At 71.1% G+C, this 53784-nt stretch carries 49 protein-coding genes and 2 pseudogenes; 25 read left to right on the forward strand and 26 right to left on the reverse strand.

Translation table 11 applies throughout. The features are described from left to right. Positions 1–93: 93 nt before the first annotated feature. The 4 genes from ACIBEI_RS28335 to ACIBEI_RS28350 form a co-directional block, all read right to left on the reverse strand. Positions 94–723, reverse strand: a complete 630-nt coding sequence (locus ACIBEI_RS28335; RefSeq protein WP_398893071.1) for a response regulator — start codon at positions 721–723, stop codon at positions 94–96. Next, entirely contained in the window at positions 720–2063 is a 1344-nt protein-coding gene (locus tag ACIBEI_RS28340) for a sensor histidine kinase (protein WP_398893072.1), read from the reverse strand. The genes ACIBEI_RS28335 and ACIBEI_RS28340 overlap by 4 nt, the downstream gene beginning before the upstream one ends. Before the next feature lie 323 nt (positions 2064–2386). Further along, positions 2387–4633 (reverse strand): MMPL family transporter, encoded by a 2247-nt coding sequence (locus ACIBEI_RS28345; protein ID WP_398893073.1) that lies wholly within the window; start codon positions 4631–4633, stop codon positions 2387–2389. A 200-nt stretch (positions 4634–4833) separates the two neighbouring features. Next, positions 4834–5523 carry a TetR/AcrR family transcriptional regulator gene (locus tag ACIBEI_RS28350; protein WP_398893074.1) on the reverse strand — a complete coding sequence of 230 codons (690 nt, stop codon included), beginning with the start codon at positions 5521–5523 and terminating at the stop codon, positions 4834–4836. 82 nt (positions 5524–5605) lie between these two features. Here ACIBEI_RS28350 and ACIBEI_RS28355 point away from each other — a divergent pair, with 82 nt between their 5' ends. After that, positions 5606–6619: an alpha/beta hydrolase fold domain-containing protein gene (locus ACIBEI_RS28355; RefSeq protein WP_398893075.1), complete on the forward strand. Its 1014-nt coding sequence runs from the start codon at positions 5606–5608 to the stop codon at positions 6617–6619. Continuing rightward, the gene (locus ACIBEI_RS28360; protein WP_398893076.1) at positions 6616–7383 is read left to right on the forward strand and encodes an SDR family NAD(P)-dependent oxidoreductase; all 768 of its coding nucleotides are present in this window, start codon (positions 6616–6618) and stop codon (positions 7381–7383) included. Before ACIBEI_RS28355 ends, ACIBEI_RS28360 begins: the two co-directional genes overlap by 4 nt. A gap of 3 nt (positions 7384–7386) precedes the next feature. On the opposite strand, the gene ACIBEI_RS28365 is transcribed toward ACIBEI_RS28360, so the two are convergent. Next, positions 7387–8058, reverse strand: coding sequence for an enoyl-CoA hydratase-related protein (locus tag ACIBEI_RS28365; RefSeq protein WP_398893077.1), 672 nt, complete (start codon positions 8056–8058; stop codon positions 7387–7389). 248 nt (positions 8059–8306) lie between these two features. On the opposite strand from ACIBEI_RS28365, the gene ACIBEI_RS28370 reads away from it, so the two are divergent. The 4 genes from ACIBEI_RS28370 to ACIBEI_RS28385 all read left to right on the forward strand — a co-directional run bounded on the left by ACIBEI_RS28370 (position 8307) and on the right by ACIBEI_RS28385 (position 12588). Beyond that, a complete protein-coding gene (locus tag ACIBEI_RS28370) occupies positions 8307–9704 on the forward strand; it encodes a PHB depolymerase family esterase (RefSeq protein WP_398893078.1) in 1398 nt (465 codons plus the stop codon). A gap of 97 nt (positions 9705–9801) precedes the next feature. Continuing rightward, complete coding sequence (locus ACIBEI_RS28375) at positions 9802–11187, forward strand: SGNH/GDSL hydrolase family protein (protein ID WP_398893079.1); 1386 nt, start codon at positions 9802–9804, stop codon at positions 11185–11187. Positions 11188–11391: 204 nt separating this feature from the next. After that, positions 11392–11625 carry a hypothetical protein gene (locus ACIBEI_RS28380; RefSeq protein WP_398893080.1) on the forward strand — a complete coding sequence of 78 codons (234 nt, stop codon included), beginning with the start codon at positions 11392–11394 and terminating at the stop codon, positions 11623–11625. A 168-nt stretch (positions 11626–11793) separates the two neighbouring features. Further along, on the forward strand, positions 11794–12588 hold the full coding sequence (locus ACIBEI_RS28385) for a maleylpyruvate isomerase family mycothiol-dependent enzyme (RefSeq protein WP_398893081.1): 795 nt from the start codon (positions 11794–11796) through the stop codon (positions 12586–12588). A gap of 125 nt (positions 12589–12713) precedes the next feature. On the opposite strand, the gene ACIBEI_RS28390 is transcribed toward ACIBEI_RS28385, so the two are convergent. Next, positions 12714–13262: a MarR family winged helix-turn-helix transcriptional regulator gene (locus ACIBEI_RS28390; protein WP_398893082.1), complete on the reverse strand. Its 549-nt coding sequence runs from the start codon at positions 13260–13262 to the stop codon at positions 12714–12716. Positions 13263–13380: 118 nt separating this feature from the next. On the opposite strand from ACIBEI_RS28390, the gene ACIBEI_RS28395 reads away from it, so the two are divergent. Both ACIBEI_RS28395 and ACIBEI_RS28400 read left to right on the forward strand, forming a co-directional pair. Next, complete coding sequence (locus tag ACIBEI_RS28395) at positions 13381–13896, forward strand: YceI family protein (RefSeq protein ID WP_398893083.1); 516 nt, start codon at positions 13381–13383, stop codon at positions 13894–13896. Between the two features lie 259 nt (positions 13897–14155). Beyond that, a pseudogene (locus ACIBEI_RS28400) lies at positions 14156–14365 on the forward strand (WYL domain-containing protein); the annotation flags it as partial. Between the two features lie 105 nt (positions 14366–14470). Here the strand turns inward: ACIBEI_RS28400 and ACIBEI_RS28405 are convergent. Together ACIBEI_RS28405 and ACIBEI_RS28410 are read right to left on the reverse strand one after the other, a co-directional pair. Then, positions 14471–14800: a MazG-like family protein gene (locus ACIBEI_RS28405; protein ID WP_398893084.1), complete on the reverse strand. Its 330-nt coding sequence runs from the start codon at positions 14798–14800 to the stop codon at positions 14471–14473. 130 nt (positions 14801–14930) lie between these two features. Next, positions 14931–15506 (reverse strand): DoxX family membrane protein, encoded by a 576-nt coding sequence (locus ACIBEI_RS28410; RefSeq protein WP_398893085.1) that lies wholly within the window; start codon positions 15504–15506, stop codon positions 14931–14933. 188 nt (positions 15507–15694) lie between these two features. Between ACIBEI_RS28410 and ACIBEI_RS28415 the strand changes: the two genes are divergently transcribed. Together ACIBEI_RS28415 and ACIBEI_RS28420 are read left to right on the forward strand one after the other, a co-directional pair. After that, positions 15695–16021, forward strand: a complete 327-nt coding sequence (locus tag ACIBEI_RS28415; protein ID WP_398893086.1) for a nuclear transport factor 2 family protein — start codon at positions 15695–15697, stop codon at positions 16019–16021. Between the two features lie 137 nt (positions 16022–16158). Next, positions 16159–17172, forward strand: a complete 1014-nt coding sequence (locus ACIBEI_RS28420; RefSeq protein ID WP_398893087.1) for an aldo/keto reductase — start codon at positions 16159–16161, stop codon at positions 17170–17172. 318 nt (positions 17173–17490) lie between these two features. Here ACIBEI_RS28420 and ACIBEI_RS28425 read toward each other — a convergent pair whose 3' ends face one another. Then, positions 17491–18288 (reverse strand): SDR family oxidoreductase, encoded by a 798-nt coding sequence (locus ACIBEI_RS28425; RefSeq protein ID WP_398893088.1) that lies wholly within the window; start codon positions 18286–18288, stop codon positions 17491–17493. 143 nt (positions 18289–18431) lie between these two features. Between ACIBEI_RS28425 and ACIBEI_RS28430 the strand changes: the two genes are divergently transcribed. Beyond that, on the forward strand, positions 18432–20078 hold the full coding sequence (locus ACIBEI_RS28430; RefSeq protein ID WP_398893089.1) for an alkaline phosphatase D family protein: 1647 nt from the start codon (positions 18432–18434) through the stop codon (positions 20076–20078). Between the two features lie 119 nt (positions 20079–20197). On the opposite strand, the gene ACIBEI_RS28435 is transcribed toward ACIBEI_RS28430, so the two are convergent. Continuing rightward, positions 20198–21205: a Gfo/Idh/MocA family protein gene (locus tag ACIBEI_RS28435; RefSeq protein WP_398893090.1), complete on the reverse strand. Its 1008-nt coding sequence runs from the start codon at positions 21203–21205 to the stop codon at positions 20198–20200. A gap of 161 nt (positions 21206–21366) precedes the next feature. Here ACIBEI_RS28435 and ACIBEI_RS28440 point away from each other — a divergent pair, with 161 nt between their 5' ends. From ACIBEI_RS28440 to ACIBEI_RS28450, 3 genes are all read left to right on the forward strand, one after another. Beyond that, the gene (locus ACIBEI_RS28440) at positions 21367–22761 is read left to right on the forward strand and encodes a multidrug effflux MFS transporter (RefSeq protein WP_398893091.1); all 1395 of its coding nucleotides are present in this window, start codon (positions 21367–21369) and stop codon (positions 22759–22761) included. Beyond that, positions 22713–23891, forward strand: coding sequence for a serine hydrolase domain-containing protein (locus ACIBEI_RS28445; RefSeq protein ID WP_398893092.1), 1179 nt, complete (start codon positions 22713–22715; stop codon positions 23889–23891). Before ACIBEI_RS28440 ends, ACIBEI_RS28445 begins: the two co-directional genes overlap by 49 nt. A gap of 255 nt (positions 23892–24146) precedes the next feature. Then, positions 24147–25154: a small ribosomal subunit Rsm22 family protein gene (locus ACIBEI_RS28450; RefSeq protein ID WP_398893093.1), complete on the forward strand. Its 1008-nt coding sequence runs from the start codon at positions 24147–24149 to the stop codon at positions 25152–25154. On the opposite strand, the pseudogene ACIBEI_RS28455 reads toward ACIBEI_RS28450, so the two are convergent. Next, positions 25143–25301, reverse strand: a pseudogene (locus ACIBEI_RS28455) (amidinotransferase); the annotation flags it as partial. The gene ACIBEI_RS28450 and the pseudogene ACIBEI_RS28455 sit on opposite strands and share 12 nt — an antisense overlap. 539 nt (positions 25302–25840) lie before the next feature. Here ACIBEI_RS28455 and ACIBEI_RS28460 point away from each other — a divergent pair. Further along, positions 25841–26512, forward strand: coding sequence for a TetR/AcrR family transcriptional regulator (locus ACIBEI_RS28460; protein ID WP_398893094.1), 672 nt, complete (start codon positions 25841–25843; stop codon positions 26510–26512). Here the strand turns inward: ACIBEI_RS28460 and ACIBEI_RS28465 are convergent. Then, on the reverse strand, positions 26476–27354 hold the full coding sequence (locus ACIBEI_RS28465) for a glycerophosphodiester phosphodiesterase (RefSeq protein WP_398893095.1): 879 nt from the start codon (positions 27352–27354) through the stop codon (positions 26476–26478). The genes ACIBEI_RS28460 and ACIBEI_RS28465 overlap by 37 nt on opposite strands. 169 nt (positions 27355–27523) lie before the next feature. Here ACIBEI_RS28465 and ACIBEI_RS28470 point away from each other — a divergent pair, with 169 nt between their 5' ends. Continuing rightward, a complete protein-coding gene (locus ACIBEI_RS28470) occupies positions 27524–28255 on the forward strand; it encodes a bifunctional DNA primase/polymerase (protein WP_398893096.1) in 732 nt (243 codons plus the stop codon). 209 nt (positions 28256–28464) lie between these two features. Here ACIBEI_RS28470 and ACIBEI_RS28475 read toward each other — a convergent pair whose 3' ends face one another. The 7 genes from ACIBEI_RS28475 to ACIBEI_RS28505 all read right to left on the reverse strand — a co-directional run bounded on the left by ACIBEI_RS28475 (position 28465) and on the right by ACIBEI_RS28505 (position 36210). After that, positions 28465–29469 (reverse strand): hypothetical protein, encoded by a 1005-nt coding sequence (locus ACIBEI_RS28475; protein ID WP_398893097.1) that lies wholly within the window; start codon positions 29467–29469, stop codon positions 28465–28467. Positions 29470–29517: 48 nt separating this feature from the next. Further along, positions 29518–30396, reverse strand: a complete 879-nt coding sequence (gene efeU, locus ACIBEI_RS28480) for an iron uptake transporter permease EfeU (RefSeq protein ID WP_398893098.1) — start codon at positions 30394–30396, stop codon at positions 29518–29520. Positions 30397–30398: 2 nt separating this feature from the next. Further along, positions 30399–31781, reverse strand: a complete 1383-nt coding sequence (efeB, locus tag ACIBEI_RS28485) for an iron uptake transporter deferrochelatase/peroxidase subunit (protein ID WP_398893099.1) — start codon at positions 31779–31781, stop codon at positions 30399–30401. A 28-nt stretch (positions 31782–31809) separates the two neighbouring features. Further along, positions 31810–32967 (reverse strand): iron uptake system protein EfeO, encoded by a 1158-nt coding sequence (gene efeO / locus ACIBEI_RS28490; RefSeq protein ID WP_398893100.1) that lies wholly within the window; start codon positions 32965–32967, stop codon positions 31810–31812. A gap of 188 nt (positions 32968–33155) precedes the next feature. Next, positions 33156–33995 (reverse strand): heme ABC transporter ATP-binding protein, encoded by an 840-nt coding sequence (locus tag ACIBEI_RS28495; RefSeq protein ID WP_398893220.1) that lies wholly within the window; start codon positions 33993–33995, stop codon positions 33156–33158. Then, a complete protein-coding gene (locus ACIBEI_RS28500) occupies positions 33986–35206 on the reverse strand; it encodes a FecCD family ABC transporter permease (protein WP_398893101.1) in 1221 nt (406 codons plus the stop codon). Before ACIBEI_RS28500 ends, ACIBEI_RS28495 begins: the two co-directional genes overlap by 10 nt. Then, the gene (locus ACIBEI_RS28505; RefSeq protein WP_398893102.1) at positions 35203–36210 is read right to left on the reverse strand and encodes a hemin ABC transporter substrate-binding protein; all 1008 of its coding nucleotides are present in this window, start codon (positions 36208–36210) and stop codon (positions 35203–35205) included. Before ACIBEI_RS28505 ends, ACIBEI_RS28500 begins: the two co-directional genes overlap by 4 nt. Before the next feature lie 245 nt (positions 36211–36455). Here ACIBEI_RS28505 and ACIBEI_RS28510 point away from each other — a divergent pair, with 245 nt between their 5' ends. The 3 genes from ACIBEI_RS28510 (at position 36456) to ACIBEI_RS28520 (ending at position 40224) form a co-directional block, all read left to right on the forward strand. Continuing rightward, entirely contained in the window at positions 36456–37919 is a 1464-nt protein-coding gene (locus tag ACIBEI_RS28510; protein WP_398893103.1) for an HtaA domain-containing protein, read from the forward strand. Between the two features lie 65 nt (positions 37920–37984). After that, positions 37985–39478: an HtaA domain-containing protein gene (locus ACIBEI_RS28515; RefSeq protein ID WP_398893104.1), complete on the forward strand. Its 1494-nt coding sequence runs from the start codon at positions 37985–37987 to the stop codon at positions 39476–39478. Positions 39479–39579: 101 nt separating this feature from the next. Further along, entirely contained in the window at positions 39580–40224 is a 645-nt protein-coding gene (locus ACIBEI_RS28520) for a PhzF family phenazine biosynthesis protein (RefSeq protein WP_398893105.1), read from the forward strand. Between the two features lie 122 nt (positions 40225–40346). Here ACIBEI_RS28520 and ACIBEI_RS28525 read toward each other — a convergent pair whose 3' ends face one another. Both ACIBEI_RS28525 and map read right to left on the reverse strand, forming a co-directional pair. After that, positions 40347–41006, reverse strand: coding sequence for a heme oxygenase (biliverdin-producing) (locus tag ACIBEI_RS28525; protein WP_398893106.1), 660 nt, complete (start codon positions 41004–41006; stop codon positions 40347–40349). Between the two features lie 190 nt (positions 41007–41196). After that, entirely contained in the window at positions 41197–42054 is an 858-nt protein-coding gene (map, locus tag ACIBEI_RS28530; protein WP_055612264.1) for a type I methionyl aminopeptidase, read from the reverse strand. Positions 42055–42115: 61 nt separating this feature from the next. Between map and ACIBEI_RS28535 the strand changes: the two genes are divergently transcribed. After that, a complete protein-coding gene (locus tag ACIBEI_RS28535; RefSeq protein WP_398893107.1) occupies positions 42116–42346 on the forward strand; it encodes a hypothetical protein in 231 nt (76 codons plus the stop codon). Between the two features lie 174 nt (positions 42347–42520). Here ACIBEI_RS28535 and ACIBEI_RS28540 read toward each other — a convergent pair whose 3' ends face one another. Beyond that, positions 42521–43849 (reverse strand): MFS transporter, encoded by a 1329-nt coding sequence (locus ACIBEI_RS28540; RefSeq protein WP_398893108.1) that lies wholly within the window; start codon positions 43847–43849, stop codon positions 42521–42523. A 163-nt stretch (positions 43850–44012) separates the two neighbouring features. Then, positions 44013–44615: a hypothetical protein gene (locus ACIBEI_RS28545; protein ID WP_398893109.1), complete on the reverse strand. Its 603-nt coding sequence runs from the start codon at positions 44613–44615 to the stop codon at positions 44013–44015. 102 nt (positions 44616–44717) lie between these two features. Here ACIBEI_RS28545 and ACIBEI_RS28550 point away from each other — a divergent pair, with 102 nt between their 5' ends. The 3 genes from ACIBEI_RS28550 (at position 44718) to ACIBEI_RS28560 (ending at position 46868) form a co-directional block, all read left to right on the forward strand. Beyond that, positions 44718–45809, forward strand: coding sequence for an exo-alpha-sialidase (locus tag ACIBEI_RS28550; protein ID WP_398893110.1), 1092 nt, complete (start codon positions 44718–44720; stop codon positions 45807–45809). Positions 45810–45846: 37 nt separating this feature from the next. Then, positions 45847–46551: an NADPH-dependent F420 reductase gene (gene npdG / locus ACIBEI_RS28555; protein ID WP_398893112.1), complete on the forward strand. Its 705-nt coding sequence runs from the start codon at positions 45847–45849 to the stop codon at positions 46549–46551. 128 nt (positions 46552–46679) lie between these two features. Next, the gene (locus tag ACIBEI_RS28560; RefSeq protein ID WP_189838244.1) at positions 46680–46868 is read left to right on the forward strand and encodes a hypothetical protein; all 189 of its coding nucleotides are present in this window, start codon (positions 46680–46682) and stop codon (positions 46866–46868) included. Here ACIBEI_RS28560 and ACIBEI_RS28565 read toward each other — a convergent pair. Continuing rightward, positions 46858–47658 (reverse strand): site-2 protease family protein, encoded by an 801-nt coding sequence (locus ACIBEI_RS28565; protein WP_398893113.1) that lies wholly within the window; start codon positions 47656–47658, stop codon positions 46858–46860. The two genes, ACIBEI_RS28560 and ACIBEI_RS28565, sit on opposite strands and share 11 nt — an antisense overlap. Before the next feature lie 130 nt (positions 47659–47788). Between ACIBEI_RS28565 and ACIBEI_RS28570 the strand changes: the two genes are divergently transcribed. Further along, positions 47789–48334 carry a Uma2 family endonuclease gene (locus tag ACIBEI_RS28570; RefSeq protein WP_398893114.1) on the forward strand — a complete coding sequence of 182 codons (546 nt, stop codon included), beginning with the start codon at positions 47789–47791 and terminating at the stop codon, positions 48332–48334. A 34-nt stretch (positions 48335–48368) separates the two neighbouring features. Next, a complete protein-coding gene (locus ACIBEI_RS28575) occupies positions 48369–51716 on the forward strand; it encodes an AfsR/SARP family transcriptional regulator (protein ID WP_398893115.1) in 3348 nt (1115 codons plus the stop codon). 44 nt (positions 51717–51760) lie between these two features. Here the strand turns inward: ACIBEI_RS28575 and ACIBEI_RS28580 are convergent, their stop codons facing one another. After that, positions 51761–52597, reverse strand: coding sequence for an ABC transporter permease (locus ACIBEI_RS28580; protein ID WP_398893116.1), 837 nt, complete (start codon positions 52595–52597; stop codon positions 51761–51763). After that, the gene (locus ACIBEI_RS28585) at positions 52594–53619 is read right to left on the reverse strand and encodes an ATP-binding cassette domain-containing protein (protein ID WP_398893117.1); all 1026 of its coding nucleotides are present in this window, start codon (positions 53617–53619) and stop codon (positions 52594–52596) included. The genes ACIBEI_RS28580 and ACIBEI_RS28585 overlap by 4 nt, the downstream gene beginning before the upstream one ends. Positions 53620–53784 lie beyond the last annotated feature (165 nt).

Consider the following 53784-nt stretch of genomic DNA (forward strand, 5'->3'; position numbering starts at 1 on the left):
ACGCTACGAGCGCAAAGCCGAGCACTTCCTGGCCTTCACGAGCATCGCCTGCACCCTCATTTGCTACCGCAGACTCGCCAAATGAGATGACGTCTAAGCAAAGATCACCGCCTGAACCCGATCCCGCGCCCCGATCTTCGCCAGGATGTGGCTGACGTGGGACTTGACCGTGGATTCGGCCAGGGAGAAGCGGTTGGCGATCTCGGCGTTGGACCAACCCGTGGCGATGGCTGTCAGGACCTCGCGTTCGCGGGTTGTGAGGGCGGTGAGTTGGCGGTCCTGGGCGGGGGTGGTGCCGGGGAGGTGGGCGGAGAAGGCGTCGATGAGTTTGCGGGTCAGGCCGGGGGCGATGACCGCGTCGCCGGAGGCCACCGCCCGGATGCCTGCCGTCAGTTCGTCGGGGAGGGCGTCCTTCAGGAGGAAGCCGCTGGCTCCGGCGCGCAGGGCCGCGTACGCGTATTCGTCCAGGTCGAAGGTGGTGAGGACCAGGACTCTCGAGCGGCCGCCCGACTCCACGATGCGGCGGGTGGCCTCGATGCCGTCCATGCCCGGCATGCGTACGTCCATCAGTACGACGTCGGGGCGCAGTTCGGCGGTCATGCGGACCGCCTCGGCGCCGTGGGTGGCCTCGCCGACCACCGTCAGGTCGGGGTGCTGCTCCAGGAGCATGCTGAAGCCGAGACGTTGCAGGGCCTGGTCGTCGACGATGAGGACAGTCGTCATGCGGGACGCTTCTCCGTGGGTGCGGTGTGTGGCGGGGGTGGCGTGGTGGTGGTCCGGAAGTGGGCTTCCACCGTCCAGCCGCCGTGTGTGTTCGGGCCCGCGGTGACGTTTCCCCCGTACAGCGCCGCCCGTTCGCGCATGCCCACCAGGCCGCGACCCTCGGCCCGCGGGGCGTGGGAGTGCGGGGTACTGGGTGGTCCCGCGTCCTCGACCCTCGCGTGTACGGACGTGTCCTCGGTGGTGAGGGTGACGCGGACCGTCGTATCGGACGCCGCGTGTTTGAGGGTGTTGGTCAGGGACTCCTGGACCACGCGGTAGACGGCCAGTTGGAGGCCGGGGGCGAGATCGGTGAGGGCGCCCCGGGTGTGCAGGGTGACGGTGGGGCCCGCGCCGCGGACGCGTTCGAGGAGGGGGTCGAGGTCGGCGAGGCCCGGCTGCGGGGCGAGGGGGCTGCCGTCCTCGGCGTCGCGTTCCTCGCCGATGACGGCCAGCAGGCGGCGCAGTTCGGCCAGGGCGCCGCGGCCGCTGTCGGCGATGATGCGCAGGGTCTCCGCGCCCCTCTTCGGTTTCGTCTCGGTGAGTCCCGCGGCGCCGCCCGCGAGGCCGACGATCACGGCGAGGGTGTGGCCGAGGATGTCGTGCATCTCCCGGGCGACACGGGCGCGTTCGGCGGCGGCGGCGAGGCGGGCCCGCTGGTCGCGCTCCACCTCCAGGCGGACGGCGCGTTCGTGCAGGGCCCTGATGTACGCGTTCACGACCCGGCCGACCAGGCCCGCCGCAGCGACCGCCGCGATGAGGGCCGACTGCACGATCGCCAGCACAGGCGTCTGCAGGAACTGCTCGTTCGGCTGGCCGGCGCTGCGGACGACCACCGCCACGGTCGTCTGCGCGACGGCGATCCCCAGACAGACCGCCAGCTGGGCGGGCCTGACGCTGCGCCCCACGTTGAGCAGTGCCACGATCCGCGCGGCCTCCGCGCCCGAGTCGGCGTCCAGGGCGAGGGCCACCGAGGAGACGACGGAGGTGAGGGCGAAGACCAGGACGGGGCGCTGCTGCCGCCACAGCAGCGGGACACAGAACGCGACGATGAGCACCAGCAACGTCTGCGCCGGGGGGCCGATGCCGTTCGCCGCGTCCCGCACGCTCGGGATACCGAGTCCGGCGCAGATGACCGGCACCACCCAGCGCCTGACCGAGGGGTGGTCCAGGTCTGCCTGCCTCGCCCTGATGAGCCACTGCAGGACCGCGACGTCCGAGTTCCGGTGCGTCTCGCCCAGCAGGGTCTCGGGCGTGGTGGAAGGAGCCGATGTCCCGCGCCCGGGAGCGGTTGGTGCGGTCACGTCCTGACGGCCTCTCGTTGCGGGGGCCGCCCGCCGGTCCCCGGGGGAGTGGGACCGGCGGGCGGGGCCAAGGGGGGCAGGGCCAAGGGGCAGGGCCGGGTGGGCGGTCGGTGTGCGCTGTACGCCCTGCTGGGATCGTACGGCCGACGGATGAGGCCCGGCCGGTGCGGACAGCCGAGTCGCGGCCGGTGGCGACAGCCGAGCCGTGGCCCGCAGCGACCGGCTCGGCCTCGTCGACGAGGCCCCGTCGACGGGGCTCGCCAAACGAGGGCGCCTCGGCCCCGGCCGACCGGGACGGCTCGGCCATGCCGGTGCGGATCGTCTCAGCCCTTGCCGGTGCGGGCCGGCTCGGAGATCCCCTCGCCCTCGGGCCCCGCCTTCTCGGCCTCCGACTTCTCGGCGTCCGCCGCCAGCAGGTGCCGCAGCTTCTCGCCCTCGACGTCCACGTTGGGCAGTATCCGGTCCAGCCGGCCGGGCAGTGCCCAGGCGCGGCGGCCGAGCAGGGCCATGACCGCGGGGACGATGGTCATCCGTACGACGAAGGCGTCGAGGAACACGGCCGCGGCGAGGCCCAGGCCGATCGACTTGATCAGTGCGGTGTCGCTGAACAGGAACCCGGCGAACACGGAGATCATGATGACCGCGGCGGCCGTGACGACACGGGCCCCGTGCCGGAAGCCGGCGATCACCGCTTCCCTCGGCTCGGCCCCGTGGACGTACTCCTCCCGCATCCGGGTGACGAGGAAGACCTGGTAGTCCATCGCGAGGCCGAACACCACGCCGACCATGAAGATCGGCAGCACGCTCACGATCGGGCCGGTCTGGTCGACGCCGAAGACGTCCGCGAGCCAGCCCCACTGGAAGACGGCGACGACGACACCGAGCGTGGCGAGGACGCTGAGCAGGAAGCCCGCAGCGGCCTTGAGCGGTACGAGGATCGAGCGGAACACCAGCATGAGGAGGATCAGCGCGAGGCCTACGACCACGCACAGGTACGGGATCAGGGCGTCGTTCAGCTTGCCGGAGATGTCGATGTTGAGGGCGGTGGTGCCGGTGACCATCAGTTCGGCGCCGGTGTCGTCGTGCAGGGCCGCGCCCCGGTCGCGGATGTCGGACACGAGGCCGACCGTGTCCTCGCTGGTGGGGGAGGAGCCGGGGACGGCGCGGATCAGGGCCACGTCACCGGTCTCGTTGAACGATGCGGGGCTGACGGAGGCGATGTCGGGCAGATCGCCGAGCAGGGTCACCGCGTCCTGGGCGGCGGCCTTGGGATCGTCGCTGCCCCGGGCGTCGACGACCACGGTCAGCGGCCCGTTGTAGCCGGCCCCGAAGCCGTCGGTGACGGTGTCGTAGGCGGTGCGCTGGGTGCTGCCGGGGGTGGCCGTCTCGTCGCTGGGCATGCCGAGTTGCAGCGACAGGGCCGGGACGGCGAGCAGGAGCAGGCCGGCCACCGAGACTCCGAGGACCTTCACCGGGTTGCGCAGGACGAACCGCGACCAGCGCACACCCATCGGCTCGCGCTCGCCGCGCTCGACCGCCCGCATACGGCGGGTCTTGAGCTTCCCGGTCGAGATCCGCCTGCCGGCGAAACCGAGCATCGCGGGCAGCAGGGTGAGCGCGATGACCACGGCGACGACGACCGCGAACGCGGCGCCGAGGCCGATGTCGCTGAGGATCTTGATGCCGATGACGCTGAGTCCGGCCAGTGCGATGACCACGGTCAGCCCGGCGAACACCACGGCCGATCCGGCGGTGCCCAGAGCGCGCCCCGCGGCCTCCTCCGGATCGTGGCCCTCCTTCAGCTCACCCCGGTAGCGGGAGACGATGAACAGGGCGTAGTCGATGGCAACCGCGAGGCCCAGCATCAGCGCCAGCGTGCTGGTGTTGGAGCTCAGGTCGATGAACGCGCCGGCCACGGTGATCCCGCAGATCGCCGCGATCACGCCGAAGAGCGCGGTCAGCAGCGGCAGTCCGGCCGCGACCAGCGAGCCGAAGGTGATGACCATGACCAGGGCGGCGATCACGATGCCGATCAGTTCGGCCGTGCTCTGGTGGGACTCCTCGGCGACGGCCGTCCCGCCCATGCTGACTGCGAGACCGGCCCGTTCGCCCTGTTCGGCGACGTGCTCCAGGTCGGCGCGGGCGGCGTCGGTGACGTCGGCCGGGACGACCTTGTAGGTCACCTGGGCGTAGGCGACGGAGCCGTCCTTGCTGACGGTGCCGCCGGTGTACGGGTCGGCGACGTTCGCCACCTGGGACGCCGACTTCAGGTCGGAGACCAGGGACTCGACCTCGGCCTTGTGCGCCGCGGACGTCAGCTTCTGCCCGTCGGGCGCCTCGAACACCACGCGTGCGGTGGCCCCGTCGGCCGACGCCTGGGGGAACTCCTTCTCCAGGAGGTCCAGCGCCTTCTGGGACTGGGTGCCGGGGATGGCGAAGGTGTCCGACGTGCTGGTGGACACGCCGGCCGCGCCTATGCCGACGGCGGCCAGGACCGCGATCCACAGCATCAGGACGAGCCGTCGTCGCCTGAACGAGAACCGGCCCAGCCGGTAGAGGAAGGTGGCCACGGAATTGCTCCCAGCAGAGTGCGTCGAGACGGAGATGAGGGCCTGCGCGACCCGTGTCTCACGCTAGGAAGGGAATCCCGGCCGCCTGCGGCACCGGAGATGCGAAAACGGCGGGGCGGAGTAGTACCGGGGTACTACTCCGCCCTCATCCCCAGGAACAAGCACTCCGGCTCCCCAGGAACAAGAGCCTCGGCGCACGGCTAGCCGGCCGCCGGGGATCCCGGCCGCTCGGTCTCCCAGCCGGCCGCCGCCGCGATTCCGATGAGCAGCGGCCAGAGGGCGGCGCCCATCTCCTCCGGGGTGCCGGGGCAGTCGTGGCGCAGCCAGTCGACGACGCTGCCGAGCACGGCTCCCGCCACGAACGCGGCCGCTGGGTCGTGCGGGGGGCCGCCGGTGGCCACCTGGTCGTCGGCGAGGGGCGAGGGCGGTACGGCCCCGTCGGCGGGGACGGACGCCTCGGACGGTCCGGTGTCCTGGGCCGGGCCCCGGCTGATGTGCGCGGTCACCGTCATGCGCTGGAGCAGGTGGTTGATGACCCGCGCGCTGCCGTCGTCGCCGAGCAGGGCCCGGTAGAGGGGAGCATGTTCGGCCACGTGCGCGAACAGGTCCGGCAGGGGGTTGTCCGGGGGGCCGCCGTCGGGGGTGGCCTGCGGGACCGCCGCGGGGCTGGCCGCCACCAACTCGTCGAAGACCGTCGTGCACGAGGCGGCGGCCAGGTCGTGCACGTCGGTGTAGTGCTCGTAGAACGTCGACCGGTTGACGCCCGCGCGTTTGGTGATGTCCGAGACCGAGATCTGGCTGAGGTCCCGCTCGGCGATGAGTTCGCGCAGGGCGCTCTCCAGGGCGGAGCGGGAACGGCGGGTACGGGGATCCATGGGACGCGCGGGCATTCTGTGAGCGTATCCTTTCCGTCACTTGTTGGTTAACCGACATATGATGGATAGTGACGGGGGTCCACCGAACGGAGCCGTCATGTCCTTTCTCGCCCGGCCGACGATGGCCTCCCTGGCCGCCAGGGCGCTGCAGCGTGTCACCGCCCTGGCGGACCGGCGTATCGCGTCCTCCCTGCTCAGCCGCTATCCGGAGTACCCGAGGAACATCCGCGAGCTGACCGTCCAGACCTCGGCCGGCCCGGCCCGCGCGGTCGTCTACCTGCCCGACACGGGCTCCGGCCCGACCTCGGCCCCACCTGTGCACGTCAACTTCCACGGCGGTGGCTACGTCCTCCCGCCGATCGACCTCGACGACCCCCTGTGCCGTTTCCTCGCCGCGGAAGCGGGCGTCGCGGTGGTCAACGTTGACTACGTCGTCGCTCCCCAGCATCCGTTTCCCGCCCCGCCCCATCAGGCGTACGAGATCGTCCGGTGGGTCGCCGGGCACGGCGCGGAGCACGGCTGGGACGGCGGCCGGCTCACGGTGGGCGGCCAGAGCGCGGGCGGCGGCCTCGCGGCGGCGGTGGCCCGCCAGGCACTGGAGGCCCGCCGAGCCGGCCAAGTCCCGTCGGCCGGAGGCGAAGAGGGGAACGGGAGCGCCGGCGCCCCGTCCATCGCGCTCCAGGTCCTCCACTACCCGCCCCTGGATCTCGCGACCGACGCCCGCGACAAGCGTGCCGCCATCGCTAAGCCGATGCTGCGCCCCTGGATGGCGGACGTCTTCGACTCCGCGTACGTGCCGGACCCGCGGCGGCGCACCAACCCCCTGGTCTCGCCCGCCCATCCGTCGGACACCGCGGATCTCACGGGCATCGCCCCGGCCTTCGTCGTCACCGCGGAGTACGACCTCCTGCGGGCGGAGGGCGTCCGGTACGCCGGGCGGCTGCGCGAGGCCGGTGCGCTGCTCGACCACTACGACGTCCCCGGCGCCGACCACGGCTACGACCAGAAGGACGCCGAAGCGGCGAGGGGCGTGTACGCCCTGATCGCCGCGCATGTACGCCGGGCCACGACCCCCGGGCCCGGGAACACTCCGAGGGAGAACCAGCCATGAGCACCAGCACAGGCCTGTCGGGCAAGTCGGTCGTCGTCACCGGGGCCGGCTCCGGCATCGGCCGCGCCGCCGCCCTGCGCTTCGCGGCGGAGGGCGCCCGTGTCGTCCTCGCCGACCTCAACGCCGACGGTGCCAAGGAGGTCGTCGAGGCGATCGCCGCGGCGGGCGGTACCGCGGTCACCGTGGTCGGGGACCTCAGCGAGCAGGAGACCGTCGACCAGGTCGTCGCCACCGCCGTGGACACCTTCGGCGGCATCGACGTACTGGTCAACAACGCGGGCATCATGGACCGGATGTCCGCCGCGGGGGACACGGACGACGACGAGTGGGAGCGCGTCCTGCGGATCAACCTCACCGCGCCGTTCCTGCTCACCCGTGCCGCGTTGCCCCACCTCCTCGCGAATGGCAAGGGCGCGATCGTGTTCACCGCGTCCGAGGCGTCCCTGCGCGGCAGCGCGGCCGGCGCCGCGTACACCGCCTCGAAGCACGGCGTCGCCGGTCTGACCAAGTCGCTCGCCGTGATGTACCGGGACAAGGGCGTACGGACCAACGCCATCGCCCCGGGCGGCACGGTGACGGGCATCCAGGTCCAGGCGGACAGGGATGCCCTCGGCCCGTCCGTGATCATGGGCTACCGGGGCAACATCGGCCGCGCGGCGGACGCCGACGAGCAGGCGGCGGCCATCGTCTTCCTCGCCTCCGACGCCGCCAGCAACATCAACGGCGTCATCCTGCCGGTCGACAACGGCTGGGCCGCCGTCTGAGGCTCAGCCGAGGGGGTTGTCCCGGTTCCGCAGGGTCGTGAGGACGGGCTCGTACATACGGGACTTGATGGTGCCGAGGGTCGGGCCGGCCTTGCCCACCTGGGCCCGGGCGAGTTCCACGGCGGTCGCGCGTACGGCGTCCTCGTCCACCGCGCGGTCGACGAGGGCGGCGGCGAGGGCGTCGCCGCCCCCGTACCGGCGGGCCGTGGTCATGGCCTCGTGCGCGGTCTGCGGGGTCAGCCGGGACTGGATCAGCGCGGACATGCCCGGTGTGAAGGGGATGTTGATGTCGGCCTCGGGCAGACACCAGAAGCCGCGGTCGGCGCGCATCACGCGGAAGTCGTGGGCCAGCGAGAACATCGCGCCGGCCGCGAAGGTGTGCCCCTGGAGGGCGGCCACCGTGATCACGGGCAGGGACAGCATCCGCGCGAACAGCTCCTGGACGCTGCTGACGTACTCCTGTTGCCGGTCGGCGTGCGCGAACAGCCAGTCCAGGTCGAGGCCGCTGGAGTAGAACTTGCCGGTCGCGGCGGTCACCAGGGCGCGCGGCCCCTCCGCCTTCTCGACCTCGTCCAGGGCGGAGCCGACCGAGGCGATCCAGTCGGGGTGGAAGCGGTTCTCGCCGTCCCCGAGGTCGAGTACGAAGACGTCGTCCTGGCGGTCGAGTATGGGCATGATGACTCCCTCGTGAGGTTACCTCTCGGTAACTTATGCCCGCGAGGGCGAACGCGCAACGGTCTGCGAGCGAGAGTGCGCGGCGGGTTCGCGTGTTGCGCAGTGGCCGGTTTCGGTCTCCCGCTGTGGGAGCGCTTCCACGACAGTCATGGTCATGCCATGCGGCCGGCCCCGTCGCATGGTGTCGCTCCATCACGCCACCACTCCATCGCGTCCTCCCCACGAGCCGCGATCCGGAAGGGACGGACATGTCCGCCACTGGCAGCAGCAACACCGTGAGGAGACCGTCGCGTTCGGGGCTCGCAGTGCTCTTCGGGGTGCTCGTGTCCCTGCTCGCGACCCTGCTTCTCGGCGCACCCGGGGCCGCGGCCCGCACGGAGCCGACCACGTCCGGGGCGGAGGCCCGCGCGGCCGCACCCGCCGCGGTGTCGACCGCCGCTCCCACCGCGGCGCCTGCGGCCGCACCGACCGCCGCACTCACCGAGGTCACCGACTTCGGCACCAACCCCAGCAACCTGCGGATGTACCTGTACGTGCCGGACAGCGTCACCGCGAACCCCGCGATCGTCGTGGCCGTCCACTACTGCACGGGATCCGGTCCGGCGATGTACTCCGGAACCGAGTACGCCTCGCTCGCCGACCGCTACGGGTTCATCGTCGTCTACCCGTCCGTCACCCGTGCCAGCAAGTGCTTCGACGTGTCCTCGCCGCAGGCGCTGAGGCGGGGCGGCGGCAGCGACCCCGTCGGCATCAAGTCGATGGTCGACTGGGTGACGCGCACCTACTCCGCGGACACCGGCCGCGTCTTCGCCACCGGCATCTCCTCCGGCGCGATGATGACGAACGTCCTGCTGGGCGACTACCCCGACGTGTTCGCGGCCGGCGCCGCGTTCTCGGGCGTACCGTTCGGCTGCTTCGCCACCACCGACGGCTCCGAGTGGAACAGCGCGTGCTCCGGCGGCACCGTGATCCGCACCCCGCAGGAGTGGGGCAACCTCGTCCGCACCGCCTACCCGGGCTACACCGGTCCCCGGCCGCGGATGCAGGTGTGGCACGGCACCGAGGACGACGTCCTGCGCTACCCCAACTTCGGGGAGGAGATCAAGCAGTGGACCAATGTGCTGGGCGTCGGCCAGACCCCGGCCGCCACGGACTCACCCCAGGCCGGCTGGACCCGCACCCGGTACGGCTCCACCGGTGACCGGGCTCCCGTCGAGGCCATCAGCCTCCAGGGCGTCGGCCACAACCTGTACGCGTACGGCATGGCGGCCCGGGTGCTCACGTTCTTCGGCCTGGACGGCTCGGGCCCCGGGCCCGGGCCCCAGCCCGGCGCCTGCAAGGTGAGCGTCACGACCAACGCGTGGAGTACGGGACTGACCGGCTCCGTGACGATCACCAACACCGGCACCGCCCGCATCGACGGCTGGAAGCTGGCCTTCACCCTGCCCTCCGGGCAGACCATCACCAACGGCTGGGGTGCCACCTACACCCCGGCGAGCGGGGCGGTCGCCGCCACCAACGCCACGTACAACGGCACGATCGCGCCGAACGCGAGCGTCGGCATCGGATATCAGGCGAATCACGGCGGCAACAGCGCGGCCCCGACCGGGTTCAGCCTCAACGGGGCGGTCTGCACAGTGAGTTGACGGGCCATCAGTTGTTGTTTTGACGTCCCGTCACATCCTGGTGGCCGGAGGTGTGTCCTCGGCCACCAGGGATCCCGCCCGCTCCGGAGGAGGCAGCATGCCCGCGAAGCCGTCCACGCCCAGAAGAGCCCCGTTCGTCCGCCTGATCACCCGTCTGCTCACCCCCTTCGTCCTCATCCTCGCCCTCGTCGTCACCTCGTCCGCGCTGGTGGCCCTGGCCGAGGGGGTCCGGGGTGGGGAAGGGGACGCCGGCCGCCCGGTGTCGTCGTCCGCTGCCCGGCACTGGGTCAACACCTGGACCGCGATGCCGCAGCTCACCGAACCGGGAAACATGCCGCCCCCGCCGTTCACCGAGGACCGTGCCGTCCTGGCCGACACGACGCTGCGGCAGACGGTGCGTGTCTCGACCGGGGGCGAGCGTGTGCGGCTGCGGTTCTCCAACGCCTTCGGCGACACCGCGCTGCCGCTCACGACGGTGACCGTGGCGCTCCCGCTCGACGGACGGGCCGGGGTCGCCGCGATCGAGCCCGGCACCCTGCGGCGGGTGACCTTCGGCGGGCGTGGGCCGGCGACCGTGCCCGCCGGGGCCCAAGTCGTCTCGGACGCACTGGACTTCGACCTCCGGCCGGGCTCGAACCTGACCGTGACCGCCTACCTGGCCGAGGGCCAGCCCTCCCTCGCGCTCACCTCGCACCCGGGATCACGCACCACCTCGTACCTCCAGAAGGCCGACCGCACAAGGGACTTGGACCTGCCGGACGCGACCCCGGTCAACCACTGGTATCTGCTCAGCGATGTCGAGGTGCTCTCCGGGCGCGGCACCGCGGCGGTCGCCGTCCTCGGTGACTCGCTGACCGACGGCCGGGGTTCCACCACCAACGGGAACAACCGCTGGCCGGACCGGTTCCTGGACCGGCTGCGCGCCCAGGGCGCGACCGAGGACGTCGCGGTCCTCAACCAGGCGGCGGGCGGCAACCGCGTCCTCAACGACGGCCTCGGTCCCAACGTCCTCGCCCGCCTCGACCGCGACGTCCTGTCCCGCAGTGGCGTCTCCTGGCTGGTCGTCTTCGAGGGGGTCAACGACATCGGCACCGCCGCGGCCACCCCGGCCGCCCAGCGGAGCGTCACCGCCGAACTGACCGCCGCGTACGAGCAGATCGTGGTCCGCGCGCACGCGCAGGGCATCCGGGTGTACGGGGCCACGCTGACGCCGTTCGGCGGCAACACGATGTACGACGACCCCGACGGGCACCGCGAGTCGGCCCGGCAGGCGGTCAACTCATGGATCCGTACGAGCGGGACGTTCGACGCGGTCATCGACCTCGACCGTGCCGTCCGTGACCCGCAGGACCCGCGCCGACTGCTCCCCACCCTGCACGACGGGGACTGGCTGCACCTCAACCCGGAGGGCTACCGGACGCTGGCCGCGGCCGTCCCCCTGCGGCTCTTCCGGCAGGCGCCCGCGAGGCTCGACATTGATTGACGGTTCAAATGGAATGGACTTACGGTATGTCTACATCTTGAAGGTTCAAGTTAAGGCGGGGCGAGCCGCTCTTCGGAGGCGGGCCCGGCCGGGTGAAGCCCTCCGCCGGCACTCTTCCCGGGGGCTCGGCCGCGGGGCGTGGGTGCCGCTGACGGCGATGTACCCGCTGGGTGACAAGGGGTCCTTGTGATCGGGTCGGGGTTCATGACCCACGGGCTGCCGCTCACCACCCGCGAGATGCTGACGACGGGTCAGCCGCCGGGCCGGTCATCGCACTTCGACGCCCGGGTCGGTGACGCGCTCGCCCGCGGTGACGTCGACGAACTCGCGGTGTTCCGGATCCGGCGCCCGGAATGCCGCACGCCCATCCGGCTGTTGACCACTGCATCCCGCTGTTCGTCGCCCTGGGCTCCGGCCCGAGCGCCGACCGGCCGGTGAGCACTGGCGTCGACGGCTGCATGACGGGCTTCTCGAAGCGGTCGTTCCGGACCGCTGTGTGAGGTCGCCCGTCTCTCGCACGGGTACGGGGCCTTGTCCGGCCCGTACCCGTGAATGTGGCCCGAACCGCGCCGCCAAATCACCCCCATCTCCTCGGAGTTGAGACACATGACAGAACGTGCCGACCGGATCATCGACGCTCTGCGCAGCGGACACGACTACCTCACCACCGTCGTGCACGGCCTCGCCGCCGCAGACCTCGACCGGCCCTCCGGGGCATCGGAGTGGACCGTTGCCCAGGTGCTCAGCCACCTCGGCAGTGGCGCGGAGATAGGCCGGGCCGCCCTTGAAGGCGCGCTGAGCGGCACCGGGCCCAAGGACATGGACTTCAACAAGTCCGTGTGGGCGCGCTGGGACGCGATGTCCCCGGCCGAGCAGGCCGAGGGGTTCGTCGCCTCCAACGAGGCGCTGGTGCGCGCCTATGAGGGTCTCGACGCGCGGACGCGTCAGGACCTGCGGATCGACCTCGGGTTCCTGCCCGCGCCCGTGGACGTGGCCACCGCCGCGGGCATGCGGCTCAGCGAGTTCGCCAACCACTCCTGGGACGTGGAGGTCGCCTTCGACCGGACCGTGGGCCTGGCGCGGGCGGCGACCGAGCCGCTTCTCGACCAGGTCGGCATGCTCATAGGCTTCGTCGGCAAGGCCGACACTCTTGGCGGCCGGCACGTCCGCGTCGCAGTCCGCACCACCTCCCCCGAGCGGTCGTTCGGGCTGGACCTGGGCGACGCGGTCGCGCTCACCGACGAACCGGCCGAGCCCGACGCCGTGCTCAGCACACCGGCGGAGTGGTGGCTCCGGCTCGTCACGGGCCGCCACGCGCCCGCGAACACGCCCGAGGGTGTGACCCTCGCCGGGGACGGCGTGACGCTGGACGACCTGCGCAAGGTGTTTCCCGGCTTCTGACCGGTACGTACCTGAAGAGGGCGAGGGGCTGTGGTGTGGGGGTGCCCCGGACATCACAGCCCCTCACTGTTCGGCCACCAAGGCCACCAAGGCCACCAAGGCCACCAGGGCCACTATGGCTACGGCTACTGCTGCTTCGGCTTCTCGGTGGCGTGGCCCTCGGCCCCGGGGACCGGCGGCACCGGCAGCAGGTCGTGCAGTTGCGCGTACCGCTGGGCACAGGCCGTCTGCGCGATGGCCTCGGAGACCGCGTCGGCCAGGGGGCGCGAGGACTCGCTCAGCAGGCGGCGGGCCTTGTCCGTGAGGGTCACCTCGATGCCGCGCCGGTCGCCGCACGCCGAGTTCTTGCTGATCAGCCCCGCGTGCTGCAAGCAGGCGACCTGGTAGGTCAGCCGCGTCTTCGGGCGCCCCAGCAACTCCGCGATCCGGGTCATCCGCAGGCTGGAGCCGGGCTGGTCGGCCAGTAGGCACAGCACCAGGAACTCGTCGTGCGAGATCCCCATGGCGTCCTTGACCCGTGAGCGCAGCGACTGCTCGATCGCCCCGGCCGCGGCCAGCAGCCGCATCCAGGCCCGCAGCTCCGCCGGCAGCAGCCCGGCGTCACCTGCCGGCAGCCCGTCGCCGCCCGTCGGCTCACGTTCGGGCTGGTCGGCGGGGGAGGGGGAGTCGGCCATAGTCCCCAAGTCTACCTGTTGTTCAATTTTAGATAATCGGCTAGCGTGGGGTCATCCAAATTTGGATTACTGAGTCGATCGTTCGAAACCGTCATTCGAAAGCGTCAGGAGAAGTCCCATGACCGTCGCCGTGGAAACAGGCTTGTGGCAGCTCGACCCCGCCCGCACCACCGTCGCCATCAAGCACAGGACGATGTGGGGCATGGTCGCCGTGAAGGGCGCCTTCGGCGGCGTCATCGGCGAGGGCGAGGTCCAGCCCGACGGCACCGCCCGCGGCACGATCACCCTGGACGCCGCGTCCCTGGACACCAAGAACCGCAAGCGCGACGAGCACCTGCGCGGCGGCGACTTCTTCGACGCCGACCGGCACCCCTCCCTCGTCTTCGCGGTCCGCGACGCCATGGTCCGGCAGGACGACACCGTCGAGATATCCGGTCAGCTGACCGTCCGTGGCATCAGCCGCCCGCAGTCCGTCACCGCCCGCGTCACCGGCGCGACCGCCTCCGCGGTCACGCTCACCGCCGAGTTCACCGTGGACCGGGAACAGTTCGGCATGGGCTGGAACCAGATGGGCATGATCCGCGGCCTGACCACCGTCACGGCGACGCTCGCCTTCACACGTACGTCCGCGTAGGCGAATCCACGTACGTCGGGCCGGTAAGCGCGTACGCCCGCGTATGCCCGCGTATGCCCGCGTACGTCGGCGCGGGCGTACGCGGGCGGGGTTTGCCGAGGCCCGGGCCAGGGGCTGGAACGGGGTCTGCGAGGCGGGCCGATCACTTGAACCGTCGCGTCGAAGCGGCGGCCATGGAGGTCGCGCGGGGGCCTCGCGCGACGCGGGATTGGGTGAGGTCGTCGCACCGGACGACCACTGCCTGCCGCGGGGTCGATGCCTGCTGGACACCGCGCTGGCCGTCCGCGCGGAGGAACCCGACGCGGACGGCCGGCTGCGGCTGGAGGTGACCTTCCAGGACTCCCGCCACGCCGAGTGGGCACTGTGGCAGCTCGGCAGGGACGCGGAAGCCCTGGCACTGCAGTCGCTGCGCACCTCCCTGCACGACCGCGCCGCCGCGATCGCCGCCCGCTACGGAGACCCGTCCTGAGGCCGGCCCGCTTCCTCGGCGATCCGGGCGAACCGGCCGGCGTTCACCCGCAGGCCGGACAGGCGGGATACGACATCTCCCGCACGGAACTTCCCGCGCGGAGCGCTACGGCCCCGGGTCGAGCGAGCGGTCCGTCACGCGTGCCAGGTGCGCGGCGAACACCTCGCGAGTCTCCGGCGTCAGCGTCCGCAGGGCCACCGCGGCCGTGATGATCACGTCGCACAGCTCGGACCGGACGTCGTCCCACGTGTGGGACACGCCCTTGCGCGGGTTCTGCCCGGTGGCGCCGATCACCGCCTCGGCGACCTCGCCGACCTCCTCCGAAAGCTTCAACATCCGCAGGAGCAGGGCCTCTTGGGGCGGGCGGGCCGGCTGGGCACTCGCCAGCCGGTCCTGGAGACGGTCGATGGACTCCCAGAGATCGTCGTCGCTCATGACGGTCAGCGTGTCACGGGCCCGGCCGCACCAGGGCGGGTGCCGGTGACGGTCCCTGTGGCAAGCGGCTCCAAGCCGCTCCCGAGAAGTCCCGGGCGGCCCAAGCAGTCCAAGGAGATCCCAAGCCCTCCTAGCCGCTGTACGACATGCTGTCCTCGTCGAACAACTCCCCCTGCTCGCCCTCCCGTTCGCTTCTTCCGCTGCGCAGCCGCTCGCAGCGGAGCCCCACGACGGCCAGCGTCGCGGCCGCCGTGCCCGCGAGGGCGACCGGCACCATCCAGCCGCGGTCGACCGCGTGGCCGAGGGCGTGGTCCAGCGAGAGCCGGCCGGGACCCGTGACGGCGAGGCCCGCCGCCGCGAGGCCCAGGGACGCGGCATGCTCGTAGCCGCCACTCTGGTTGAAGAAGCCGTTCGGGGCGTGCACCGCCGACGCGCCCGCCATCGCACCGGCCGCGGCGGCGCCGGCCGCCGGGGTCGCGAGGCCCAGCGCGAGGAGCGTGCCGCCGCCCGCCTCCGCCAGGCCCGCCGCGGCCGCGCTCGCCCTGCCGGGCGCGTACCCCACGGACTCCATGAACTGGCCGGTCCCGGAGAGCCCGCCCCCGCCGAACCAGCCGAAGAGCTTCTGCGTCCCGTGCGCCGCGAGCACCCCGCCCGTGGCGAGGCGGAGCAGCAGCAGTCCCAGGTCGCGTCGGTCGAAAGAGGTCACGGTTCTCGTCACTCCTCGGATGTCCCGGCTGGTGTCCCGACCGGCGTCCCGGTCGGCCGTTCTCACGCGAACGGCGCCTGTTGTCTCGTACGCCGCCTGCCCACCGTCGCACCGAACGGTCGCCCGGGTGCCGGCCCGCGCCGCCGTTCGGGTGGCGGGGGCGGCCGGGCGGTGTGAGTCTGACGTCCATGACGATTCAGGTAGCCAAGCTGAGCAACCCGGCCGTCCGGGAGTTCGTCAGCGCCGTGAACGCCCATGACCGGGACGCCTTCCGGGCCGTCCTCGCGCCCGGCGCGACCATGTCCGACGACGGTTCGGACCGCGACCTCGACGAGTGGACCGAACGGGAGATCTTCGACTCCCACGGCCATATGGAGGTCGACAACGAGTCGGACGGCGGCCTCGCCCTCCTCGCCCGCTACAGCAACGACGCCTGGGGCGAGATGCGGACGCGGTGGAGCTTCACCGTCGACGGCGGCGGCAGGATCTCCCGCTTCGAGACCGGCCAGGCGTAGCGACCGCGGCGATTCGGCCGTCGGAGTCCTGCCCCCCCTGTGGTCTTGCCCTGCGGTCTTGCTCCGCGGTCGTGCACTGCGGTCGTGCTCCCGCGGTCTTGCCCTCGTGTGCACTCCAACTCCTAGCGTCCATGGGCATGGAGAGCAACGGAAGCACGCGGAACGACGACGGACGCAGGACTCTGGGGCGCAGCGGTATCGAGGTGAGCGCCCTCGGTTTCGGCTGTTGGGCCATCGGCGGCGAGTGGACGAGACCCGACGGGCAGCCCCTGGGCTGGGGCAAGGTCGACGACGACGAGTCCGTACGGGCGATCCGTCGCGCCCTCGATCTCGGCGTCACCTTCTTCGACACGGCGGACGCGTACGGCACCGGGCACAGCGAGCGTGTCCTCGCGCGGGCGCTCGGCAAGCGGCGGGCCGATGTCGTCGTCGCGACCAAGTGGGGCAACGTCATCGACGAGGAGCGCAGGCTCGCCGTGGGCAGCGACGACTCCCCGGAGTACGCCCGACGCGCGCTGATCGCCTCACTGCGACGGCTGGACACCGACCACATCGACCTCTACCAGCTCCACATCTCCGAGGCCGACCCGGAGCGTGCCGCCCAACTCCGGGACATCTGCGAGGAGTTCGTCCGCGAGGGACTCGTCCGTGCGTACGCCTGGAGCACCGACGACCCCGAGCGGGCCGCGGTATTCGCCGAGGGCGAGCACTGCGCGGCCGTGCAGCACCGCCTCAACGTCCTCCAGGACGCACCCGAAATGCTCGCGCTCTGCGAGGAGTCGGGGCTCGCGAGCATCAACCGCAGCCCGCTGGCCATGGGGTTGCTGACCGGCAGCCGCGGGCCCGGCCAGCCCCTCGAAGCGGGCGACATCCGCAGCAGGCCGCCCGCCTGGCTCCCGGGCTTCAGCGACGGCGGCGGCGCCGACCCCGAGTGGCTCGCACGCGTCGACGCCCTCCGGTCCGTCCTCACCAGCGACGGCCGTACGCTCGCCCAGGGCGCCCTCGCCTGGCTGTGGGCCCGTAGCCCGCGCACCGTGCCCATCCCCGGCTTCCGCTCGGTCGCACAGGCCGAGGAGAACGCGGGCGCACTCGCACAAGGCCCGCTCAGGGCAGGGCAGTTGGCCGAGATCGACGAGGTCCTGGGCCGCTGAACTGCGGACGCACGGGCTCTCACCCGGATTGATGGGCAGCCGTTCCGTGGCCCGGGTCGCAATCCCGCGGTCCCACGCGGAATCCCCCCACCCGAACCGTCGGAACGGCTGCCGCCTCCCCCCAGAGGTGTGGCACGGAAGTCCTGTGCTCCAAGTGTGAAGTTCTGGTGGAGGAGTGTCGAGCATAGGCCGCCTACCGGCAGGTATGGTCCGGAGGGGAGTATTCCGTTTGTGCAGATTGGCTGGGCCCCCGAAGGGGCGCGGGGAACCGCGCGACCAGCCACGTACAACCGCACCCTCCGTACGGCCGGCGGCGGCCTACCCCCGCCCCACGTACGGCATGGCGGTAGCGAGAACCGTCGCGAACTGCACATTCGCCTCAAGCGGCAACGCCGCCATGTGCCGCACCGTACGAGCCACGTCCGCCACATCCATCACCGGCTCGGCCACCACCTCCCCGTTCGCCTGCAGCGCCCCCGTCTGCATCCGCTCGGTCATGTCCGTCGCCGCGTTGCCGATGTCGATCTGCCCGCAGGCGATCCGGTAGGGCCGCCCGTCCAGCGACAGCGACTTCGTGAGGCCGGTCAGCGCGTGCTTGCTCGCCGTGTACGCGGCCGAGTGCGGGCGTGGCGTATGGGCCGAGATCGAGCCGTTGTTGATGATCCGGCCGCCCTGCGGATCCTGCTCCTTCATCTGCCGGTACGCCGCCTGCGCGCACAGGAACGCCCCGTCGAGGTTGGTGCCGACCACATGCCGCCAGGCCTCGTACGGCAGCTCCTCGAACGGAACTCCGCCCGGGCCGAAGGTGCCCGCGTTGTTGAAGAGGAGGTCCAGCCGCCCGAAGTGCTCCCGTACGGCGGCGAAGAGCGCGGCCACCTCGTCGGGGTGCGAGACATCGGTGCGCACACACAAGGACGTGCTGTCCTTCGCGGCCGGCTGCCCCGGCAGCCCCTGCCGTGCCGTCTCCGCGAGCGCCGCGGTCTCCTCCAGGCGCTCCGCGCGGCGGCCCGCGAGCGCCACCGACCAGCCGGTGCGCAGCAGTTCCACGGCCACGGCCCGGCCGATCCCCGAGCCCGCTCCCGTCACGACCGCGATCTTCGTTCCCTTGGCGTTCATGGCCCAGCAGCGTACGTGAGGACGGGCGATCTTCCGCCACGCGAATCTCATCTGTCCGACATCTGACTGGTGTGTACGTGACAGTCCGGCGTCGAATCTGATCACTCCAATACCTAGTACAACAACAGTCAGGGGAGGGCCAGATGACACTCGCAGGCAACCAGCAACAGTCGCAGCACGCCCCCGAACTCCGCGCCGCCGCCCGTCACCTCGGACGCCGCCGTTTCCTCACCGTCACCGGCGCGGCCGCCGCGCTCGCCTTCGCCACCAACTTGCCGACCGCGGGCGTGGCAGGAGCCGCGGAACTCGACGCGGCGAAGATCACCGACGACCCCTTCACGCTCGGCGTCGCCTCCGGCGACCCGCAGGCCACCTCCGTGCTGCTGTGGACCCGTCTCGCACCCTCTCCGTTCCAGGCCGACTCCGGTCTGCCGGCACAACGCGTCGTCGTACGCTGGGAGTTGGCCCGCGACGAACGCTTCAGACACATCGTCAGACGCGGCGCCGCCGTCGCCCACCCCGAGTTCCACCACTCCGTACACGTCGAGGTCGGCCACCTCGACTCCGACCGGGTCTTCTACTACCGCTTCCGCGTGGGCAGTTGGGTCAGCGAGACCGCCCGTACACGCACCGCGCCCTCGTCCCGCTCGGACGTCTCCGAACTGACGCTGGCCGTGGTCTCCTGCCAGGCGTACCACGACGGGTACTTCACCCCGTTCGGCCATCTTGCCGAGGACGACGTCGACGTGGTCTTCCATGTCGGCGACTACCTGTACGAGTACGCGGTCAACTCCGTCGGCGGCGTGCGCAATTACACCGACCGCGTGCTGCCCGACATATTCAACCGGGAGACGATCACGCTGGAGGACTACCGGCTGCGGTACGCCCTCTACAAGACCGACCCCGACCTGCAGGCCGTGCACGCCGTGCACCCCTTCGTCGTCACCTGGGACGACCACGAGACCGAGAACAACTATGCGGACGACATCCCCGAGAACGACGTACCGCCGGAGGAGTTCCTGCTGCGCCGCGCCGCCGCGTACCGCTCGTACTGGGAGAACCTGCCGCTGCGTCACCCGCAGCGACCCGAGGGTGCCGACATGCGGCTCTACCGCCGTCTGAACTGGGGGCGGCTCGCGCAGTTCGACATCCTCGACACCCGGCAGTACCGCACCGACCAGGCGAACGGCGACGGCTGGAAGACGCCCACCCCCGAGTCGGAGGCCGAGTCGCAGACCCTGCCGGGGCTCGCCCAGGAGCGCTGGCTGACCGACGGCTGGAAGCGGTCGAACGCGCTGTGGAACGTCGTACCGCAGCAGGTCGTCTTCGCCCGCCGCAACCACGCCACCGCCGGCAACACCACCCTCAGCATGGACGCCTGGGACGGCTACCCGGCCTCACGCCGGCGGCTCCTCGCGGGCGCCGAGGCCGCCGGTGTGGAGAACCTGATGGTGCTCACCGGCGACGTCCATGTGTCGTACGCCTTCGACATCAAGCAGGACTTCGCCGACCCGGGGTCGCGGACGCTGGGTACGGAGATCGTCGCCACGTCGGTCACCAGTGGGCAGAACGGGGCCGCCCGGCCCGCCAACTGGGCCGGTTACCTTGCCGCCAACCCGCACATGAAGCACTACAACGGGCACCGGGGGTATTCGACGGTTCGCCTCGGGCGGGAACTGGCTCGGGTGGACTTCAAGACGGTGGCTGCCGTGACCACGCCTGGGGCTGCGATCACGACCGCCGCGTCGTTTGTCACCGAGGTGGGGGATCAGGGGTTGAAGCCGGTGTAGTGCCTGCGGTGGGAGGAGTGGGGGACTGCGGGTGGCTCGTCGGGTGCGGGTCGGTCGTGGCTGGGCGCGCAGTTCCCCGCGCCCCTGAAAGCCAAAAGACTGCGCAGTTCCCCGCGCCCCTAAAGGGGCGCCACCTCGCCCGGATACGTGACGCCGACGCGGTCCCGTACCGCGTCCAGCGTTCGCATTACTGCCAGGGTGCCGTCGAGGGGGACCAGGGGGGACTCGGTCTCGCCGGCGCGGAGGCAGCGCATGACCTCTATGGCCTCGTGCTTGAGACTGGCCCGGGTTCCGTCGGTCGCGCTCGCGGTGAACTCCTGTGGGTCGCGGCCGTCGCGGTGCAGTACGAAGCGGTCGGCGTGGAAGAAGCCGGACGGGATGTCGATACGGCCCTCGGATCCGGTGACGGAGGCGGAGGTCGACGTGCCGCCCACCAGAGAGCAGTGCAACGAAGCGAGAGCACCGCTCTCCCAGGAGAGCAGCATTCCCGTCTGGAGATCGACGCTCTCGTCGGAGAGCACCGCTCTCGCCATCACCTCCGAGGGCTCACCGAGCAACAGGTGCGCGAACGACACCGGATAGACACCCAGGTCGAGCAGCGCGCCGCCGCCCTGCGCCGGATCGCGCAGCCGGTGGGTGGGAGGGAAGGGCCCCGAAAGACCGAAGTCGGCCTGGACCGTGCGGACCTCACCGATCGCCCCCTCGTCGACCAGCGCCTTCAAGCGCCGGATCAGCGGGTTGCAGTACATCCACATGGCCTCCATCAGGAAGCTCCCGCGCTCCTTCGCGAGGCCGACCAACTCCTCGGCCTCGCGCGAGTTCAGCGTGAAGGCCTTCTCGCACAGCACGTTCCGGCCCGCCTCGAGACAGAGCCCGGCCGCCGCCCGGTGCGCCGAGTGCGGAGTCGCGACGTACACGACATCCACGTCCTCGTCCGCCGCGAGGCTCTCCCAGTCGCCGTACGCCCGGGGTATCCCGAACCGCTCCGCGAACGCCTTCGCAGACTCCTCGGTGCGCGACGCCACCGCGACCACCTCGGCGTCCGGCAGATCGATCAGATCCGCCGTGAACGCCCCGGCGATCCCACCGGTCGCCAGCACGCCCCACCGCACACGCTCTCCCGCCATCCCAACCCCTCGCTCCATGAGCACGATCATCCGATGGCCGAAGACCCGAACCCGAACGCGGTCGACGATCCGAACGTCGCCGACGACTCGAACGCGATGGTCTCGACCACCTGTACGAGCTGAGAGCATAGGTGGCGTATTCCACAAACAGGGAGGGGCACATGTCCGAGCGTGGCCGCACCACGCGGGACCAGGACGGCCCGGAGGGGCACATACCGAGCGCGGCCGTTACCGGGGCGGTCACCGACGCGGTCGACGTGGGCGACGCGGTCGACGCGGTCACCGAAGAGACCGCGACCGCCGCTGCGGCGGCACCGGTACCGCCACCGGAGGCCCGCCGTTCCGTGGGACTCCTGGTCACCCTTGTCCTCGGCGGCCTCACCGCCGTACCGCCGCTGTCCATGGACATGTACCTCCCGGCGCTCCCGGAGGTCACCGACGCGCTCCACGCGTCCGCGGCCACCGTGCAGCTGACGCTCACCGCGTGCCTCGCCGGCATGGCGCTCGGACAGCTGGTCGTCGGCCCGATGAGCGACAAGTGGGGGCGTAGACGGCCGCTCATCGTCGGACTGCTCCTCTACGTCGTCGCCACCGCCGTCTGCGCGGTCGCGCCCACCATCGAACTCCTCGTCGCCTTCCGGCTGCTCCAGGGCCTCGCGGGCGCCGCCGGGATCGTCATCGCACGGGCCGTCGTACGCGACCTCTACGACGGCGTCGACATGGCCCGCTTCTTCTCCACGCTCATGCTGATCTCCGGGGTCGCGCCGATCATCGCCCCGCTCATCGGCGGACAGGTGCTGCGCATCACCGACTGGCGGGGCGTCTTCTACATCCTGACCGCCATCGGGATCGTGCTGACCGTCGTCGTCTGGCGGATGCTGCCCGAGACCCTCGCGCCCGAGCACCGGCACAGCGGCGGCACCGTCGAAGCGCTGCGGACCATGCGCGGTCTGCTCGCCGACCGCGTCTTCACCGGCTACATGCTCACGGGCGGCTTCGCCTTCGCGGCGCTCTTCGCATACATAAGCGCGTCGCCGTTCGTGATCCAGGAGATCTACGGCGCCTCCCCGCAGACGTACAGCATCCTCTTCGGCGTCAACTCGATCGGCCTCGTGGCCGTCGGCCAGATCAACGGCAAGATCCTCGTCGGCCGGGTCAGCCTCGACAAGGTGCTCGCGGTCGGCCTCGGGATCATCACCACCGCCTCGGCCGCGCTGCTGCTGATGGCGAGCGGGGTCTTCGGCGAGGTGGGTCTCGTCCCGATCGCCGTCGGCCTCTTCGTCCTCATGTCCGCGATGACCCTGTGCATGCCCAACACCAACGCACTCGCCCTCATGCGCACCCGGCACGCCGCGGGCTCCGCCTCCGCGCTGCTCGGCACCTCCTCCTTCCTCGTCGGCGCGCTGGCCACACCCCTCGTGGGCATCGCCGGGGAACACACCGCGGTCCCGATGGCCGTCGTCCAGTTGGCGTGTTCACTGGTCGCCGTCGGCTGCTTCGTGGGACTGTGCCGTCCCTGGCGGAGACAGGCGGACGCGAAGGGAGCAGAGAGCTGAGCGCACCGAGACTGCGCCTCGGCACACCGGAACGTGCCGGGCTCGACCCCGACGAACTCGACCGTCTCGTACGGGAGTTCCGGCGGCTCACCGACGGGGACCGGCCCTGGGCCCCGGGCGCCGTACTGGTCGCCGGACGCGGACCCGTGATCGCCGTCGAGGAGGCGGCGGGGTGGGCGGTGCGGTACTCCGCGTACGACGAGGTCACCGGCGCGGGCGTCGAGCTGCCCCGCGAGGCCCGCGTCCCGGCGGCCGCGGACACCGTCTTCGACCTGGCCTCCCTCACGAAGCTCTTCACGAGCGTGGCCGCCGTGCAGCAGCTGGAGCGCGGCACGCTCGGCATCGACGCCCGGGTCGGGGCGTATCTGCCGGACTTCACCGCGGCCGCCGAGTACGGAATCACCGTGCGGCACCTGCTCACCCACACCTCCGGGCTGCGTCCCGAACTCCCGCTGTACGACTGCCGGGACGACAGGGCGCGGCTCGCCCTGCTGCGTGCCGAGGAGCCGCTGACCGCGCCCGGCGGCCCGTACGCCTACTCGGACCTCAACATGCTGCTCCTCCAGCACGTCCTCGAACGGATCACCCGGCGCCGCCTGGATGTCCTCGTCCGGGACGGCATCACCCGGCCGCTCGGGATGACGGCCACCGGGTTCGGACCCCGCCCGGACGCGGCCGCCACCGAGGACCAGCGGCTGCCGTGGGCCAAGACGGACCGGGGGATGCTGCGGGGCGAGGTCCACGACGAGAACGCCTGGGCGCTGGGCGGAACCGCGGGCCACGCGGGCCTCTTCTCGACGGCGGGCGACCTGGCGGTCTTCTGCCGCACGCTGCTGGCGGGCGGCTCGTACGGCACGGCCCGCATCCTCGGCCCCGACTACGTCGAACTCCTCCTCTCCCCACCCGGCCTCGGCTTCGCCCTCGACCAGCCCTGGTTCATGGGCGAGCTGGCCGGCCACGGAGCCGCGGGCCATACGGGCTTCACGGGTACGTCGCTGGTCCTCGACCCGTCGACGGACACGTTCCTGGTGCTCCTGGCGAACACGGTCCACCCGCGCCGCCGCCCCTCGGACAGCGGCCCCCGGGCGGCAGCGGCGACACGACTGGCACGGGCGGTACGGGGGGCGTGAGCGGTGCGCTGGTTTGTGAGCAGTGCTCTGTTCTGCGGCCGGCGCTCTCGGCTGTCGGCGCCTGTGCCGGATTGTGAGCGGTGCTCTGGTACGCGAACGGTGCTCTGGTACGCGAACGGTGCTCTGGTGCGTGAGCGGTGCTCTGGTGCGCGAGCGGTGCTTCCGGCTGTCGGTGCCACGCGTGGTGTGAGCACTGCTCTCGCTGGAGAGCACCGCTCACCCGACCCGCACCGGCACCCCTCGTAGACTTCCCCCGTGACCGTCCCCGTTTCCCCAGCCGAGACCCTGCGCGTGGCCCTGGCGGGGCTGCTCGACGGGCTGCCGACGAAGGCGGCCGCGCAGGCCGTCGAGCGGCTGATCGTGAACTACCGGGGGACCACCCCGACCGACGCCCCGATCCTGCGCGACCGCGCGGACGTGGCCGCGTACGCCGCGTACCGGATGCCCGCGACCTTCGAGGCCGTACGGGCCGCGCTGGACGCCTTCGCGGACGTCGTGCCCGAGTGGACGCCGGGCCGCCATGTGGACGTCGGCGGTGGGACGGGCGCGGCCACCTGGGCCGTCAACGCCACCTGGCCCGAGGAGCGGCCGGTGACCGTGCTCGACTGGGCCGAACCCGCGCTCGCCCTCGGCCGTGAACTCGCCTCGCGGAACCCGCTGTTGAAGTCCGCCGAGTGGCAGCGCTCTCGTATCGGAGCGGCGCTCACCATCGAGAGCACTGATCTCGTCACGGTGTCGTACGTCCTCGGCGAGCTCACCGAGCAGGCCCGCACCGAAGTCGTGGACGCCGCCGCGAGCGCCGCCCAGGCCGTCGTGATCATCGAACCCGGCACGCCGGACGGCTACGCCCGTGTCATCGGGGCCCGCGACCGCCTCGTCGGCGCCGGCTTCCACATCGCCGCCCCCTGCCCGCACAGCGCCGCCTGCCCGATCGTCCCCGGCGAGGACTGGTGCCACTTCTCGGCCCGGGTCAGCCGTTCCTCGCTGCACCGGCAGGTCAAGGGCGGCTCACTGGCGTACGAGGACGAGAAGTTCAGCTATGTCGCCGCCACCCGCTTCCCGGTGACCCCGGCCTCCTCCCGGGTCGTACGGCGGCCGCAGATCCGCAAGGGGCAGGTGCTCCTCGACCTGTGCGAGACCGAGGAGCAGCTGCGCCGCTCGACCGTGACGAAGCGCCACGGACTCCTCTACAAGGCGGCCCGCGACGCGGACTGGGGCGACGCCTGGCCGCCCCCGGTCCAGGGTGACGGCTCAGACGCGTAGCTCCTGCGTGCAGCACTTCACACTGCCGCCGCCCTTGAGCAGTTCGCTCAGGTCCATGCCGATCGGCTCGTACCCGCGCTCCCGGAGCGGGTCGAAGAGGCCGGTCGCGGACTGCGGGAGCAGCACGTGCAGACCGTCGGAGACGGCGAAGTCGCCCTCGCCCTCGTTGATGTGGACCGGTTCGCGGACGCGGTCGAAGCCGTTCGTCTTGAACACCATGTCCGGCAGGCCGCGGCGGGGGAGGTGTAAGGAGGGCTCCTTACGAAGGCCGCGGGTACTGCGGGTACTGCGGGTACCGCGGGGGTAGTTGGTGCCCATGGTGTGCCGCGAGTGGGTCTCTCGGCGGGAGCCGAACGGGTTGGGTTTCGCCCCCGCCGCCCCTACCCGTTCCCGTCCCTTCTGGGGGCTGCGCCCCCAGGCCCCCGCATCGGCCTGAACGGCCTCGTCCTCAAACGCCGGACGGGCTGGTTGTGCCTGGACTGGGCTGTAGAGGTTCGGGCCGGCCGCGAAAATCTTCAGCCCCTCCGGCGTTTGAGGAGCGGGGGTTCGGGGGCTGGCCCCCGAAAGGGACGATGGGGGTCCCCCCGCTCGAGCGAAGCCGAGAGTGGGGGAGGGTAGGGGTGGCGGGGGCGAGAATCGTCGTCACGCGAGACGGAGCGTCTTGTCGGGCTGGTAGATTTGGGCGTATGGCTCATACGTCCGCCCAGCCCCCGCAGAAGTCCGCCCCCGATTCCAGCCGCCGCAGCGAGAAGTCCCGGCGGGCGATCTACGACGCCGCCCTCGCGCTCGTGAGCGAGGTCGGCTACCCGAAGACCACCATCGAGGGCATCGCGGCCCGCGCGGGCGTCGGCAAGCAGACGATCTACCGGTGGTGGTCGTCGAAGGCCGACGTCCTGCTGGAGGCGTTCATCGACCTGAGCGCCCAGGCGGCGGAGGCGGCCGCCCGCCCGGAGGTCGTCGGGGAGCAGGCGGCGTACGAGATCCCCGACACCGGCGACCTGGAGGCCGATCTCAAGCTGGTGCTGAGGGCGACGGTCGACGAGCTGCTGGACCCCACCTTCGAGGCGCCGTCACGGGCCTTGGCCGCCGAGGGTGTCGTCAACGAACAGGTCGGCCGGGAGTTCGTCGGCAAGCTCCTCGAACCCCAGCTCCAGCTGTATGTGAAGCGCCTGCGCGCCGCCCAGGAACAAGGCGCCGTACGTAGGGACATCGACCCGCGCATCGCCCTGGAACTCTTCGTCTCGCCACTCGCCCAGCGCTGGCTCCAGTACACGGGCCCCATCACGCACGAGTACACCGACAAGCTCGTCGAGTACGCCCTCTACGGCCTCGCGCCACGTGGGCCCGCCGCCCGCTGACCGCCGGCCCACCGGCCCTCCGCCCGCGCCAGCCGCCCCGGCGCGTCCGTGATGATTCCGTCGCAGCCGAGCGCGAGGGCGCGGTCGCGCTGCGCCGGGGTCACCACGGTGTGCGCCCACACGCGGGGGACGCCGGACCTGACGGCCCGTACGAGATCGCGGTCGCGGGCCTCGTGGTCCACGTCCAGGACGTCCACGAACGACCGCCACCGCTCGGGCCGGTCCGTACGCATCTGCCGTGCCGACCGCCACAACTGCGAGACCAGGCCCATGCGGTGGGCCTGCCGCGCCACCACCGGGTGGTTGGAGTTGACCAGCACCGAGCGGGTCAGGCCGCGTGACCTGATCATCGCGGCGAGGGTCGGCAGGCTCCGCGGGTCCTTGGCCTCCAGCATCAGCACCACCCGTCCGCCGAACCGGTCGAGCACCTCGGCGAGCGTCGGCGGCCGCTCGGGGCGCCAGCTCCCCAGCAGCCCGTCCCCGGGGCGCAACCGGACCCCCTCCCAGTCCCGCCGGTCGAGTGCGTCCACCGGGCCGCCCATGTAGGTCGTGCGGTTCAGGGTCGCGTCGTGCATGACCACCATCGTCCCGTCGCGCAGTATCCGGGTGTCCAGGTCGAGCACCTGGGCCGTACCGCGCTCGTACGCGGCCACGAGGCCCGACATGCTGTTCTCCGGCACCTCCCGGGCGCCGCCGCGGTGCGCGGTGTGGACGATGCGGGGGAGTGCGGACACCGTCAGCGGGCCGGCGTCCCGTTCGAGCGGGGTGATCGCCCCGCCCTGTCCCACGAGGGCCAGCGAGGTGAGACCAGCGATACCCGTCAGCGCAGCCCGTGTGACCATGCCGACACCGTAGGTGGGCAAATCGTCTCAAAGTATGCAATGACACTCGATCGATGGCCCGGTCGGGCATCGTCCCGCCTACCCCGGATGTGGGCTCCGGCCCCCCGTGACGCAGGATGGTGGGACCATAGGGCATGCTGTCCGCACAACAGCCAGGGCGAGGGGATCGATGAGCGCAGAGATGGGCCGCCGCTCGGGCGGGCAGGGCAGGATCTCCCAGTGGCTGCGTGGCCGACGGCCTCGTACGGACTCGGGAGACGACTCCTCGGGTCGTGAGGAACTGCTGCTTGCCGCCGCCGGAGCCGGGCTGCCGCTCGCGCCCGCCGCCCATCCCTCCGCCTACCGATGTTCCTGTGACCGGGTCGGGTGTCCCACCCCCGCGCGGCACCCCGTGTCCTTTGCCTGGCAGACGCAGTCCACGACCGACCGGGCGCAGATCGAGCGGTGGGCGCGGCATCAGCCGCTCGCCAACTTCATCACCGCGACCGGCATGGTGCACGACGTGCTGGACGTTCCGCTGGAGGCGGGGCAGGAGGCGCTGGAGCGGTTGCTCGACCTCGGTGTCGAGGTCGGGCCCGTCGCGGTGTCCGGGGGCGACCGGATGCTCTTCTTCACGGCTACGCGTGGTACGCCCGAGGACGAGGACGAGTGGTGGCCGTGTGAGCTGGATTGTCATCCGGAGACGATGGATGAGCATCCGGGGTTGCGGTGGCATTGCCGGGGGTCCTATGTGCTGGTGCCTCCGGCGCGGTTGCCCGGTGATCTGACGGTGGAGTGGGTGCGGGGGCCGGAGCATGCGCTGCCGGATCCTTTGTCGTTGCTTGAGGTGCTTACCGATGAGTGTGCTCGGTATGCGGGGGTTGAGCGGGACCATGTTGCGGCGTGGCCCCTTCGGGGCTGACGCCCCGGCCCCACCTTGCTGATTGCTTTGCCTGCGGGCCGCCTGTGGCTGGTCGCGCAGTTCCCCGCGTCCCTAAAGACCAAAAGATTGCGCAGTTCCCCGCGCCCCTAAAGGCCAAAAGACAAAAGATTGCGCCGTTCCCCGCGCCCCTGAAAGCCGAAAGCTAAAAGGCTGCGCCGTTCCCCGCGCCCCTGAAGGGGCGCCGCCCCCTACTCGCCCTTCGCCGCCGTCAGGCCCTGGATCCTGCCCAGGAACTCCACCTGTTGGTTTGCCGCGTCCTTGGACGGGTCGAGGACTGCCTGGTTGGAGATGGATTCGAGGGTGAGGGACTGTTTGGGTTCGCCGGTCATGAGGGCTTCGACGTCGGCGTTGGTGACGTTGATGGGGACGCCCTGGGCCGCTGTCTGCTTCTGGTAGTGGCGGGTGGTGAAGAAGACGAGGGCGCCGCCGGTGGTGGTGCGCAGGGCCACCGGGGCGTAGTCGCCGGAGGCCAGGGGCTCGTCGATGTACTGCTGGGCGAGGCCGGGGCGGCTCGCGCTCTTCGTGCGGTCGGAGCGCCACTTCGTGGTGTGGGTGCCCGCGGCGAAGGTGTCTCCGCCGTCCTTGAGGTAGGTCGCGTAGTCCTGGGGGAGGTCCCCGGGCGCGACCGCCAGGTCCGCCGCGGTCGCCGTGACCGGTTCCGCCCAGCCGTCCTGGTCCTTCTTGAAGTCCGGCGCCTCTTCGGCGGCGACGATCGTCAGATACGAGACCTGCCACACGTCGTCGGCGCTGCCACGGGTGAACACCAGCAGCCAACGGTCCTCGCCGCGGCCCTTGTTGGCCTTCGAGTCGGTGACGAACCAGCGCGGCCAGCCGGCCTTCTTCGGGATCGCGAACTCGGTGTCGCTCAGCTCCAGCGGCACGTAATTGGGGTTGCCGCCCGGCTGGTTCTTGCCGCCTGCCTTCAGCTTCGCGCCGTCGATGTCCCCGAGGGCGCCGGTGACCCGGTCCGCGTCCAGGGACGGGTCGTTGGCGCCGTTGGCCTCGTTGTAGGCGGCCGTGAAGTCCTTCAGCGCACGCGCGGCCTCGGTCTTCGTGGCCCCGGGGAGGACCTCCCGTTCCCCGTGCACCACCACGCACCCGCTCGCCGTCACCGACAGCACGGTCACCGACGCCGCCGTCAGCGCGCTCCGGCCGAGCCTGCGAGGCCTACGTGGGCCGTGATCCCTGCGCATGGGTACCGTCACCGTCACCGTCAGATTCCCCTTTCCCGGAGGGGAACCCTAGCGTTCCGCTGGAGAGCTGTCGTGCGCGGGTTCGTCGTGGCTGGTCGCACCGTTCCCCGCGCCCCTTTGAGGCGCGGACCGCTGCGGGGCCAGGAAGAAGGCGAGGGTCGGTACCAAGTACAGGGACCACACGACGACTTGGAGGACCGTCGGATCCGGCTGGAAGTTGAAGACGCCCTTGAGGAGCGTGCCGTACCAACTGTCCGGGGGGATGGTCCCGCTGATGTCGAAGGCCTTGTTCGTCAGCCCCGGCAGGAAGTCGGCCTCCTGGAGATCGTGGAAGCCGTACGCGAGGACACCCGCGGCCACGACGACCAGCATGGCGCCGGTCCAGGTGAAGAACTTCGCGAGGTTGATCCGCAGGGCGCCCCGGTAGAAGAGGTAGCCGAGCACGACCGCCGTCGCGATGCCCAACAGCACACCGATCAGCGGGCCTTCCGTGCCGTCGCTGGACGCGCGTACGGACGTCCAGACGAACAGGGACGTCTCCAGGCCCTCGCGGCCCACGGCCAGGAACGCGGTCGCGACCAGCGCGCCCGTACCCATCTGCAGCGCCGCGTCCAGCTTGCCGTGCAGGTCGGCCTTCAGATGGCGGGCCGTACGCCGCATCCAGAAGACCATCCACGTGACCAGGCCGACCGCGATGATCGACAGTGAGCCGCCGAGCGCCTCCTGCGCCTCGAACGTCAGCTCCTGGGAGCCGAATTCGAGCGCGCAGCCGAAGCCGAGGGCGAGTCCCACCGCGACGGCGATGCCGATCCAGATCGGCTTCAGGGCGTCCCGCCGGTCAGTCTTCACCAGATACGCGATGAGGATGCAGACGACGAGGCTGGCTTCCAGGCCTTCGCGCAGGCCGATCAGATAGTTCGCGAACACGCCTACGCCTCCTTGGAGTTCGTGGAGCTGTTGGAATCCGTGGAGTCCTTCGAGTCCGTCGAGTCCGTCGAGAACAGGGCCCGGCCCCACCAGTCGTCCTTGTCGCGGACGCCGGGCGGGACGGCGAAGACCGCTGAACCCACGTGCTGGATGTACTCGTTGAGCGCGTCGGCCGCCAGGCTCCGCTGCACCGGGATGAAGCCCTTGCGTACGTCCCGCTGGTACGCGAGGAAGAACAGGCCCGCGTCCAGGCGGCCGAGGCCGTCCGTGCCGTCGGTGAAGGAGTAGCCGCGGCGCAGGAGCGTGGCCCCGGCGTTGGTGTCGGGGTGCGCGAGCCGTACGTGCGCGTCGGGCTTCATCGCCTTCAGGAACGGCTTGTCCCGCTCCTTGGCCTTCCCGACCGGAGCGCCCTCGCCCTTGTCACGGCCGAAGATGTCCTCCTGCTCCTGGAGGGAAGTGCGGTCCCAGGTCTCGATGTTCATGCGGATGCGCCGGGCCACGAGGTACGAGCCGTCGACCATCCACGCCGGGCCGTCCTTCTCCTCGACCCACACGAACTTCTTCAGCCGGTCCGTCTCGGTGCCCGCGATGTTGCGGGTGCCGTCCTTGAACCCCATGAGGTTGCGCGGGGTCTGGGCCTCCGGAGTCGTCGAGGACGTCTTGCCGAAGCCCAGTTGGGACCAGCGGATGACGACCTTGCCGAAGCCGATGCGAGCGAGGTTGCGGATCGCGTGCACGGCGACCTGCGGGTCGTCCGCGCAGGCCTGGACGCACAGGTCGCCGCCACTGCGGTTCCCGTCGAGGTTGTCGCCGGCGAACTTCGGCAGGTCGACCAGGGCTTCGGGCCGCCGGTCCGCGAGGTCGAACTTGTCGAACAGGGACGGGCCGAAGCCGATCGTCAGGGTCAGCCGCGACGGTTTGAGACCCAGCGCCTCCCCGGTGTCGTCCGGCGGCGCCTCCGCGAGACCCCCGTACGCGCCCTCACCGACCGCGTGTCCGGCGGTCATCCGCCGTGCGGCCTCCGTCCAGTCCTTCAGCAGCTGGACGAACGCGGCCCGGTCCGTGGTCTTCACGTCGAACGCGGCGAAGTGCAGCCGGTCCTGCACCGGGGTGGCGATGCCCGCCTGGTTCGTGCCGTGGAAGGCGACCGCGGCGCCCGTCGCGGCCGCGGTCGGCTCCGTGTCGTCGCCGTCGCGGGCCATCGCCACCGCACCGCCGGCCGCGGCGGCCCCGAGCGCGAGCCCGGCACCGCCCCAGCCGATCAGTGAACGCCGCGACGGGGTACGGGAGTCGGCGCCCCGCGCCCCGCCGGGCTCGGCAGCTTCCCCTGTGTCCGTCGCGTCCGTCGTGTCTGTCGTATCCGTGGTGTTCGTGGTGTCCGTCATGGCGCCAGGGCCCCTCTTACGTCACGTCCTACTTCACGACGGCTGCGGCGAGCTTGGACAGCGGCTCCGCGAGCGCGTTCACCGCGTCGGAGAGCTCCTTGCGGTCGGCCTTGCCGACCTTGTCGTACGAGGTGAACTCGTAGGAGGTCTTGTCCTCGCGGTACTTGTCGAGCAGCGTGTTGAGCGCCGCGAACTGCGTGTCCAGCTCCTTGGTGAGCGCCGCGTCGTTCTCCGAGGCGACCGGCTTCAGCAGCGCGTACGACTTCTCCGCGCCCTCGACGTTCGCCTTGAAGTCGACGAGGTCGGTGTGCGAGTAGCGCTCCTCCTCGCCGGTGACCTTGCCGGTGGCGACCTCGTCGAGGAGTTCCTTGGCGCCGTTGGCCATCGAGGTCGGGGTGATCTCGGCCTTGCCGACGCGCTTCTGCCAGTCGGTGAGGTCGGTGATCAGCTGGTCGGCCAGCTCGGAGTCGCGGTCGGTGAGCTTCTTGTCCTGCCAGAGCGAGCGCTCCAGGCGGTGCCAGCCGGTCCAGTCCTTCTCCGGGTCCTGGCCCTCCTCCAGACCGTCCTCGCGCACGTCGACCTTCGGGTCGATGTCACCGAAGGACTCGGCGACGGGCTCGGTCCGCTCCCAGCCGATGCGCGAGTCGGCGTACGCCTTCTTCGCGGCCTCGATGTCGCCGGCCTTGACCGCCTCGGCGAAGACCTTCGCCTTGGGCAGGGTCTCGTCGGCCTGCTCCTGCGCGTAGGAGCGGTAGGCGGCGACCGCCGAGTCCAGGCGCGGGTCGCGCTTGGCGACCTTGCCGCTGCCGGTGGCCGTGACGTCCTGACGGATGCCCTTGCCCTTCATGCCCGGCTTGCAGGCGATCCGGTACTCGCCCGCCTTCACCTCGGCGGTGACCTTCTGCTTGGTGCCGGGGCCGATGTTCTCGCGCTCGGTGACGATCCGGTCGTCCGGGAACAGGAGGTAGACCTCGGTGACCTTGGAGCCCTTGTTCTCAACATCTATCTGGATGTGCCCGGCCGGGAACTTCGTCGTCGACACCTCGCACTTGGAGTCCGTGGCGGTCACCTTGACGACGCGGTCGCCGCCGCCCGAGGCATCGCTCTTCTCGGTGCAGCCCGTGACAGCGGTCACCGCCGCCGCGGTCACGGCGGCGGTGACGACGGAGAGTCGAACGGCTCGCATACAGGCTCCAAGAGGGTCACAGGAGAGGCATGGGGAAGACACAGGTCCTCGGTGAGGCTGCCCTAACTTATCCGAGGCTTACCTGACTGAAAGCCGCCCGTCCAGTGATTCAGCTCTCATTGGTGAGGTACGGCCACGGCCTGGTCACGGTGGCTCAATCCGACCCCCACTAAACGGTCAAAGACCGGTCAAGAACCCCTCACCGGGGCCACCAGGACCTCGCCGGTGCGTGGATGCGGAAACACCTCGACCTGCTGTTGGTAGACGTCCGAAAGTAGTCGGTCGGTGAAGACCTCGGCCGGCCGTCCGTCGGCCACCGCGCGCCCGGCGCGCAGGATCACGACCCGGTGCGCATAGGCCGCCGCGAGCCCCAGATCGTGCAACACCACGACCACCGCGTCCCCGGCGTGCGCCCTTGCGCGGCAGACCCGGAGCACCAGTTCCTGGTGGCGCAGATCCAGGGCAGCGGTCGGTTCGTCGAGCAGCAGCAGCCGGGTGCGCTGGGCGAGCACCCGGGCGAGCGCCACCCGCGCCCGCTCACCGCCGCTGAGCGCCGAGAAGGACCGGCCCGCGAATTCCGTGACCTCGGTCGCCGCCATGGCCGCGGCCACCGCGGCATCGTCCTCGACCTCCTCCGGCCGTCCGGCCCAGGGCGCCCGGCCCATCCGTACGACCTCCTCGACCGCGAACGGGAAGGAGAGCGCGGCGGACTGGGGGAGCACCGCCCGGCGCAGGGCCAGTTCCTGCGCCGACCAGTCGGACGCCGGGCGACCATGGACGCGTACGACTCCCGCGGCGGCCGGGAGATCGGCCGCGAGTGCGCCCAACAGGGTGGACTTTCCTGCCCCGTTGGGCCCGACCAGGGCCAGCACCTCGCCCGCGCGGGCGGTGACGTCCACGCCGGACAGCACCTCCCGGCCACCGAGCCGGACGTGCAGGGCCTCGGCCTCGGCGAGTACGTCGCCGGGGTGCACGGGGCCGGGAGGCGCGGGCCGCGTACCGATCAGTCCGAGCAGCTTCACGCCCAGCCTCCTTGCCTGCGACGGGTCCTGCGCAGCAGCCAGAAGAAGAACGGGCTGCCGAAGAGCGCGGTGAGCACCCCGAGCGGCAGCTCGGCGGGCTCCACGACGGTACGGGCCGCGAGGTCGCCCGCGAGCAGCACCACCGCACCGCCGAGCGCGCTGCCGGGGATGAGGAAACGGTGGCCGGGGCCGGCCGCCATGCGCAGCAGATGCGGGATGACGAGCCCGACGAAGCCGATGACACCGGAGACGCTCACGGCCGCGGCCGTCAGCAGCGCGACGACCAGGATCAGCACGACACGCAGCCGCTCGACGTCCACGCCCAGATGCCGGGCGGGCCGCTCGCCGAGGGACAGCAGGTCCAACTTCCGTGCGTAGAAGGGCGCGACGGCCAGGCCGAGCGCCGCGCACGGCAGCACCGCGAGCACCTTCGGCCAGGTGGCCTGGGAGAGCGAGCCGAGCTGCCAGAAGGTGATCTGGTTCACCGCGGCGGTGTCCGCGAGGAAGATGAACAGGCCGATCAGCGCGCCCGCGAAGGCGTTCACCGCGATACCGGTGAGGATCAGCGTCACGACCTCCGTACGGCCACCCGAGCGGGACATCGAGTACACCAGCAGCGCCGTGCCGAGACCCGCCACGAAGGCGAAGGCCGGGAGCGTCCAGTTGCCGAGGAAGTTCAGGCCGAGCGAGATCGCGGCGACCGCGCCGACCGCCGCGCCCAACGAGACGCCGATGACGCTCGGTTCGGCGAGCGGATTGCCGAACACGCCCTGCATCAGCGCGCCCGCACAGCCCAGCGAGGCACCGACGAGCAGCGCGAGCACGATCCGCGGGAAGCGCACGTTCCAGAGCACGGACTCGGGGACGCGGGCGAGTTCGCTGCCGCCGACTCCGGCCCGGTGCGCGATGGACGACAGGACGTCACCCGGCGATATCTCGTACGCGCCGAGCCCGGCGGAGGCCAGGGTGAGGAGGCCGAGGAGGACGGCCAGGCCGACGGTGAGCAGCCAGGGGGCGCCGCGGCGGGACCCGGCGGGTCTGCCGGGGGTCGTCGCCGACGTCTCCGGGGCCGCCTCCGGGGCCGCATCCGCTGTCCCGGCGTCCGTCCCGGCCTCCGTCCCTGCGTCCGTCCCGGCCTCCGTCCCTGCGTCCGTCCCGGCCTCCGTCCCGGCCTCTGTCCCGGAATCGGGCGCGGCGCCCTTGTCGGTCACGGTCACTTGGTGTCCCCGTACAACTGGTCGACCAGGGACTTCAGTACCTCGTCCGTGCGGGGGCCGTAGTTGAGGAGGACGCCGTCCTCGATCGAGACGACCCGGCGCTCCATTCCGGCGGGGGTCTGGGCGACGCCTGGAATCTTGACGAGACCGTCGATGCCGCCGACGGATTCGAGGCCCTTGGACATGACGAGGATCGCGTCGGGGGCGGCCTCGGCGAGGGCCTCCGTGGTGATCGTGGTGAAGTCCTTCTCCAGGCCCGACTCGGCGCCGCCGTCCACCGCTCCCGCCGCTTCGAGCAGCGAGGTGGCCCCCGAGTCCTTGCCGCCGATCAGATAGACGGAGGCGGTGCCGCGGAGGTAGAGGAAGGCGACGCGCGGCTTGTCGGTCTTCTTCGGAATGTCCTTGCGCACGGCGGCGATCCGCTCCTCGGAGCGCTTCGTGAGCTCCTTGCCCGCCGCCGGTACGCCGAGTGCGCGGGCCACCGCCTCGATGCGCGGGCCCACGTCGTCGAGGCCCTTCGCCGGGTCGACCACGAGGACGGGGACGCCCGCGTCACGGATCTGGCCCATCGCCTCGTCGGGCCCGGTGCTGGTCTCGGCGAGCACGAGATCGGGCTTGAGGGACAGGACGCTCTCCGCGGAGACGTCGTGATTGCGGGTGACCACCGGCAGCTTCTCCGCCTGCGCGAAGGTGGCGGTGATGTCACGGGCGACGACCCGGTCCCCGAGCCCCAGCGTGAAGACGATCTCACTGAGACTCCCGGAGAGCGGAACGATCCGCTCGGCGTCCCTGACGGTGACCTTCCTGCCGTCGGACGAGCGCACGGTGACCGGGAGTTGGGGGGTCGGGGTCTCGGCGAGCGGCTCAACCCGATCGGCGGCGGCCTCGGCCTTGGCGGCCGGCTCGCTCCCAGCTGTGCCGTCCTTGGACGAGCAGGCTGTGGTCACCGTCAGCGCGAGCACCGCAAGCAGTACCCCGGCCACTCGTGTACGCAGGCGTCGCACGGTCGCGTAGTTCCTCTCGGTTCGCCGATCGGGCACGGGCACCCTTCGGAGGGGCTGCGCCCCGATAGGGGCGCGGGGAACTGCGCGACCAGCCCCCACCAACGGGCAGCCGACAACAGACCCGCACCCCCCTCTTCTGTCTCATCCGGTGCTTCCCGCACCGGAAGACATAGCTTAGGTTAGCCTTACCTTTCTCGCCAGAACCGCCCCGGATCTGGCCAGATCCCGCGCCCCGGAGGACCCGAATGCCCTCGCGCCCGCCCCTACGCACCTACGTGACCCTGCTCTGCGCAGCAGTACTCGTGGCACTGCTCCCGGCCGGTCAAGCCCAGGCGGCCAGCCGAACCGTGCAGGGCGGCCGCCTGGACTGGGGCATCAAATCCTCGTTCCAGAGCTACGTCACCGGCCCGATAGCGAACGGCAGTTTCTCCCTCACGGGCGGCGCCGCCACGGTCGGCGGCAGCCAGTTCCGCTTCCACTCGGCGACCGGGACGTACGACGGAGCGTCGGGCGCCTTCAACGCGGGCTTCTCCGGCGGTGTCCACTTCCTCGGGCACAAGAAGGACGACGGCTCCTACCAGCTCGACCTCACGATCAGCCGCCCCACCGTCCGCCTCGCCGGCAACGGCGGCACCCTGTACGTCGACATCGTCAGCAAGGCGAAGGACACCGGGACGGTCACGACGTCCTCGCAGGTGCCCTTCGCCTCCCTCTCCCTGGGCGGCATCAACATGAAGGGCGGCGGCAACGCGGTCCAGTTGAACAACCTGCCCGCCACCCTGACCGCCCAGGGCGCCAAGTCCTTCGCCGGGTACTACACGGCCGGCACCGCCCTCGACCCGGTCAGCCTCTCGGCGGACGTCAAGGCCGCGGCCGCCGCCGAGCCGTCGCGCACGCCGTCCCCCTCCCCGTCCAAGTCCAAGGCGAAGAAGGAGACTTCGGGCCGGATCGAGAACGGCGCCGTCGACTGGGGCGTGCGCCGGACCTTCCGCGAGTACGTCACCGGGTCCATTGCCAAGGGCGAGTGGAAGCTCACCGACGGCGCCGAGGACGGCGGGGCGCTCTTCCGCTTCCCCAAGGGCTCCGGCACGTACGACGAGAAGAAGCAGACGCTCGACGCGACCTTCACCGGAGCCGTCCGCTTCACCGGCGAGCAGGGCCTCGACCTCACGCTCGGCGCACTCCGTGCCAAGGTCACGGACGGCGGAAAGGGCACGCTCTACGCGGACGTCACCAGCGGGGGCGGCACGGGCGGTACGGCCAAGACGGGCGGTACGGCCAAGACGGACGGCACGACCAAGAAGGTCCCCCTGGTCACCTTCACGGCCAAGGACTTCAAGCCCAAGGACGGCCTCGCCCAGGTGACCGAGGCACCCACGAAGCTCACCGCCGACGGCGCCAAGGCCTTCGGCGGGATGTACAAGGCGGGCACGGAGATGGACCCGGTCTCCCTCGCCGTCGCCCTGACCGACAGCGCCGAACTGCCCGCCCTGCCCGACCTGGGCAGCGCGGAGTCGGCCACCCCGGAAGCCGCGGCGGCCGAGCAGAAGACGGCCGAGCCCAAGACCGAGGCCACCGCGAGCGATTCGGACGTACCCGTCCTGCCCATCGGCCTCGCGGCCGCTTCCCTGATCGCGGTGGCCGCGGCCTTCGTGATCATCCGCAGGCGTCGCGCGCAACCAACCGCAGACGCCCCCGAAGCGAACTGAACTTCCCAGCGCCGTCCGCAGGTTGAGCGGACGCCCACACACTGAACCGAGGAGAACCCACGACCATGGCCGCCAACCGTCGCCGCCCCATAACCCGAGGGCGTGTCGCCCTCGCCGCAGCCTGCGCGACCGCCGTCACTTTCGGCGCCACCGCGCTCGCCGCGACGTCCGCTTCCGCCGCCGAAGTACCGCTCAAGGGCTACGAGTTGACCTGGGGCATCAAGCAGTCGTACCGCACGTACGTGACCGGGATGGCGGCCGGCAGCTTCACTCCCGAGGGCGGCGCCACACAGGCCAAGGACAACGGTGCGTTCACCTTCGTCAACGGCACCGGGACCTACGACTCCGAGGCCCACACCGTGGCGCTCGGCTTCCAGGGCGGCCTGAAGATCGTCTCCAAGCTGCACGGCTTCGAACTCGCCCTGTCCGACGTGAAGTTCGACAGCAAGGCCGCGAGACTCACCGCCGACGTGACGAAGAGCGGCACGACCCAGCAGGACGTGCCGCTCGCCGAGGTGACCGTCACTCGCACGATGACGGACATGGCGACCAAGCTGACGAAGGAGGCGGGTGACGTCTTCGGTAGCGCCAGCTACACGGGCGCGGCCGGCGACCCCCTGACGGTGGTGGAGAAGAAGACCGAGTCGCCGACCCCGACGCCCTCGGGCTCCACGACCCCCTCGCCCACCCCGTCCACGACGCCGTCCACCACCCCCTCGGGCACCCCGTCCACCACCCCGTCGGGGACCACGAGCCCGACGCCCTCGCCCACCGAGGCCGCCACCAAGGGCGACATCACCGACGGCACCCTCGGCTGGGGCGTCAAGCAGTCCTTCCGTACGTACGTGGTGGACGGCGTAGCGAAGGGCAAGATCACGGTCTCCGGCGGTGCCGCGCAGGCGTCCGGCAACGGGATCTTCACCTTCCCCGACGCCACCGGCACCTACGACACGGACGCCGACACGCTCAAGGCCTCCTTCAAGGGCTCGGTCAACTTCAAGGGCCATGAGACGAACGGCACTTACGGCCTCGACCTCACCCTCAGCGACCTCAAGGCGGAGGTCGACGGCGGCTCCGGCAAGCTGACCGCCGACGTCGAGAGCCTCGGCAAGACGTCCGCCGACGTGACCCTCGCCGAGCTCAAGCCCAAGTCGGCCGACCTGACGGCCAAGAACGACGTCATCACCCTCGACGACGTCACCGCCACCCTCACCAAGGCGGGCGCCGAGGCCTTCGGCGGCTTCTACCAGACCGGCGCCGAACTCGACCCGGTAGACCTCTCCGTGGCCCTGTCCGACGACGCCGAACTCCCGGACCCCGACCCGACGTCGTCCAACGGCGGAACGGGCGGCACCACGGGAGGCACGACCGGCGGCACCACCGGCGGCGCGGGCACGACCGGCTCCACCACCGGCGGCGTGACGGGCGGCCTCGCCTCCACCGGCTCCGACGTCCCGGTCGGCGCCCTGGGCGCGGCGGCCGCGGCGACGGTCGCGGCGGGCGCGGGCGTGGTGTTCGCGGTACGCCGCCGCCGCGCGACGGACGCCACCCAGGCCTGACCGAGGCCTGACCGAACCGACGGCATCCGGCCGCCGCCCCTGCCATCGGGGGGCGGCGGCCGGATGCGTACACACCACTCCTGTAGTGCTTGAATGCCCGCGTGACTGATTACGACGTGCTGCGGGTCTTCTGCGGACCGCGCGGTGAGTACGGCAACGAACTCGGGGTCGTGCGGGACGGTTCCGTACTGCCGGAGCGGGACGAACGGCAGGCGTTCGCGGCCAAACTCGGGTTCAGCGAGACGGTGTTCGTGGACGACCCCGAGCGCGGGGTCATCGACATCTACACACCCAGTGTGCGGCTGCCCTTCGCCGGATACCCCTGTGTCGGCGCGGCCTGGCTGCTGGATGTACCCGAACTCGTCACGCCCGCGGGCGTGGTGGGCACCCGCCTGGACGGCGAGTTCAGCTGGATCGAGGCCCGCCCCGAGTGGCCGGAGCCGCGCACACTCCGCCGGTACGACACGGCGGCCGAGGTCGACGCCCTCGAAGTGCCCCCGCCCGGCGAGTGGGTCTACGCCTGGGCCTGGGAGGACGAGGCGGCTGGCCGCATCCGCGCCCGTGGCTTCCCCGGTCGCGGCGACGGCATAAACGAGGACGAGGCCACAGGCTCCGCGGCCCTCCAACTGACAGCCCAACTGGGCCGTGCCCTGAACATCGTCCAGGGCACGGGTTCACAACTCCTCACAGCCCCCCAGCCGGAGGGTTGGGTGGAGCTGGGCGGCAGAGTGTTCCTGGAGCGCTGAGCAGCCCAGAGGCTTGTGGGCAGCCCCGCGCCCCTATTGCTTTTCGCTTTTAGGGGCGCGGGGAACTGCGCGACCAGCCCCCACGCACCCGCACCCAACAATCAACGCACCCAGCGGAGCGCTCACGCACTGATGCGGAACTCTTCCCCCAAAGCAACAAAGACCGCGATATTGAGCGCGAACGCCCGCTTGCACTCAGCGATGATCCGCTGCTTCTCCAGATCATCCGCAAGCACACCATCGAGCAGTTCGCGATACCCCCGCTTGAACGCGGCAGGGTTGCCGATGTCCTCGAACACATAGAACCGCACCCCGTCCCCCTTGCGCGCGAAGCCCCACGTCTGCTCCGCCTTGCTGCGCAGGACCTGGCCACCGGAGAGGTCGCCGAGGTAACGGGTGTAGTGATGCGCCACGTACCCACCGGGCCACGTACGCGCGCACTCGGTGATCCGCGCCGTGTACTCCTCGGTCGCGGGCAGTGCCGTGACGCTCTCGCGCCAGTCCGGGCCCCGCAGATGCGCGAGGTCCCGCTCCAGCGCGGCCACCCGCACCAGCTCGGGGCGCAGGAACGGCCCCGCCACGGGATCGCCGACCAGCTCGCGCCCGCCTTCCTCCAGTGCCCGGTAGACGAACCACAGCTGCTCGGTGTACCGCGTGTACGCGTCCACGCCGAGCCTGCCGCCCAGCAACTCGCTCATGAACGTCGAGTCGTGCGCCTGCCCGTGCTGCTCGTGCGACGCGGTGCGGATGAGCGTCGAGAACGGTGTGCTCGACGAGTTCATGAAGACCTCCGGGGCCGAAGGGGGGACGAGAGCCGGGCTCATCTTGTATGGTTAGGCTTACCTAAGTCAACAGGTTTCCCGACGCCCTGTCGGTAAAACCGTACCCCGGATCCGCACCCGATCCACATAAAAAAGCCGCCCCTCTGTTCGAGAGGGCGGCTTGATGCGGAACTTGGTCGGAAAAGGGCGGTTACGGCAGGGTCAGCACCTCGGCCCCACTGTCCGTGACGACCAGGGTGTGCTCGAACTGAGCGGTGCGCCTCCGGTCCTTCGTCACGACGGTCCACCCGTCGTCCCACATGTCGTACTCGTGCGTGCCCAGCGTCAGCATCGGCTCGATCGTGAACGTCATCCCCGGCTGGATCAGGGTCGTCGCGTGCGGGCTGTCGTAGTGCGGGATGATCAGCCCCGAGTGGAACGACGAGTTGATGCCGTGCCCGGTGAAGTCCCGCACGACCCCGTACCCGAAGCGCTTCGCGTACGACTCGATGACCCGGCCGATGATGTTGATCTGCCGACCGGGCTTGACGGCCTTGATGGCACGGTCGAGGGACTCACGGGTCCGCTCGACGAGCAGCCGCGACTCCTCGTCCACGTCACCGACGAGGTACGTGGCGTTGTTGTCGCCGTGCACGCCGCCGATGTACGCGGTCACGTCGAGGTTGATGATGTCGCCGTCCCGCAGGACCGTGGAGTCCGGGATGCCGTGACAGATGACCTCGTTCACGGAGGTGCACAGCGACTTCGGAAAGCCGCGGTAGCCGAGCGTGGACGGGTAGGCGCCGTGGTCGCACATGTAGTCGTGGGCGACCCGGTCCAGCTCGTCCGTGGTGACGCCGGGCGCGATCAGCTTCGCGGCCTCGGCCATCGCCCGGGCGGCGATCCGCCCCGCGACACGCATCGCCTCGACCGTCTCCGGGGTCTGGACCTCCCCTCCGGTGTACGGCGTGGGGGCGGGCTTGCCCACGTACTCGGGACGCCTGATGTTTCCCGGCACGGGACGGGTGGGAGAAAGCTCCCCTGGTACGAGCAGCGACTGGCCAGACATGCCAGCGAGTCTAACCAGCGGGTGGTGGGGGACGATGTCCCTGGCGAAAGGAGCCCCAGCCATGGCCCTGTTCAAGAAGCGGACCGTCGGGAAGCCGGGCGAGTGGTACTACTGCCTGGAGCACAAGAAGGTCGAAGAGGGCCCCGACTGTCCGGGCAAGGACCGGTTCGGTCCGTACGCGTCTCGCGGTGAGGCGGAGCAGGCGATGGAGATCGCTCGAGAGCGGAACCTTGAATGGGAGAACGACCCTCGCTGGCACGATTCCGCTGCGCGGGGCCCGGAAGACGACTGACGGCTCCGCCGGTGGGGTGGTCATGAACCTGCGGGTTCGTCGTGGCTGATCGCGCAGTTCCCCGCGCCCCTAAAAGACAAAAGCCAGGGGCGCAGCCCCGCTTTTAGGGGCGCGGGGCTGTGTCGATTTGCGGCTCCGCCGCGTGGGCGCGACCAGCCCCCACCGGCCCGCAGCCTAGGAACCGGCCGCAACCTTCCCCCTCGCCTCCTTCAACCGCACCGCATGCTCGTTCGTCCGCACGTCATACGTCATCAGCTTCGGGAGGCACAACGCCAGCGCCCCCACCGCGGCCACGCACAGCACACCCCCGGCCCACACGGACCCCCGCACACCCATCCACGCGGCCATCCCGCCGGCCCGTACCTGGCCCAGCTGGGGTCCCACCGAGTAGGACAGCAGCTCGATCCCCGCCAGCCGCCCCCGCAGCTCGTCCGGGATCGTCTGGTTCCACATCGCCGCGCGGAAGATCCCGCTGACCATGTCGAAACAGCCGCCCAGCGCGAGGAACAGCAGGACCAGCCACACATCGTGAACGACCCCCGCGGCCACCATCGCGAGCCCCCAGAACGCCGCCGCCAGCACGACCATCCGCCCGTGCCGGTGCACCCGGGACGTCCACCCGCTCGTCAGGCTCACCAGCAGAGACCCGGCGGGCAGGGCCGCGTACATCAGGCCCAGCGACCACTCCGCGTCCAGTTCGTCCGCGAGGAAGGGCAGCACGGCCAGCGGGAACGCGAAGAACATGGCGGCCAGGTCGATCGCGTACGTCCCCAGCAGTTCCTTGCGGCTCCAGGCGTACTGGGCCCCCTCCAGGATCGACCGCAGTGACGGCTTCGCGGCCTCGTGGGCGGCGGGAGAGGCCGCGAGGCCCACCGCGAGAACGACCGACACCACGAAGGTCGCCAGGTCCGCGGCATAGGCCCAGCCGAGCCCGGCGTACGCCACGACGAGCCCCGCGACCGCCGGCCCCGCGACGCCGCCGACCGTCCACCGCAAGGAGTTGAGCGCGGCCGCCGCCGGCAGGTGCTCGTGTCGCACGATGCGCGGCGTGAGCGCGTCCAGGGCGGGCCGCTGGACGGCGACCAGCGAGGAGGAGAGCGCGGCGACGGCGTACAACGGCCACACCAGGGGATCCGGCAGCAGCGCGTTGACCAGCAGCACGCCGCTCAGCAGCCCCTGCCCCACCTCTGTCCAGAGGATCAGCTTCCGCTTGTCCAGGGCATCGGCGAGCGCCCCGCCGTACAGCCCGAACACGATCAGCGGGACGAGTTCCACCGCGCCGATCGCGCCGACCGCCACCACGGAACCGGTCAGTTCCTTCATCTGCACCGGCAGCGCGACGAAGGTCAGGAAGCTGCCGAAGTTGGTGACGAGCCCGGCCACCCACAGCCGCCGGAAGTCGGCGGAGGTCCGCCACGGCGCGAGATCGGGCAGTAGCGCGCGCAGGCGCGAGGGGGCCCGTCCGCGGGCGGATTCGGGGGCGTCGCGATCGGGTTCCGTCACGAGGTGCCATGGTCCGGCTCGGCCCCCGACGAGGACAACCGCTTTTCCGGCCGCGGAGGACGTTCAGGCCATCGGCGAGCAGGTCACCCGCACGGCTGCACCGGCGCGTACATCAGCGGCTCGGCACCGGTCGTAGGCCAGAGGCGCGACACCGGCGCGTATGTCACCAGCGTGCCGGCGGTGGAGACGTCAGCTGGTCCGCCAGTCGCGACAGCCGGTCCCGCAGCCGCCGTCGGCTCCGCGGTGAGGGCAGCGAGTTCTCCCCGGCCGCCGCGCTCACCAGATGCTGCACGGTGTCCAGGTCGAGGTCCGGCTCCGACGGCACCGCGAGCGCCTCGTGCGCCATCGCGTGAAGGTCGCGGTCGCCGCGGTCCAGGGCGAGGACCGTCGCCCCGGCCCGGCGCGCGTCGTGGACCCGTTCCAGGAGCGGGGCCCCGGGCGCGTCCGGCGCCACCACGAGGAGCGTCTCGCCCCGCCGGGCCGCCTCGATCCGGCCGAGTCCGACGGCCAGTTGGGCCGGGTCGCCGGGCCGCGCCCCGTGCCGTACGAGCGTCGGTGTCAGTTCCGGCGTGCCCGACCAGGCCGCCTCGTCGACCAGATGCGCGGCCAGGTGCCACGGCTCGTACTCCGCCGTCCCCACCAGCAGCAGTCCGCCCCCGTGCGGCAGCACGGAGGACCGCAGCGCTCCCGCGAACCGCCGCGTGGCACCCGGCCACTCGGTCCCGGCGAGCACTTCGCGCAACAGGGCGACCCGTACGGCATCCATGCGCACGCATCCTGCCGCAACCGGCCACTCGTCAGGTGGAGTTCACCATGAATTCGCCCGGGGTGGGCAGAGTGTCCGTCCGAGTCGGTAAGGGAGGGTTCCATGGCCAGTACTGAGACATCCGTGCCGTTCCGGGCGGGACAGGAGGGCTACGCGAGCTTCCGGATCCCGGCCGTCGTCGCCACCGGCCGGGGTACCGGCAGCGGCACTCTGCTGGCCTTCTGCGAGGGCCGGGTCGGCTCCCGCGACGACTTCGGGAACATCGACATCGTGCTGAAGCGCTCCACTGACGGCGGTCTGACCTGGGGCCCGCTCCAGGTCGCCGCCAAGAACGGCGACGCGCTCTCCGGGAACCCGGCCCCCGTCGTCCTCGATACCGGCCGCGTCCTGCTCGTGCACCTCCGCAACGCCGCCCTCGCCACCGAGGACAGCATCCGCCGCGGCAAGGTGAGCGCCGCCGACGGACGCCGCGTCTGGGTCCAGCACAGCGACGACGAAGGGCTCACCTGGTCGAGCCCGAAGGAGATCACGAAGCAGACGAAGAAGGACACCTGGCGGTGGTACGCCACCGCCCCGGGCCACGCAGTCCAGTTGAGCACCGGCCGGGTCGTCGTCCCCGCCAACCACTCCCTCCCGCCGGCCGGCAAGGACACCGGCACCGAGGGCAAGTACAACGGCGGGCACTGTCTGCTGAGCGACGACGACGGCGGGACCTGGCGCATCGGGTACGTCGACGACAACACCGACAACTACATCAACGTGAACGAGACCACGGCCACCGAACTCCCGGACGGCCGCGTCTACTTCAACACCCGCACCGACTCCACCGCGCCCGGCACCCGCGCCGACGCCTACTCGCGGGACGGCGGCCAGACCCTGGTCAAGCCCTTCCGCCCGCAGGCAGGCCTCACCGGCCCGGTCGTCGAGGGCAGCGTGCTCCAGCTCCGCGACCCGGACGTCCTGCTGTACTCCGGCCCCGCCGACCCAGGCTTCCGCGCCCTGATGACGATCCGCGCCAGCACCGACGACGGCGTCACCTGGCGGCCCGCGCACACCGTGGACGGGCTGCCCGCCGGGTACTCCGATCTCGTCCGCGTCGACGAGGACACCGTCGGACTCCTCTACGAGACGGGCGACTTCGGAGCGTACGAGACCATCGTCTTCCGCAGGGTGCCCGTGACGGCGCTCACCTGACCGCCGCGGACGCGAACCGCGCACGTAAAGTCGGCCCATGACCTCTACTGACAGTGCACAGAAGGCGCCCGCGAAGGACCCCTGGGACCTTCCCGACGTGTCCGGGCTCGTCGTCGGCGTCCTCGGCGGCACCGGTCCGCAGGGCAAGGGCCTCGCCTACCGGCTGGCGCGGGCCGGCCAGAAGGTGATCATCGGATCGCGGGCCGCGGAGCGCGCGCAGGCCGCCGCCGACGAACTCGGTCACGGCGTCGAGGGCGCCGACAACGCCGAGACCGCCCGCCGCAGCGACATCGTGATCGTCGCCGTGCCGTGGGACGGACACGGCAAGACGCTGGAGTCCCTGCGCGAGGAGCTGGCCGGCAAGCTCGTCGTCGACTGCGTCAACCCGCTCGGCTTCGACAAGAAGGGCGCGTACGCGCTGAAGCCCGAGGAGGGCAGCGCGGCCGAGCAGGCCGCCGCCCTGCTGCCGGACTCGCGGGTCACCGCCGCCTTCCACCACCTCTCCGCGGTTCTCCTCCAGGACCCGGAGATCGAGGAGATCGACACCGACGTCATGGTCCTCGGCGAGGAGCGCGCGGACGTCGAGATCATCCAGGCGCTGGCCGGCCGCATCCCCGGCATGCGCGGGGTCTTCTCCGGGCGGCTGCGCAACGCCCACCAGGTCGAGGCGCTGGTCGCGAACCTGATCTCGGTGAACCGCCGCTACAAGGCCCACGCGGGTCTGCGTGTGACCGACGTGTAGGCGTACGGCGGGCGTACGGCGGGGCGTACGGCGGGTTCCGGACGTGGGGGACACTGGAGGCAGCAGTGTCCCCCAGCGGGACCGCCGGCCACGGCAGCAACGACAGGACCCGACAGGAGCCGCACCCCATGTCCCGACTCGCCCTCTACGCCCTCGTCGTCTGCCTGCTGGCAACCGCCGCGGCCGTCGTCTCCTTCGTCCAGGGCAGCTGGCTGGGGATCGTGTGGGTGCTGCTCGCGGGCCTTTCGTCCAACATGACCTGGTACTACCTGCGCCGGGACCGGGCGCGCCGTCAGGCGCAGTCCGTCACTGGTTGACCGAGCAGAGCTGGTTGGTGTCCGTCCAGAAGCGGTAGAGGTTCTGCCCGCAGTACGTCCGGAACTCGTCGATGTCCAGGCTGCGCAGGAGCGAATCGATCACGTCGAAGAACACGCCGTTCACCGCCGGGATCCACAGGATGGCGATCACGAGCAGCAGCCCGAAGGGCGCGAGGGGCTCCACCTGGCGGCGGATCTTGTACGACAGCCAGGGCTCGATCATGCCGTAGCCGTCCAGGCCCGGCACCGGCAGGAAGTTCAGCAGCGCGGCCGTGACCTGGAGCAGTGCGAGGAACGCGAGCGCGAACTGGAAGTCCGCCGGTACGCCGTCCAGCGCGTCCAGCCAGAACGGGGCCGTGCAGACCACCGCGAAGAGCACGTTCGTCAGCGGGCCCGCCGCCGAGATCAGGCTGTGCTTCCAGCGGCCCTGGATCCGGTTCCGCTCGATCCAGACCGCGCCGCCCGGCAGACCGATACCGCCCATCATCACGAAGATGACGGGGAGCACGATGCTCAGCAGCGCGTGGGTGTATTTGAGTGGATTGAGGGTCAAATACCCTTTCGCGCCGATCGAGATGTCGCCGCTGTGCAGGGCCGTGCGCGCGTGCGCGTACTCGTGCAGACAGAGTGAGACGATCCAGGCGGCCGTCACGAACAGGAAGACGGCCACACCGGGCTGCTCGGCGAAGCCCGTCCAGGTGGCCCATCCGGTCACCGCGGTGACGGCCACGATCCCGAGGAAGACGGGGCTGATCCGCCGGTCGCTGTGGCGGGTGGTGGCGGTGGTCATGGGGAGGGCTCCCTGGGGTGGTCCGAGGTGTGCGGGTCGACCGTATCGGTGGTGTGGGGGGAACGTCCTGCGGACCGGTGTGGGTTCCTGATAGTCGGTAGGCTGTAAGCGACTCGACTGAGGAGGTGCCGTGACGATCGCCGAAGACTGGGTGGCGGACGCCCTTGAGGCTATCCAGCTGCCCAGGAGGATGCGGCTCCGCCTGACACGGAACGGACTCACCGTGGTACCTGTCACGCAGGCTCATCTCACTACGCAGCGCCGCATCCTCGCTCAGATTGAGACCGGCCTGCCTGGATGGGTTCCCGTGGGGGAGTTCAGTGTCCTGCCACCTCGTGAGGGATACCAGCCGGAACCGGATGCCTCGGCTTTGCCTGAGGACAAGTTCGACGCGAGCAAGAGCAAGTTTCCCGAGGATCTCCTGCCTTTCGTGGTCGAGGTCGTGTCCCCCGAGAGCGCGGGCCGTGACTACAACACCAAGCCGGAGCACTACGCGCTGCGCGGCATCCCGGTGTATCTCATCGTCGATGTCCTCGCGGCCAGCTGGACGCTGCTGACCCAGCCGGAGAACGGCGCGTACCAGTGCACCCAGTCCGGACCGTTCGGCAAAGAGATCGAGATCCCCGTCGCCGACCAGACCCTCGTCCTCGACTCCTCCCAGTTCATGCGGGTCTAAAACCCGGGGCGGGTCCGTAGCGCCAACAGGGACAATGGACCCCGTGCGCTACCGCATCCTCGGCACCACCCAGGCACTCCGCACCGACGGCACGCTCGTCCCGGTCGGCGGGGCACGGCTGCGCGCTCTGCTGACCGTGCTCGCCCTGAGGCCGGGGCGGACCGTGCCCGCGGCCCTGCTGGTCGACGAGGTGTGGGGCGCCGACCCGCCCGCCGACGCCACGGGCGCGCTGCAGGCCCTGGTGGGGCGGCTGCGCAGGGCGCTCGGCGCGGACGCGATCGGCTCCGCGGAGGGCGGCTACCGCCTGCGCGCGGCGGCCGACGACATCGACCTGCACCGCTTCGAGCGGCTCGTCGGCGAGGGCACCCGCGCGCTCGCCGACGGCGACCCCGGCAAGGCGGCCGTCGTCCTCGACGACGCCCTGGCGCTCTGGCGCGGCCCCGCCCTCGCCGACCTCCCCGACCGCATCGCCGAGTCGTCCCGCTGGGAGGCCCGCCGCCTCGATGCCCACCGAGCCCGCCTCACCGCGGCCCTCGCCCTGGGCCAGGCCGAGCAGTACCTCCCCGACCTCACCGCCCTCTGCGACGCCCACCCCCTGGACGAGCCCCTCCAGCTCCTGCGTCTGCGAGCCCTGCGCGACGCGGGCCGCACCGCGGAGGCACTGGCGGGCTACGAATCCGTACGACAACTCCTCGCCGACCGCCTCGGCACCGACCCTGGACCCGAACTGCGTTCGCTGCACGGGGAGTTGCTGCGGGGGGAGACGAGCAGGAACGGACACCGGCCGACGTCGCACCAGCAGTCGTACGAGCAGACGCCCGGGCCCCATCCCCCGTCGGGCACCCGCGACCGTCCCGCGCCCCTCGGCAACCTCCGCGCCCGGCTCACCTCCTTCGTCGGCCGGCACACCGACCTGGAGACCATCCGCGGGGACCTTGGGGCCGCCCGGCTCGTCACCCTGCTCGGGCCAGGCGGGGCCGGCAAGACCCGGCTCTCCCAGGAGGCCGCCGAGAGCGTCGCCGCGTCCGTGCCCGACGGGGTGTGGCTGGCCGAACTCGCCCCCGTCGACGACCCGGAGGCCGTGCCCGAGGCCGTGCTCACCGCGGTCGGAGCGCGGGAGACCGTGCTGCGCGGCGCCGGCGCCGAGGAGATGCGGGCCGTCACCGACCGGCACGACGACCCCCTCACCCGGCTCACCGAACACTGCGCCAAGCGCCGCATGCTGATCGTCCTCGACAACTGCGAACACGTCGTGGACGCCGCGGCCCGCCTCGTCGAACAGCTCCTGGAGCGCTGCCCCGGACTGACCGTACTGGCCACGAGCCGCGAACCCCTCGGCGTACCGGGGGAGTTGCTGCGGCCGGTGGAACCGCTGCCCGAGCCCTACGCGCTGAAACTGCTCGCCGACCGGGGCGCCGCGGCCAGGCCCGGCTTCCGGGTCGACGCCGATGCCGAAACCGCAGCAGCCGCCGCCGAGATCTGCCGGCGGCTCGACGGACTGCCCCTTGCCATCGAACTCGCCGCCGCCCGACTGCGGATGCTCACCCCGCGGCAGATCGCCGACCGCCTCGACAACCGCTTCCGCCTCCTCACCTCGGGCAGCCGTACGGTCCTGCCGCGCCAGCAGACACTCCGTGCCGTCGTCGACTGGTCCTGGGACCTCCTCGACGAGGACGAACGGGACGTGCTGCGGCGGCTGTCCGTCTTCGCCGGCGGCTGCGACCTCGCCGCCGCCGAGGCCGTCTGCGGACCCGCCGCGCTGGAACTGCTCGGCTCGCTCGTCGACAAGTCCCTTGTCGTCGCGGCCCCTTCGCCCCTGGACGGCGCCGAGGGCGAGATGCGCTACCGGCTCCTGGAGACCGTCGCCGAGTACGCCGGGCAGCGGCTCGACGAGTCCGGCGGGCGCCGTGCCGCCGAGCGCGCCCACCTCACGTACTACCGCGAACTCGCCCGCACCACCGACCCGAAGCTGCGCGGCCCCGGTCAGCGCGCGGCCATCGAACTGCTCCAGGTCGAGGGCGAGAACACGCGCGCCGCACTGCAGCACGCCGTCGCCGAACGCGACGAACAGGAGGCGCTCTGCCTTGTCCTCTCCCTCGCCTGGTACTGGCAGATCCGCGACCTGCGGATGGCGGCACGCAACTGGACCCGCGAGATCATGGCGCTCGGCCCCGACCCGTTCGCGCCGCCCGCCGAGCCCGCCGTCCCGCTCTACGAACGGTGCACCGATGCTCCGCCACCGATGCGCCGCGAGGTCCTCGCCGAGGCCCGGCGCGGTGTCCACCTCCTCCATCTCGCCTGTATGGACCTGGAGTTGGAGACCTGGCAGACCTCGGAGGCCGAGGCGAAGCTGCTGGCCATCACCGAGACCTACCAGCCGGGGTACCCGCAGGTCTGCCGCAACCCCGGCTTCCTCTGGTTCTACGCCGTGATGCTGACCGGCGACATGGACCGGCTGCGCGAGGTCATCGACGCGAGCGTCGACACCTGCCGGGAGCTCGGCTACGAGTGGGAGCTGGCCGGCTCCCTGCAGATGCGCGCCAACATCCTGGCCAACCGCGCCGACTGGGCCGGTGACGCGAGGCGTGACGCGGACGAGTCGCTGGAGATCTTCGTCCGCATCGGGGACGGCTGGGGCGCCGCCGAGGCGCTCTCCGCACGGGGCGAGGCCCGTGAGCGCAAGGGCGAGTACCAACTCGCCGCGGCGGACTACCGGGCGGCCATCACCTACGCCGACCGTCTCGGTGCCCGCGCCCAGACGGCGATCCTCACCACCCGTCTCGGCAGCGTGCTCATCGACTCGGGGGAGTCCGAGCGGGGCGAGCGGCTTCTCCGGGACGTCCTGGAACAGGGCCACGGAGCGCGCAACGAGGCGATGCCCGCGGCCCGGCTCTTCCTCGCGGCATGGCTCGGCCGCACCGGCCGGCTCGCCGAGGCCCGCACCCAGATGGACCGCATGCGAGAGGAGTTCGGCGCTGTCCACTTCGTGGTCTTCGACTCGTACGTGCTCGGGGTGGACGCCTGGCTGGACGCCGTGGACGGGCTGTACGACGAAGCGGTGACGAAGGCGCGGGGTGCCCTGCGGCGGGCGCAGGACCCGCTGAGCAACATGATCTCGCCCAACATGACGTCGGCGCATCTGGCCACCGCCGCCCTGGCACTGTCCGGCGTCGACGGCGGACAGCGGGTCCGGGACGCGGCCCGCTGTCTCGGCGCCGCCGACCGGCTGCTGCCGCCCGGCCACATCCGGTCCGCGATCGAACGTCATGTCCGGGAGCAGGCCGAGACGGCCGTGCGCGCCGCCCTCGACGACGAGGCGTACGAGGCCGCGTACGCGGAGGGCGGCGGCCTCTCCCCTACGGAGGCCGCCGCCCTGGCCTGACGACGCGGATCGTGGATGTGCCGTGGTCCGGACGCGCGTGAACGTCAGCTCTTGGTACGGAACTTGTGGATCGCGACCGGCGCCATCACGGCGGTGATCGCCACCGACCAGCCGAGGGTCACCCACAGGTCGTGCGCGACCGGGCCGCCCACCATCAGCCCGCGGGCCGCGTCGGCGAGCGTGGACAGCGGGTTGTAGTCGGTGAAGGCCTGCAGCCAGCCGGGCATCGATGCCGTCGGGGCGAAGATGGACGAGCCGAACTGCAGCGGGAACAGCACGAGGAATCCCATCGCCTGCACGGACTGCGCGTTCTTCAGGATCACGCCCAGGGTGAGGAACACCCACATGATCGACGAGGCGAACACCGCGGCCAGGCCCACGGCCGCGAACAGACCGGGCCAGCTGTTGATGTCGAACCCGACCAGGACGGCGACGATCATCAGCACGGTCGTCGCGAACAGCATGCGGACCAGTTCCACCGAGACCTTCGCGAACAGCACCGAGCCGCGCCCGATCGGCAGGGACCGGAAGCGGTCCATGACACCGGAGTTGAAGTCCTGGCTGAAGCCGGTGCCGACGCCCTGGGACAGCGTCATGCTCATCATCGCGATCATGCCGGGGATCACGTACTGCACGTACCCGTCCTGCCCGCCGCCCAGGGCCTGCCCGATCGAGCCGCCGAAGACGTAGACGAACAGCAGGGTGAAGACGACCGGCATCAGCAGGGCGTCGAACATCGACTCCGGGTCCTGCCGGATCCACAGCAGGTTGCGGCGGACGAGGGCGCCGGTGTGGCGCAGATGGCCGCGCAGCGGGATCCGGCCGTCGGCCTTGGCATCGGCGGCGGAAAGGTCGCTCGGGGCAAGAGTGGTGGCGCTCATACGGCGACCTCCTCGAGATCGGGGGCGGGCGTCGCGTCCTGCGGGCCACTGGCGCGGTGACCGGTGAGGGACAGGAACACCTCGTCCAGGCTGGGCAGTTCGGTGGTGACGGAGGAGAGCGTGATGCCGCGCGCGATGACCGCGCCGACCACGGCGGTCAGCTGCTCGTCGCTGAGGATCGGGACCAGGACGGCACCCCGTTCGGCGTCCACGGTGCTGCTGGCGAGCCCGGTGATACCCAACTCGTCGAGCGAGGCGGCCAGCGGCCGCAGCTGCAGCGGATCGACCGGGCGGACCCGCAGGGTACGGCCGCCGACCTTCGCCTTCAGCTCCTCGATGGCGCCGCCCGCGATGACCTTGCCGTGGTCCACGACGGTCAGCTCGGAGGCGAGCTGCTCGGCCTCCTCCATGTACTGGGTGGTGAGCAGCACGGTGACACCGTCGCCGACCATCCGCTTGATCTCGGTCCACACCTCGTTGCGGGTGCGCGGGTCGAGACCGGTGGTGGGCTCGTCGAGGAACAGGACGGAGGGCTGCCCGATCATCGACGCGGCCAGGTCCAGCCGCCGCCGCATACCTCCGGAGTACGTGCTCGCCGGCCGCTTGGCGGCGTCGGTGAGCGAGAAGCGCTCCAGCAGTTCGTCGGCGCGGGCGCGGGCGTCCTTGCGCGGCAGGTCGAGGAGCCGGCCGATCATGTAGAGGTTCTCCCAGCCCGGGAGCTTCTCGTCGACGGAGGCGTACTGGCCGGTGAGACCGATCACCCGGCGCAGCTGGCGCGGCTGCCGTACGACGTCGTAGCCGGCGACGTTCGCCTGCCCGGAGTCGGGGGAGAGGAGGGTGGACAGGATGCGTACGAGGGTGGTCTTGCCGGCGCCGTTCGGTCCGAGCACACCCATCACGGTGCCCTCGCGGACGTCCAGGTCCACGCCGTCCAGTGCCTTGGTCTCGCCGTAGTGCTTGACCAGCCCCCGTACGGAGACGGCGGCGTTTCCGCCGCTGGGGTTCTTGTCGATTCGCGTCATGCCGCCAAGGTGTCAGTCGCCACCGACAAACCACCGACATGTTGCCGACAGGCGGTTGTTCGGATGTCGGGTGCGGGTGCGTTGTGGCTGGTCGCGCAGTTCCCCGCGCCCCTAAAAGCGGGGCTGCGCCCCTGCTTTTGTCTTTAGGGGCGCGGGGAACTGCGC

The organism is Streptomyces sp. NPDC050988 (genome assembly GCF_044456225.1).
GTDB lineage: Bacteria > Actinomycetota > Actinomycetes > Streptomycetales > Streptomycetaceae > Streptomyces.

Excerpts from the sequence above, each read along its gene's own strand:
- ACIBEI_RS28335 (WP_398893071.1), bottom strand. The coding sequence starts at position 723 with ATGACGACTGTCCTCATCGTCGACGACCAGGCCCTGCAACGTCTCGGC.
- ACIBEI_RS28350 (WP_398893074.1), bottom strand. The coding sequence starts at position 5,523 with ATGCCCGCGCGTCCCATGGATCCCCGTACCCGCCGTTCCCGCTCCGCC.
- ACIBEI_RS28355 (WP_398893075.1), top strand. The coding sequence starts at position 5,606 with ATGTCCTTTCTCGCCCGGCCGACGATGGCCTCCCTGGCCGCCAGGGCG.
- ACIBEI_RS28360 (WP_398893076.1), top strand. The coding sequence starts at position 6,616 with ATGAGCACCAGCACAGGCCTGTCGGGCAAGTCGGTCGTCGTCACCGGG.
- ACIBEI_RS28365 (WP_398893077.1), bottom strand. The coding sequence starts at position 8,058 with ATGCCCATACTCGACCGCCAGGACGACGTCTTCGTACTCGACCTCGGG.
- ACIBEI_RS28370 (WP_398893078.1), top strand. The coding sequence starts at position 8,307 with ATGTCCGCCACTGGCAGCAGCAACACCGTGAGGAGACCGTCGCGTTCG.
- ACIBEI_RS28375 (WP_398893079.1), top strand. The coding sequence starts at position 9,802 with ATGCCCGCGAAGCCGTCCACGCCCAGAAGAGCCCCGTTCGTCCGCCTG.
- ACIBEI_RS28380 (WP_398893080.1), top strand. The coding sequence starts at position 11,392 with ATGACCCACGGGCTGCCGCTCACCACCCGCGAGATGCTGACGACGGGT.
- ACIBEI_RS28385 (WP_398893081.1), top strand. The coding sequence starts at position 11,794 with ATGACAGAACGTGCCGACCGGATCATCGACGCTCTGCGCAGCGGACAC.
- ACIBEI_RS28390 (WP_398893082.1), bottom strand. The coding sequence starts at position 13,262 with ATGGCCGACTCCCCCTCCCCCGCCGACCAGCCCGAACGTGAGCCGACG.
- ACIBEI_RS28395 (WP_398893083.1), top strand. The coding sequence starts at position 13,381 with ATGACCGTCGCCGTGGAAACAGGCTTGTGGCAGCTCGACCCCGCCCGC.
- ACIBEI_RS28405 (WP_398893084.1), bottom strand. The coding sequence starts at position 14,800 with ATGAGCGACGACGATCTCTGGGAGTCCATCGACCGTCTCCAGGACCGG.
- ACIBEI_RS28415 (WP_398893086.1), top strand. The coding sequence starts at position 15,695 with ATGACGATTCAGGTAGCCAAGCTGAGCAACCCGGCCGTCCGGGAGTTC.
- ACIBEI_RS28420 (WP_398893087.1), top strand. The coding sequence starts at position 16,159 with ATGGAGAGCAACGGAAGCACGCGGAACGACGACGGACGCAGGACTCTG.
- ACIBEI_RS28425 (WP_398893088.1), bottom strand. The coding sequence starts at position 18,288 with ATGAACGCCAAGGGAACGAAGATCGCGGTCGTGACGGGAGCGGGCTCG.
- ACIBEI_RS28430 (WP_398893089.1), top strand. The coding sequence starts at position 18,432 with ATGACACTCGCAGGCAACCAGCAACAGTCGCAGCACGCCCCCGAACTC.
- ACIBEI_RS28435 (WP_398893090.1), bottom strand. The coding sequence starts at position 21,205 with ATGGCGGGAGAGCGTGTGCGGTGGGGCGTGCTGGCGACCGGTGGGATC.
- ACIBEI_RS28440 (WP_398893091.1), top strand. The coding sequence starts at position 21,367 with ATGTCCGAGCGTGGCCGCACCACGCGGGACCAGGACGGCCCGGAGGGG.
- ACIBEI_RS28460 (WP_398893094.1), top strand. The coding sequence starts at position 25,841 with ATGGCTCATACGTCCGCCCAGCCCCCGCAGAAGTCCGCCCCCGATTCC.
- ACIBEI_RS28465 (WP_398893095.1), bottom strand. The coding sequence starts at position 27,354 with ATGGTCACACGGGCTGCGCTGACGGGTATCGCTGGTCTCACCTCGCTG.
- ACIBEI_RS28470 (WP_398893096.1), top strand. The coding sequence starts at position 27,524 with ATGAGCGCAGAGATGGGCCGCCGCTCGGGCGGGCAGGGCAGGATCTCC.
- ACIBEI_RS28475 (WP_398893097.1), bottom strand. The coding sequence starts at position 29,469 with ATGCGCAGGGATCACGGCCCACGTAGGCCTCGCAGGCTCGGCCGGAGC.
- efeB (WP_398893099.1), bottom strand. The coding sequence starts at position 31,781 with ATGACGGACACCACGAACACCACGGATACGACAGACACGACGGACGCG.
- efeO (WP_398893100.1), bottom strand. The coding sequence starts at position 32,967 with ATGCGAGCCGTTCGACTCTCCGTCGTCACCGCCGCCGTGACCGCGGCG.
- ACIBEI_RS28510 (WP_398893103.1), top strand. The coding sequence starts at position 36,456 with ATGCCCTCGCGCCCGCCCCTACGCACCTACGTGACCCTGCTCTGCGCA.
- ACIBEI_RS28515 (WP_398893104.1), top strand. The coding sequence starts at position 37,985 with ATGGCCGCCAACCGTCGCCGCCCCATAACCCGAGGGCGTGTCGCCCTC.
- ACIBEI_RS28525 (WP_398893106.1), bottom strand. The coding sequence starts at position 41,006 with ATGAACTCGTCGAGCACACCGTTCTCGACGCTCATCCGCACCGCGTCG.
- map (WP_055612264.1), bottom strand. The coding sequence starts at position 42,054 with ATGTCTGGCCAGTCGCTGCTCGTACCAGGGGAGCTTTCTCCCACCCGT.
- ACIBEI_RS28535 (WP_398893107.1), top strand. The coding sequence starts at position 42,116 with ATGGCCCTGTTCAAGAAGCGGACCGTCGGGAAGCCGGGCGAGTGGTAC.
- ACIBEI_RS28545 (WP_398893109.1), bottom strand. The coding sequence starts at position 44,615 with ATGGATGCCGTACGGGTCGCCCTGTTGCGCGAAGTGCTCGCCGGGACC.
- ACIBEI_RS28550 (WP_398893110.1), top strand. The coding sequence starts at position 44,718 with ATGGCCAGTACTGAGACATCCGTGCCGTTCCGGGCGGGACAGGAGGGC.
- npdG (WP_398893112.1), top strand. The coding sequence starts at position 45,847 with ATGACCTCTACTGACAGTGCACAGAAGGCGCCCGCGAAGGACCCCTGG.
- ACIBEI_RS28560 (WP_189838244.1), top strand. The coding sequence starts at position 46,680 with ATGTCCCGACTCGCCCTCTACGCCCTCGTCGTCTGCCTGCTGGCAACC.
- ACIBEI_RS28565 (WP_398893113.1), bottom strand. The coding sequence starts at position 47,658 with ATGACCACCGCCACCACCCGCCACAGCGACCGGCGGATCAGCCCCGTC.
- ACIBEI_RS28575 (WP_398893115.1), top strand. The coding sequence starts at position 48,369 with ATGGACCCCGTGCGCTACCGCATCCTCGGCACCACCCAGGCACTCCGC.
- ACIBEI_RS28580 (WP_398893116.1), bottom strand. The coding sequence starts at position 52,597 with ATGAGCGCCACCACTCTTGCCCCGAGCGACCTTTCCGCCGCCGATGCC.
- ACIBEI_RS28585 (WP_398893117.1), bottom strand. The coding sequence starts at position 53,619 with ATGACGCGAATCGACAAGAACCCCAGCGGCGGAAACGCCGCCGTCTCC.